This is a genomic window from Ignavibacteriales bacterium (assembly GCA_016709155.1).
Classification (GTDB): domain Bacteria; phylum Bacteroidota; class Ignavibacteria; order Ignavibacteriales; family Ignavibacteriaceae; genus JADJEI01.
Map to the genome: position 1 here is coordinate 1 of JADJEI010000013.1, position 57,671 is coordinate 57,671.

At 34.3% G+C, this 57,671-nt stretch carries 49 protein-coding genes and 1 pseudogene (1 of these 50 running past the window's edge); 32 read left to right on the top strand and 18 right to left on the bottom strand.

All coding sequences use genetic code 11. The annotated features are described in order from the left end of the window. Together menC and IPH11_13135 are read left to right on the top strand one after the other, a co-directional pair. Window positions 1-741, top strand: a 741-nt coding sequence (gene menC, locus IPH11_13130) for an o-succinylbenzoate synthase (protein MBK6914534.1), incomplete at its 5' end; no start/stop codon positions are given. A gap of 76 nt (window positions 742-817) precedes the next feature. After that, the gene (locus IPH11_13135) at window positions 818-1,123 is read left to right on the top strand and encodes a hypothetical protein (protein ID MBK6914535.1); all 306 of its coding nucleotides are present in this window, start codon (window positions 818-820) and stop codon (window positions 1,121-1,123) included. A 114-nt stretch (window positions 1,124-1,237) separates the two neighbouring features. On the opposite strand, the gene IPH11_13140 is transcribed toward IPH11_13135, so the two are convergent. The 8 genes and pseudogenes from IPH11_13140 to sufB all read right to left on the bottom strand — a co-directional run bounded on the left by IPH11_13140 (window position 1,238) and on the right by sufB (window position 8,393). Further along, window positions 1,238-1,717: an Rrf2 family transcriptional regulator gene (locus IPH11_13140; GenBank protein ID MBK6914536.1), complete on the bottom strand. Its 480-nt coding sequence runs from the start codon at window positions 1,715-1,717 to the stop codon at window positions 1,238-1,240. Window positions 1,718-1,799: 82 nt separating this feature from the next. Continuing rightward, entirely contained in the window at window positions 1,800-2,333 is a 534-nt protein-coding gene (locus tag IPH11_13145) for a BrxA/BrxB family bacilliredoxin (protein MBK6914537.1), read from the bottom strand. A 102-nt stretch (window positions 2,334-2,435) separates the two neighbouring features. Continuing rightward, window positions 2,436-2,756, bottom strand: a complete 321-nt coding sequence (locus IPH11_13150; protein ID MBK6914538.1) for a DUF59 domain-containing protein — start codon at window positions 2,754-2,756, stop codon at window positions 2,436-2,438. Window positions 2,757-2,852: 96 nt separating this feature from the next. Next, on the bottom strand, window positions 2,853-3,311 hold the full coding sequence (locus tag IPH11_13155; protein ID MBK6914539.1) for an SUF system NifU family Fe-S cluster assembly protein: 459 nt from the start codon (window positions 3,309-3,311) through the stop codon (window positions 2,853-2,855). Next, window positions 3,311-4,569, bottom strand: a pseudogene (locus tag IPH11_13160) (cysteine desulfurase). Before IPH11_13160 ends, IPH11_13155 begins: the two are co-directional and overlap by 1 nt. 11 nt (window positions 4,570-4,580) lie before the next feature. Beyond that, window positions 4,581-5,897 carry a Fe-S cluster assembly protein SufD gene (sufD, locus tag IPH11_13165; GenBank protein MBK6914540.1) on the bottom strand — a complete coding sequence of 439 codons (1,317 nt, stop codon included), beginning with the start codon at window positions 5,895-5,897 and terminating at the stop codon, window positions 4,581-4,583. Between the two features lie 113 nt (window positions 5,898-6,010). Further along, a complete protein-coding gene (gene sufC / locus IPH11_13170) occupies window positions 6,011-6,775 on the bottom strand; it encodes a Fe-S cluster assembly ATPase SufC (protein ID MBK6914541.1) in 765 nt (254 codons plus the stop codon). Between the two features lie 169 nt (window positions 6,776-6,944). Next, entirely contained in the window at window positions 6,945-8,393 is a 1,449-nt protein-coding gene (gene sufB / locus IPH11_13175) for a Fe-S cluster assembly protein SufB (GenBank protein ID MBK6914542.1), read from the bottom strand. A gap of 438 nt (window positions 8,394-8,831) precedes the next feature. Here sufB and IPH11_13180 point away from each other — a divergent pair, with 438 nt between their 5' ends. The 6 genes from IPH11_13180 (at window position 8,832) to IPH11_13205 (ending at window position 17,018) form a co-directional block, all read left to right on the top strand. Continuing rightward, on the top strand, window positions 8,832-9,761 hold the full coding sequence (locus IPH11_13180) for a glycosyltransferase family 2 protein (GenBank protein ID MBK6914543.1): 930 nt from the start codon (window positions 8,832-8,834) through the stop codon (window positions 9,759-9,761). 62 nt (window positions 9,762-9,823) lie between these two features. After that, window positions 9,824-10,918: a glycosyltransferase family 9 protein gene (locus tag IPH11_13185; GenBank protein ID MBK6914544.1), complete on the top strand. Its 1,095-nt coding sequence runs from the start codon at window positions 9,824-9,826 to the stop codon at window positions 10,916-10,918. Next, window positions 10,915-12,033, top strand: coding sequence for a glycosyltransferase (locus IPH11_13190; GenBank protein ID MBK6914545.1), 1,119 nt, complete (start codon window positions 10,915-10,917; stop codon window positions 12,031-12,033). The genes IPH11_13185 and IPH11_13190 overlap by 4 nt, the downstream gene beginning before the upstream one ends. 45 nt (window positions 12,034-12,078) lie before the next feature. Further along, complete coding sequence (locus IPH11_13195; GenBank protein MBK6914546.1) at window positions 12,079-12,888, top strand: class I SAM-dependent methyltransferase; 810 nt, start codon at window positions 12,079-12,081, stop codon at window positions 12,886-12,888. 73 nt (window positions 12,889-12,961) lie between these two features. After that, on the top strand, window positions 12,962-15,484 hold the full coding sequence (locus IPH11_13200) for a YfhO family protein (GenBank protein MBK6914547.1): 2,523 nt from the start codon (window positions 12,962-12,964) through the stop codon (window positions 15,482-15,484). Window positions 15,485-15,494: 10 nt separating this feature from the next. After that, a complete protein-coding gene (locus tag IPH11_13205; GenBank protein MBK6914548.1) occupies window positions 15,495-17,018 on the top strand; it encodes an oligosaccharide flippase family protein in 1,524 nt (507 codons plus the stop codon). Here the strand turns inward: IPH11_13205 and IPH11_13210 are convergent. From IPH11_13210 to IPH11_13225, 4 genes are all read right to left on the bottom strand, one after another. Continuing rightward, the gene (locus IPH11_13210; GenBank protein MBK6914549.1) at window positions 17,015-17,560 is read right to left on the bottom strand and encodes a glycosyltransferase; all 546 of its coding nucleotides are present in this window, start codon (window positions 17,558-17,560) and stop codon (window positions 17,015-17,017) included. The genes IPH11_13205 and IPH11_13210 overlap by 4 nt on opposite strands. Before the next feature lie 80 nt (window positions 17,561-17,640). Then, entirely contained in the window at window positions 17,641-18,258 is a 618-nt protein-coding gene (locus tag IPH11_13215) for a glycosyltransferase (GenBank protein MBK6914550.1), read from the bottom strand. Between the two features lie 5 nt (window positions 18,259-18,263). After that, entirely contained in the window at window positions 18,264-18,881 is a 618-nt protein-coding gene (locus tag IPH11_13220) for an acyltransferase (GenBank protein ID MBK6914551.1), read from the bottom strand. A gap of 20 nt (window positions 18,882-18,901) precedes the next feature. Continuing rightward, on the bottom strand, window positions 18,902-19,315 hold the full coding sequence (locus tag IPH11_13225; protein ID MBK6914552.1) for a MaoC family dehydratase: 414 nt from the start codon (window positions 19,313-19,315) through the stop codon (window positions 18,902-18,904). A 250-nt stretch (window positions 19,316-19,565) separates the two neighbouring features. Here IPH11_13225 and IPH11_13230 point away from each other — a divergent pair, with 250 nt between their 5' ends. Both IPH11_13230 and IPH11_13235 read left to right on the top strand, forming a co-directional pair. Further along, a complete protein-coding gene (locus tag IPH11_13230) occupies window positions 19,566-19,730 on the top strand; it encodes a hypothetical protein (protein MBK6914553.1) in 165 nt (54 codons plus the stop codon). Window positions 19,731-20,244: 514 nt separating this feature from the next. Further along, window positions 20,245-21,402, top strand: a complete 1,158-nt coding sequence (locus tag IPH11_13235; GenBank protein MBK6914554.1) for a T9SS type A sorting domain-containing protein — start codon at window positions 20,245-20,247, stop codon at window positions 21,400-21,402. Between the two features lie 56 nt (window positions 21,403-21,458). On the opposite strand, the gene IPH11_13240 is transcribed toward IPH11_13235, so the two are convergent. Both IPH11_13240 and IPH11_13245 read right to left on the bottom strand, forming a co-directional pair. Then, complete coding sequence (locus IPH11_13240; GenBank protein ID MBK6914555.1) at window positions 21,459-22,532, bottom strand: DegT/DnrJ/EryC1/StrS family aminotransferase; 1,074 nt, start codon at window positions 22,530-22,532, stop codon at window positions 21,459-21,461. Continuing rightward, complete coding sequence (locus tag IPH11_13245; protein MBK6914556.1) at window positions 22,529-23,434, bottom strand: methyltransferase domain-containing protein; 906 nt, start codon at window positions 23,432-23,434, stop codon at window positions 22,529-22,531. The genes IPH11_13240 and IPH11_13245 overlap by 4 nt, the downstream gene beginning before the upstream one ends. Before the next feature lie 209 nt (window positions 23,435-23,643). Between IPH11_13245 and IPH11_13250 the strand changes: the two genes are divergently transcribed. Further along, the gene (locus IPH11_13250) at window positions 23,644-24,957 is read left to right on the top strand and encodes a hypothetical protein (GenBank protein MBK6914557.1); all 1,314 of its coding nucleotides are present in this window, start codon (window positions 23,644-23,646) and stop codon (window positions 24,955-24,957) included. A gap of 1 nt (window position 24,958) precedes the next feature. On the opposite strand, the gene IPH11_13255 is transcribed toward IPH11_13250, so the two are convergent. Continuing rightward, window positions 24,959-26,260: a class I SAM-dependent methyltransferase gene (locus IPH11_13255; protein MBK6914558.1), complete on the bottom strand. Its 1,302-nt coding sequence runs from the start codon at window positions 26,258-26,260 to the stop codon at window positions 24,959-24,961. A 142-nt stretch (window positions 26,261-26,402) separates the two neighbouring features. Here IPH11_13255 and IPH11_13260 point away from each other — a divergent pair, with 142 nt between their 5' ends. Next, a complete protein-coding gene (locus IPH11_13260; GenBank protein MBK6914559.1) occupies window positions 26,403-27,713 on the top strand; it encodes a hypothetical protein in 1,311 nt (436 codons plus the stop codon). A 33-nt stretch (window positions 27,714-27,746) separates the two neighbouring features. Further along, window positions 27,747-29,267, top strand: coding sequence for a T9SS type A sorting domain-containing protein (locus tag IPH11_13265; protein MBK6914560.1), 1,521 nt, complete (start codon window positions 27,747-27,749; stop codon window positions 29,265-29,267). A gap of 53 nt (window positions 29,268-29,320) precedes the next feature. On the opposite strand, the gene IPH11_13270 is transcribed toward IPH11_13265, so the two are convergent. Continuing rightward, entirely contained in the window at window positions 29,321-30,508 is a 1,188-nt protein-coding gene (locus IPH11_13270) for a hypothetical protein (GenBank protein ID MBK6914561.1), read from the bottom strand. Next, window positions 30,450-31,169, bottom strand: coding sequence for a class I SAM-dependent methyltransferase (locus IPH11_13275; protein MBK6914562.1), 720 nt, complete (start codon window positions 31,167-31,169; stop codon window positions 30,450-30,452). Before IPH11_13275 ends, IPH11_13270 begins: the two co-directional genes overlap by 59 nt. Window positions 31,170-31,277: 108 nt before the next feature. Between IPH11_13275 and IPH11_13280 the strand changes: the two genes are divergently transcribed. The 4 genes from IPH11_13280 to IPH11_13295 are packed head-to-tail and all read left to right on the top strand — an operon-like array spanning window position 31,278 to window position 34,618. Beyond that, window positions 31,278-32,363: a type III polyketide synthase gene (locus tag IPH11_13280; protein MBK6914563.1), complete on the top strand. Its 1,086-nt coding sequence runs from the start codon at window positions 31,278-31,280 to the stop codon at window positions 32,361-32,363. Window position 32,364: 1 nt separating this feature from the next. Further along, window positions 32,365-33,033 (top strand): methyltransferase domain-containing protein, encoded by a 669-nt coding sequence (locus IPH11_13285; protein ID MBK6914564.1) that lies wholly within the window; start codon window positions 32,365-32,367, stop codon window positions 33,031-33,033. Further along, window positions 33,026-34,204, top strand: a complete 1,179-nt coding sequence (locus IPH11_13290) for an NAD(P)/FAD-dependent oxidoreductase (GenBank protein MBK6914565.1) — start codon at window positions 33,026-33,028, stop codon at window positions 34,202-34,204. The genes IPH11_13285 and IPH11_13290 overlap by 8 nt, the downstream gene beginning before the upstream one ends. 39 nt (window positions 34,205-34,243) lie before the next feature. Further along, window positions 34,244-34,618, top strand: a complete 375-nt coding sequence (locus IPH11_13295) for a co-chaperone GroES (protein ID MBK6914566.1) — start codon at window positions 34,244-34,246, stop codon at window positions 34,616-34,618. A 136-nt stretch (window positions 34,619-34,754) separates the two neighbouring features. Here the strand turns inward: IPH11_13295 and IPH11_13300 are convergent, their stop codons facing one another. Beyond that, window positions 34,755-34,943 (bottom strand): hypothetical protein, encoded by a 189-nt coding sequence (locus IPH11_13300; protein ID MBK6914567.1) that lies wholly within the window; start codon window positions 34,941-34,943, stop codon window positions 34,755-34,757. Window positions 34,944-35,200: 257 nt separating this feature from the next. Between IPH11_13300 and IPH11_13305 the strand changes: the two genes are divergently transcribed. The 15 genes from IPH11_13305 to IPH11_13375 all read left to right on the top strand — a co-directional run. Then, entirely contained in the window at window positions 35,201-37,459 is a 2,259-nt protein-coding gene (locus IPH11_13305; protein ID MBK6914568.1) for an aconitate hydratase, read from the top strand. Between the two features lie 142 nt (window positions 37,460-37,601). Continuing rightward, window positions 37,602-41,849: a response regulator gene (locus IPH11_13310; GenBank protein MBK6914569.1), complete on the top strand. Its 4,248-nt coding sequence runs from the start codon at window positions 37,602-37,604 to the stop codon at window positions 41,847-41,849. 319 nt (window positions 41,850-42,168) lie between these two features. Continuing rightward, the gene (locus tag IPH11_13315; protein ID MBK6914570.1) at window positions 42,169-42,609 is read left to right on the top strand and encodes a hypothetical protein; all 441 of its coding nucleotides are present in this window, start codon (window positions 42,169-42,171) and stop codon (window positions 42,607-42,609) included. A gap of 42 nt (window positions 42,610-42,651) precedes the next feature. Continuing rightward, complete coding sequence (locus IPH11_13320; protein ID MBK6914571.1) at window positions 42,652-42,936, top strand: antibiotic biosynthesis monooxygenase; 285 nt, start codon at window positions 42,652-42,654, stop codon at window positions 42,934-42,936. A 344-nt stretch (window positions 42,937-43,280) separates the two neighbouring features. Continuing rightward, window positions 43,281-43,751, top strand: a complete 471-nt coding sequence (locus IPH11_13325; protein MBK6914572.1) for a nuclear transport factor 2 family protein — start codon at window positions 43,281-43,283, stop codon at window positions 43,749-43,751. A 207-nt stretch (window positions 43,752-43,958) separates the two neighbouring features. Further along, window positions 43,959-44,198: a hypothetical protein gene (locus tag IPH11_13330; protein MBK6914573.1), complete on the top strand. Its 240-nt coding sequence runs from the start codon at window positions 43,959-43,961 to the stop codon at window positions 44,196-44,198. A gap of 164 nt (window positions 44,199-44,362) precedes the next feature. Next, the gene (locus IPH11_13335) at window positions 44,363-44,779 is read left to right on the top strand and encodes an ATP-binding protein (GenBank protein MBK6914574.1); all 417 of its coding nucleotides are present in this window, start codon (window positions 44,363-44,365) and stop codon (window positions 44,777-44,779) included. Between the two features lie 13 nt (window positions 44,780-44,792). Beyond that, window positions 44,793-45,128 carry an STAS domain-containing protein gene (locus IPH11_13340; protein ID MBK6914575.1) on the top strand — a complete coding sequence of 112 codons (336 nt, stop codon included), beginning with the start codon at window positions 44,793-44,795 and terminating at the stop codon, window positions 45,126-45,128. A gap of 69 nt (window positions 45,129-45,197) precedes the next feature. After that, window positions 45,198-46,799 (top strand): PP2C family protein-serine/threonine phosphatase, encoded by a 1,602-nt coding sequence (locus tag IPH11_13345; GenBank protein MBK6914576.1) that lies wholly within the window; start codon window positions 45,198-45,200, stop codon window positions 46,797-46,799. A gap of 30 nt (window positions 46,800-46,829) precedes the next feature. Then, window positions 46,830-47,375 carry a hypothetical protein gene (locus IPH11_13350; GenBank protein MBK6914577.1) on the top strand — a complete coding sequence of 182 codons (546 nt, stop codon included), beginning with the start codon at window positions 46,830-46,832 and terminating at the stop codon, window positions 47,373-47,375. Next, window positions 47,350-50,466, top strand: coding sequence for a SpoIIE family protein phosphatase (locus tag IPH11_13355; protein ID MBK6914578.1), 3,117 nt, complete (start codon window positions 47,350-47,352; stop codon window positions 50,464-50,466). Before IPH11_13350 ends, IPH11_13355 begins: the two co-directional genes overlap by 26 nt. A 200-nt stretch (window positions 50,467-50,666) precedes the next feature. After that, window positions 50,667-54,440 (top strand): SpoIIE family protein phosphatase, encoded by a 3,774-nt coding sequence (locus tag IPH11_13360; GenBank protein ID MBK6914579.1) that lies wholly within the window; start codon window positions 50,667-50,669, stop codon window positions 54,438-54,440. Window positions 54,441-54,538: 98 nt separating this feature from the next. After that, window positions 54,539-55,327, top strand: coding sequence for a hypothetical protein (locus IPH11_13365; GenBank protein ID MBK6914580.1), 789 nt, complete (start codon window positions 54,539-54,541; stop codon window positions 55,325-55,327). A gap of 160 nt (window positions 55,328-55,487) precedes the next feature. Next, on the top strand, window positions 55,488-56,627 hold the full coding sequence (locus IPH11_13370; GenBank protein MBK6914581.1) for an FIST C-terminal domain-containing protein: 1,140 nt from the start codon (window positions 55,488-55,490) through the stop codon (window positions 56,625-56,627). 177 nt (window positions 56,628-56,804) lie between these two features. After that, window positions 56,805-57,671 carry the 5' portion of a SpoIIE family protein phosphatase gene (locus tag IPH11_13375; GenBank protein ID MBK6914582.1) on the top strand. 105 nt of this gene lie beyond the right edge of the window, so only the first 867 of its 972 coding nucleotides appear in the window; the start codon lies at window positions 56,805-56,807; the stop codon falls past the right edge of the window.

Consider the following 57,671-nt stretch of genomic DNA (forward strand, 5'->3'; position numbering starts at 1 on the left):
ATGATGGGCGGAACAAGAGATAAAATTGATGTTGGTGTAAGTATTGGTATTCAATCTTCCGTTCCTGATCTGATAAAAAAAATTGAAGGTTATCTCGCTGAAGGTTATAAAAGAATAAAGATTAAAATTGCTCCCGGAAATGATATTCAATTTGTTAAAGCCGTAAGAAAAGAATTCCCGCAAATTCTATTTCAGGTTGATGCAAACTCAGCTTATGAATTAAAACATATAGATTTGTTTAAGCAGATGGATGATTTAAATTTGTTATTGATTGAACAGCCGCTTGGATACGAAGATATTTATGATCATTCAAAACTTCAGAAAGAACTTAAAACCCCGATTTGTCTTGATGAAAGTATTCACTCGCTTGATGATACTCGTGCTGCAATTGAATTAGATAGCTGCAGAGTTATAAATATAAAACCCGGTCGTGTTGGCGGATTTACAGAATCAAAACTTATACATGATTACTGTGCATCTAAAAATATTCCTGTTTGGTGCGGTGGAATGTTAGAAAGCGGAATTGGACGTGCCGGAAATGTAGCGCTTGCTTCACTGCAAAATTTTACTTTACCCGGAGATATTTCTGCGAGCAAACGTTATTACAAAGAAGATATTGTGGAACCGGAATTTCTTGTTAATAAAGACGGAACAATGGATGTCCCAACCAAAACTGGAATTAGTGTTGAAGTGAATATGAAAATGTTGGAGAAGGTTACGGTTAAGAAAAAAGTTTATTAAATTACTTATTGTTAGATAATTGAAAAATTCCATATAATTAAAAAGTGGTTATTAGTTATATCTCAAAGGTAATAAAATGAGAATCTTTGGTTTAGTTATTATATTATTTTTCTTTAGCCTAATAAACTCTTGTTCAGATCGTGAAAAAATTCCTAATGAATTTCCTACTTCAAGTCTATATATTACCGAGGCTAATTGGGAATTTAATAATGATAATATTCAGACATTTAAAAGATTTTGGATTACCTTTCAAAATTTATCACAAAAAGATATTAGATATATCAAATTTAGATTGACAATTAAGGTCAAAGATGGATTAGATAGAGAGGTATTTAGGAGAACAATTGAGAAAAATGAAAAAGTTTTTCTAACGATATTGTAAGATATGAGATAGAAGAATTAAGAGATTTTTATATAGGTGTAAATGTGTCGGTAAAGGGAAATTTTGTTTGGGATGCAGAGGTTCTAGAAGTCAAAGAATAATATTGAGTTTTTCTTATTTTATTTGATTCTCATTATCTAACTCTTCGCTTAGGTTTGTAACAAACAATTCAACCTGCTGTTCATTACCAAGCAAATCCTGCAAAGTAATTTTACTTAACAAACCATCAAGCATTGTTTGTACTGTTTTCCAGAGTGAGCGGATTGAACAATCGATTGAGTTCGTACAAATGTTATTAACTCCAGCGTGCAAATCACAAAAACCTGATTCATAAAGTTTTCCGCCAAGAGCAGCTAATACATCACCAACAAGAATTTCATTAGCAGAGCGCGCAAGTTTGTATCCACCCGTTTGTCCGCGAGAGCTTTCAATAAATCCGGCAAGACGTAACGCACGCAAAATCTTTCCAACATTTGCTTCAGAAAGTTTTTCCTGTTCACTCAGTTCGGGAATAGTCATTCCTTTATCGGAATCACTTTTCCCGATTCTAAGTAATAATCTTAAACCATATTCTTCTTGTGTGCTAAATTTCATTATTCATTCTGTCATGCTGAATTTATTTCAGCATCTTTAGTTTGTATTAGAGATCCCGAAACAAGTTCGGGATGACGACTATTTATCCTTGAAACAAAGGAATTTTTGATCCACATTGTTTTGCATATTGTACTTGTTCAAATTGTTCTGGAGTTATTGACGGACCTTTAGCAGAACATTTTTCATTAAATACATCTACAAGCGTTTTTGCAATTTGCTCTGCTGAGTAACCTTCAATGTCCATTCTTCTCATAAAATAAATTAACTCGCCATTCTTAAATAATGCAACGCTTGGAGATGAAGGTGGAAATCCTTTTACATGCTGTCTTATGCGTTCAACTGCATCACGTTCTTGCCCTGCAAATCCTGTATAAAGTTTATCTGGAATGATATCATTCTGTAAAGCGAGAGAAACTCCAGGTCGTGCACTACCTGCAGCGCATCCGCAAACTGAGTTAATCATAACCAAAACAGTTTTATCATCTTTTAAATTTATTGCTTCATCAACCTGCTCGGGTGTAAGCAATTCGTTGAAACCAACTGCGATTAATTCATCCCGCATCGGTTGCACTGCGTCCTGATCATACATTGGCGGACGCGAAAGAATATTGAACATTTTTTTGCTCCTTTTTATTTTTATTTAATAGCACGCAGATGACGCAGATTTTACTGATCAGCGCAGATCAGTCGCATCAGTGAAATCAGTGTGCCATTGCGTTTAGTAAAATCCAAGTTCAACTTTAGCAACATCAGACATCATATCTTTATCCCATGGTGGATTCCAGACTAATTCAATCTTTGCATCTTTCACTTCAGGAATTGCTTTTACTTTTCCCTCAACTTCCGGGGGAAGCGATCCTGCAACAGGGCACATTGGTGATGTTAATGTCATTTTTATTTTAACATTGTAATCATCATCGATTGCAATTTCATAAATCAATCCAAGCTCGAAAATGTCCACAGGAATTTCAGGATCGTAACAGGTTTTTAATGTCTGAATTATTTTTTCTTCAAGTTCTTGTTTTGTTATTTGTGCCATAATAATGTAAACTCTAATGTCACACTGAGCGAAGTCGAAGTGTGACATTTAAATTAACATAGGTCATCCTTCGTCTTCGCTCAGGATGACAATAGATTATTCCGTAATCACTTTTTCATTTTTATTATGCAAAGCATTTATCATAGTGTGCCATGCAAGCGATGCACATTTTACTCGTGCAGGAAATTCTCTGACTCCGCCAAACACAGCAAGTTTGCCAAGTTCATCTATATCTGGATTATCACCAAGCTTATCAGTAACTAATTCGTGAAACTTATTAAAAATCTTTTCTGCATCTTCAACTGACTTACCCTTCAGCAATGATGTCATCAACGAAGCTGATGCTTTTGAAATTGCGCATCCCGATCCTTGAAAAGAAATATCTTCAATTATTCCTTTGTCATTAATATTAAGAAAAACATTAATATTATCGCCGCAAAGTGGATTATATCCTTCAGCATGATTTGTGGGATGTTCAATCAATCTAAAATTTCTTGGCGATTTATTATGATCTAAAATCACTTGCTGATAAAGTTCTCTTAATTCCTCTTCCATTATCCAAATACCTCTAATATTTTTTTTAGTCCGTTAACTAAAACATCAACTTCCTCGATTGTGTTGTACATTCCAAACGATGCACGAGAAGTTGCTGGAACACCGAATCGTCTCATCAGCGGTTGTGTGCAGTGATGACCAGTGCGAATTGCAACTCCTTCAAAATCCAGAAATGTTCCAACATCGTGCGGATGAACATTTTCAAAATGGAATGACAGCACACCAATTTTTTCTTTTGCTGTTCCTATGATTCTTAAACCATTTAAATCAGAAACCGCTTTTGTAGCATACTCGAGTAGGACATTTTCATGATACGCAATATTTTCTAGCCCAATTTTATTAATGTATTCAATCGCAGCGCCCAAACCGATTGCGCCTGCAATATCAGGTGTTCCGGCTTCGAACTTATGCGGAAGTTCGTTGTAAGTTGTTTCTTCAAAAGTAACCTTCGAAATCATATCGCCGCCGCCCTGATATGGAGGCATAGCTTCGAGATAATTAACCTTTCCGTAAAGAATCCCAATTCCTGTTGGTCCATAAAGTTTGTGCCCGCTGAATGCAAGAAAATCACAATCAAGCTGCTGAACGTCTATCTTTAAATGATTAACAGCTTGTGCAGCATCTATTAAAACAGGAATGTTATATCGATGTGCGAGATCAATAATCTTTTTAACCGGATTAACAGTGCCCAATGAGTTTGAAGCATAAACAACAGAAATAAACTTTGTTTTTTCATTTATCAAGTTCTCAAATTCATCAAAAATTATTTCACCTTCGTCATTGATAGGAATGATGCGAAGCTTTGCATTTTTTCTGCACAAAGCATCTGCCAGGGGACAATATTGGAATGATGTTCCATTGTTGAGATGATTATTTCATCACCTTCTTTAATATTTTTTCTTCCGTATGATGATGCAACAAGATTTATTGATTCTGTTGTACCCCGAGTAAAAATTATTTCATTCTTACCCAAAGCATTTATAAAATTCTTTATGATAATACGTGAAGTCTCAAATGCTTCAGTTGCTTCCTGACTTAATGCGTGAACACCGCGGTGAATGTTTGCGTTGTACTTTTCGTAGTAATTGTTTGTTTTATCAATAACATACTGCGGTTTTTGTGTAGTCGCAGCATTATCAAGATAAACAAGCGGTTTATCGTGAACCATAATTTTAAGTATAGGAAAATCATTTCTGATTTTCTGAACATCATAAAACTTGGAATAACTTTCTACAACCGCTGCATTTTTAGTATGCATTTTAAAACTTTCTATCCATTAAATCTTTTCGATATTATTTCTTCAAGATAATCTCTTAAAGCAGGAATTTTTATTGATGTAATTACATCACTTGCAAAAGCATGAATTAAAATTGCAGTTGCAGATTCATCACCAATACCACGGGACTTTAAATAAAATTTTGCTTCATCATTTAATTTACCAATGGTTGCCCCGTGCGAACACTTAACATCATCAGCAAAAATTTCAAGCTGAGGTTTTGTGTTCATTACTGCATCATCAGAAAGAAGAATTGTATTATTCTCCTGAAAAGCATTTGTCTTTTGTGCATCGCGGCGAACCATTACTTTTCCATTAAACACTCCGCGTGATTTATCCTGCAAAATTCCTTTATAATGTTCGTGGCTGTTGCAATGCGGCTTAGCGTGATCAATCATTGTGTGCGCATCAAAAAGCTGATCATCACCAATCATAAATAATCCATTAAGCATACACTCGCTGCCTTGGTCATTAAATCTTGCATTAAAATCGTTGCGGGAAATTTCAGCCCCGTGCGATATTAAGTGTGATGAAAAATTACTGCTTCGCTCCTGATCAACTTCCATTCGTGCTATGTGAAACGCTTTGTTACTTTCTTCCTGTAATTTTATATGATCAACATTTGCATTTTCATCTGCAACAATTTCTGTAACTGCGTTTGTAAAGTAGATACTGTCTTCATCAGAAATGTAATGCTCAATAATTGTAACCTGAGAATTCTTACCAGCGACAAAAAGATTTCTCGGCTGAGTTAAAACTTTTTTATTATCTGATTTTGTATAAAAGACAATATGAATCGGATCTTTGACAACTTTTCCATCAGGCACATAAACAAAAGCACCATCTTTAGTAAAAGCAGTACTTAAAGTTGTGAAAAAATAATTTTCATTTTCCGCATACTTGCTCAAATGTTTTTTTACAACAGGATTATTATTCTTCAATGACTCTGCAAGACTTCCAATTACAACTCCATTGGGAACATCAATCAGTTTTGATAATTCGGGCGAATAATTTCCATTTACAAAAACTAAAAGACTATGTTCCAGTTTATCAAACAAAAACTTACTTATAATTTCTGATGAAACTTTTTCTTTATTAGAAACAGGGGAGAAGTTGTACTTCAGCAAAGATGAAATATTTGTGTTTTTCCATTCCTCATCTTTTTGAGTTGGAAAGGTAAGCTCTGCAAATTTACTGATTGCATCTTTTCTAACTTTGTGAAAGTCAGAAGTTTTCTCTCCGTTTAATGATTTTTCAAATTCATCAAACTGGTTGATGAAGTATTGTTTTATGTCTGTTTTATTTTCCATTTAACTAATAACTGTTATTCAAATTTAATCGTCAGACTGAGCGAAGTCGAAGGCTGACATTTAATTTACTGGTCACACTTCGACTGCGCTCAGTGTGACAATTGCAATTCGAGCTATACTAAAGTCTCAGCCTTATCACTCTTAATCCAATCGTAACCTTTTTCTTCAAGTTCAAATGCTAATTCTTTGCCGCCTGATTTAACAATCTTGCCCTTGTATAGAACGTGTACAAAATCCGGAATAATGTAATCCAATAATCTCTGATAATGTGTAACTAATATTGTAGCGTTGTCTTTCGCTTTTAATTTGTTAACACCATTAGCAACGATACGCAAGGCATCAATATCAAGTCCTGAATCAGTTTCATCAAGTATAGCAAGCTTTGGATTTAACACAGCCATCTGAAAAATTTCATTACGCTTCTTTTCTCCGCCGGAAAATCCTTCGTTAACAGCACGACTTAAAAATTTTGAATCAAGTTCTACCAGTCTGCTTTTTTCTTTTAGCAGAGCAAGAAACTCCATTGCGTCAAGTTGTTCTTCGCCACGATATTTTCTTACTTCATTAACAGCAGTCTTTAAAAGATTTGTATTGCTCACACCGGGAATTTCAACAGGATATTGGAACGCAAGAAATACTCCTTCTCTCGCTCTATCTTCTGGAGAAAGTTCTAATAGATTTTTCCCATTGTATAAAACCTCACCTGATGTAACTTCATACTCTTCCTTTCCGGCAAGAACAGATGCAAGTGTTGATTTACCTGAACCATTCGGTCCCATAATTGCGTGAACTTCTCCGGCATTTATTTTTAAATTTATTCCTTTAAGAATTTCATTTCCTTCAACGTTTGCGTGAAGATTTTTTATTTCTAATAACATTTTGTTTCCTTAATTACTTTTCAATTTCTTACCTTGTCATTCCCACGAAAGTGGGAATCTATTTAATATTTTTTTGGATTCCCGCCTTCGCGGGAATGACTACTATTGTCACACTGAGCTTGTCGAAGTGTGACGGTCATCCTTCGACAAGCTCAGGATGACATCGGTTTTATCCAACACTTCCTTCGAGTGAGATACTTAAAAGCTTTTGTGCTTCTACAGCAAACTCCATTGGAAGTTCTTTAAACACTTCTTTACAATATCCATTTACAATCAAGCTAACAGCATCTTCTGTAGAAATTCCTCTTTGGTTAAGATAGAAAATTTGATCCTCACCAATTTTCGATGTTGTTGCTTCGTGTTCAACTTGTGCAGTTGGATTATTAATTTCTAAATACGGAAAAGTATGTGCGCCGCATTTATCTCCAAGTAAAAGAGAATCGCATTGTGAAAAGTTTCGAGCACCTTCGGCTTTTTTTCCAATCTTAACTAAGCCGCGATAACTGTTGTTGCTTCTTCCTGCAGAAATACCTTTTGATACGATTGTACTGCGAGTGTTCTTTCCAAGATGTATCATCTTTGTTCCTGTATCAGCCTGCTGCATATTATTTGTAACTGCAACAGAATAAAATTCTCCAATAGAATTGTCCCCTTGCAAAATACAACTTGGATACTTCCAGGTTATTGCAGAACCGGTTTCAACCTGTGTCCAACTAATTTTAGAATTTACACCACGGCAAGCGCCGCGTTTTGTAACGAAATTATAAATTCCGCCTTTGCCGTCTTTATTGCCAGGATACCAATTCTGGACTGTGGAATATTTTATTTGCGAATTCTCAAGTGCAACCAATTCAACAACAGCAGCATGCAATTGGTTTTCATCTCTCATAGGTGCGGTACAGCCTTCAAGATAGCTAACATAAGCATTATCATCAGCAATTATTAATGTTCTTTCAAACTGTCCTGTGTTAGCTGCGTTAATTCTAAAGTATGTTGAAAGCTCCATTGGGCAACGAACGCCTTTAGGAATGTAAATGAATGAGCCATCGCTAAAGACTGCGGAGTTTAATGTTGCGTAATAATTATCTGTGTAAGGAACTACGCTTCCCAAATATTTTTTTACCAATTCAGGATGCTCGCGAACGGCTTCTGAAAATGAACAGAAAATAATTCCCATTTCATTTAGCTTGCTCTTAAAAGTTGTAGCAACCGAAACAGAATCAAACACAGCATCAACCGCAACTCCTGCTAACATCTTTTGTTCATCTAAAGAAATACCTAGTTTCTTGTAAGTATCAAGAAGTTCGGGATCTACTTGATCCAAACTTTTTAAAGCTGCCTTTTTCTTTGGTGCAGAGTAGTAGGAAATCTCCTGATAATCCACAGGTGGATATTTTACATTCGGCCATTTTGGTTCTTCCATCGTTAACCAGTAACGGTAAGCTTTTAATCTCCATTCGGTCATCCATTCGGGTTCCTGCTTCTTCGCAGAAAGCTGGCGGATTACTTCTTCATTCAAACCTTTAGGAATTGTGTCGGCTTCGATATCGGTAACAAAACCAAATTTATACTCTTTATTTGCTAATTCTTCAATTTTCTGTGTTTCTGTCGTACTCATTCATTCTCCATTGGCAAAACATTTATTTGTTTCGATGTAAACATATTCAATCTATACTAAAAAGTCAAGATTGAATTTACCACAATGTGACGCAGGAAAATGTTTTAAGTAAAGGAAAATAATTTTATTTATAGTTAGAGAGAGTGAAGAAAAAAGTTGCCACGAATTTCACCAATTAACACGAATAATCCAGCAAATTGTTTTTAAGGCATTTATCCGTTAATTTTAAATTCAAAATCAATCATATAAATGGATATTTAATTGGAAGATCAAAGAAACGAAGGTACAAATCAGCCGCAAGGTATACAAAACTCTTCGGAAAATAGAGAGAATAAATCTGAATCTGGAAATAAATCTAATTATAAAAAAAGTTATTATAACCGCAGAAGAAGATTTCCCGGTAAAAACGTAGATAATCCAAACCAATCCTCAACAAGAATATCATTTAAAAAAATTTCAATTGTTGTTCCGGTCCTTAACGAAGAAGACTCGATTTTTCCTCTTATTAATGAGATTAGAAAAGTCTTTAAAACAATGGATGTTTGGTATGAAATAATTTTGGTTGATGACGGAAGTACCGACAAATCATTATCCACTATTAAAGAATTGAGCCGGACAGATAAAAGAATAAAATTTATTAGTTTTAGAAAAAATTATGGTAAGTCTGCTGCCCTTCAGATGGGATTTAAACAAGCTGCTGGTGAGGTTGTAATTACAATGGATTCTGATCTTCAGGATGACCCAAATGAAATTCCGGCGTTGCTTAAAAAACTTGATGAAGGTTTCGACCTTGTTTCCGGTTGGAAAAAAATCAGGCAGGATCCATTCATTAAAAAAGTTTCCTCTAAATTTTTCAACTTTGTAACAAAAATTTTTAGCGGGATAAAAATTCATGATTTTAATTGCGGCTTAAAAGCATATCGAAAATCTGTAACTGAAAGCTTAAATGTTCATGGTGAACTTCATCGTTATATGCCGGTGCTGGCGCATTGGCAGGGGTATTCGATCGCTGAAATTCCAGTCAAACACCATCCACGCCGTTATGGCAAAACCAAGTTTGGTATCTCAAGATTCTTTAAGGGATTTATCGATTTAATTACCGTAGTTTTTACAACAAGGTACATCAAACGACCAATGCATCTGTTTGGCTTTTTAGGCGCTTTATCATTTCTCGCGGGGTTGGTTGTTAATGGTTATCTGACTTATTTATGGTTTGATAATCAGCCGTTGAGTAATCGTCCAATGTTATTTCTTGGAATACTTTTAATTATCGTTGGTGTTCAATTTTTTTCTGTTGGGCTTCTTGGTGAATTGATAGTACACAATCTTGAAAATGAGAAAGAATATATCATCAAAGACAAAAGTTAGTTCGTGTTTCAAGCTATTCACACTTCAAATAATTTTTTCAATCTTGTCTAATTAGCATAAAAATGCTTTTTAATCAAATCAAATATAGTTGCCGCTATTTCAAAGGAGATCTCCCTTGCAAACCTCACAAACAATTTGGTGTTCATTGTACTGATGAGGCTGGAAATGATTGTCCAAATTACAGCCCTTTCAAAGAAAAAATTTTAATTATAAAACTTGGTGCAATCGGCGATGTTATTCGAACAACCCCGATACTACATCCTTTAAAAAAGAAATATCCAGAGGCAAAGATATTCTGGCTAACGCTTTCACCTTCAGTCGTTCCATCTTATGTGGATGTTGTATTGAATTTTAATACCGCAAATATAGAATTCTTAAAAGCAGAACGATTTGATTTGTTAATTAATCTTGACAAAGATAAAGAAGCCTGTGCACTTGCAAGAACAATTTCTGCAAGTATTAAAAAAGGGTTTATACTTAATAATGGCATACCATTTCCCGCCGATGATTCTGCAAATCACAAATATTTCACCGGTATTTTTGATGACATTTCTAAACAGAATAAGAAAAATTATATGGAAGAAATGTTTGAAATTCTTGATTGGAAATACAGCGGCGAAAAATATATCCTCTCGCCTTTCGATGAATTTTCTAACGATTGGAATTTAGATAAGTCAAAAAAAATAATTGGATTAAATACTGGCTGCGGCGGCAGGTGGATTTCCCGTCTATGGGCTGATGACAATTGGATAAATTTTGCTAAATATCTTTTGACAAAAAATTATGAAGTAATCTTTTTAGGCGGTGAACAAGAAGATAAAAAGAATAAAATGTTTGCCGAAAAATCAGGTGGTAAATATTTGGGCTTTTTTAAACTTGAAAAATTTATCAATCTTGTTAATCAATGTGATCTCGTTGTAACAGGTGTAACTATGGCGATGCACATCACGCTCGGTTTGAATAAAAAAATTATTCTATTCAATAATATTTTTAATAAATATGAATTTGAATTATTTGGTCTTGGTGAAATTATTGAGCCTGAAAAGGAGTGTAAATGTTTTTACAAACCTACTTGCACCAACGAAGAATATAAGTGCATGGAACATCTTAAACTATCGAGTGTTATCGAAGCACTTGACAGGCAAATTATAAAATGAAAATTGCAATTCTTTCCACTGCATATCCCTTGCGCGGAGGAATTGCTCACTTCATTGGGCTTCTTTACCATCAGCTCAAAAAAAATCATACTGTTAAAGTCTATACTTTCAAAAGACAATACCCTGCAATTTTATTCCCGGGTAAATCTCAACTTGAAAATGAAGAAACCAGTGAAGCAATTCCAACCGTATTAGCAATTGATTCGATCAATCCATTGAACTGGATTAAGATTGGTAAAAAGTTAAGCGAAGAATTTTATGATGTTTTAATATTTAAATACTGGATGCCGTTTTTCGCACCTTGTTTTGGGACAATATCGAAGATTGTAAAGAAGAATAATAAAACTAAAATTATGGTTATCTGTGATAACATTATTCCTCACGAAAAAAAACCGTTTGATAATCTTCTTACGAAATATTTTTTTAATAATGTTCATTACTTTATTGTGCTTTCTGAAAATGTGAGGAAAGATTTATTATCGCTTTATCCAAAAGCGAAATACAATTTATTACCCCATCCTGTTTACTCAAATTTCGGCGATCCTGTTGAAAAACAAGCTGCCAAATCGTTCTTAAAAATTGATTCTGAAAAACTGATTTTATTTTTTGGTTTCATTCGCGATTATAAAGGATTAGACACTTTGCTGCTTGCATTGAGTAAATTGAAAAACATAAATGTTAAACTTTTAGTCGCCGGCGAGTTTTATTCAAACAAAGATAAATATCTTAAAATAATTCATGATAACAATTTGAATGATTCAGTCATTCTTAAAACTGATTTTATTCCAACCAAAGAAGTTAAGTATTATTTTTCTGCCTGCGATGCAGTGATTCTGCCTTACAAATCAGCCACTCAAAGCGGGATTGTTCAAATTGCTGTCAACTTTCGGAAGCCTGTCATTGCTACAAATGTTGGTGGACTTGGTGAAGTAATAATAAATAATGAAACCGGTTTTATTGTTGAAAAAGAAAATCCCCAAGCGTTAGCAAATGCGATAAATAAATTTTATTCGGAGAATAATGAAAGTAAATTTTCAAAGAACATGTCGTTCGCTGCGGATAAATATTCGTGGCAAAATTTCACTAATGGACTTTTAGACTTAATAAATTCATAACCTTGAACATAAACGTGAACTTGAACCTGAACTTGAACTCATAAAATGTATTACGATCCAGTTAAAAATATTTTTGCTTCTCTAATTAAAAAATTTCCGGTACTTAGAATATTATTCTATCATATTTTAGATGTAATGTTTCTTCGTTCCTGGTATGTAAGAAGAGAATTAAAAAGACTTAGAAAAATATTTGGAGAAAAAGAAATTTCAATTTACGACGCAGGCACAGGCTATGGGCAGTATTCATATTTCATTTCTAAAAAATTACAGCCAAATAAAATTCTTGCAATAGATGTAAAAGAAGATTGGATAAAAGATTGCCGTAGATTTTTCAATCAAAAAAAATTAAACAATGTCCAATTTGCAGTTGAAGACCTGACTAAAATTTCACATGAAAATAAATTTGATCTAATTGTAAGTGTAGATGTTATGGAACATATCGAAGACGACATAACCGTATTCAAAAATTTTTATAAAGCTTTAAAGCCTGGCGGTTATCTTTTAATAAACACTCCCTCAATTTATGGAGGAAGCGATGTTCACGAAGACAGCGAAGAAAGCTTTATCAGCGAACATGCACGCGATGGCTATTCAGAAGAAGATTTACGAAGCAAATTAGAACCCCTTGGATTTTCGGTTGATCGCTTCAGATTTACTTACGGTTTTTGGGGTGACAAAGCATGGCGGCTTGGTATCAAGTATCCAATCACGATGGTAAATATTTCGAAATTATTTTTAATGATTCTGCCAATTTACTTTTTGCTAACTTTTCCATTTACATTTTTAATGATGTTTTTAGATTATCAAACTAATATCGGTAAAGGTGCCGGTATAAATATCATTCTTAAAAAGTAAATTATTTTAGCTTATCTTTTATCAGAAAATCATAAACTATTTTTAATCACTAAAATTTTGCTGTGGAGTTTCAATGTCTAAAGTTAAAAAAGTAGTAAAGCCTTCTTCCAAAGAAAATGCGGGATTTCTAAACACGTTTTCACTTGATAAATTTATTCCTTTAAAATTTCAGATCCCTGTATTCGCTCTAATTATTCTTGTAATCTTCCTGTTGTTTTATTCGCCATTATATTTTGGCGGCAAAACTTTTAACTCGGCAGATATTCTTACGAGCAAAAGCCTGAACGGTTATGTTGAACATGAAAGGGAGGGATACACTTTATGGAATCCTTACGTTTTCGGCGGGATGCCGGCTTATGCTCTGGCGACGGGTTACAAATGGTTTAATGTTATTTGGGTAACTGTTGGAACTTTGAGAAGCGCATTTACTTCATTTTTTAATAATGATTATGCTAAATGGACATTCTACCTGCTTGTACTTTCGTACACAATGTTTGCATTTGTTTATTACCGTACAAAAAATGTTTTGATTAGTTTATTCAGTGCGATTGCTGTTTCTTTCAGCACCGGAATTATTGCATTCGTTTACATCGGACATGTTACAAAACTTACTGCGCTATGCATGTTCCCGCTTATATTTTTGATGCTTTTTAATTTTCAAAACAGAATTCGACTCCTTGATATTTTAATCTTAATAATTACTCTGAATATTTTTATTCTCGGCTGGCATGTTCAAATTATTTTTTATACACTTTTCGCAGTTGGAATATTCTTTCTTTTCAACTTAATAAGAGCACTAAGAAACAAAGAGAAAAAAGAATTGCCGCAAGTATTAAAGTCAGCCGGTACTTTTATTGTCGCAATGATTTTTGCATTATTAATTCAGGCAGATAACTTCACTCAAATTTACGAATACGCACCTTACTCAACACGCGGAACAAAAGGAGTTTTAGAAACCGAATCTAATTCAGTCACTAAAAACAAATCTGATTTTTATAAATACGCAACCGACTGGTCTTTCTCGCCCGGTGAAGTTCTAACATTTATTATTCCATCTTACTATGGATTTGGAAAATCAACATACGTTGGTCCGCTTACACAAGGGCAGCCATACGAGGTAAGCACATACTTCGGGCAGATGCCTTTTGTGGATGTTGCTCAATATATGGGAGTGTTAATTTTTTTCTTTGCGCTGTTTTCGATGTATGCGAACAGAAAGGATCCGTTCGTTCAGTTTTTAACAATACTTTCAGCGATCGCATTGCTTATTTCTTTCGGAAGGACTTTCTCTCTTGCGTTTGATTTAATGTTCAATTATTTCCCGTTCTTTGATAAGTTTCGTGTTCCTTCTATGATTTTAATCCTGGTGCAAATGAGTTTCCCCATCCTTGCAGCGCTTGGCATTTCAAAAATTATTACGATGAAATCCGAACATGATATTCGCTCTGAAAAGCTAATTCAATACAGTGCGATAATATTTTCTGCTTTATTCATATTAGGGCTGCTGTTATCCGAGCCGATTCGTCAATGGTTTATCGGAAGAGCAAGCGAGTCTGGCGAAAAAGGACAGGAGTTGAAACCGCTTTACGATTATATGGCTGATATGTTTGCCGGAGATTTCAGGGTTGTGTTTTTTATTTCTGCCGCCTCCTTTGGTTTAGCTTATGCTTACCTGAAAAATAAAGTTAGTGCTGATGTGTTTGTTATTGCTCTGATTATTTTTATGATGTTTGATTTATTCAGAATTGATCAGCGTGCAGAAACTTATACCGATAATTCAGAGATAGAAAAGCAGTTTGAAAAACCAGAATACCTAAAGGCACTCGATGCTCTGAAGGATAAATCCACATACAGAATACTAAACTTAAAACAAGATCGCTCGCTTGGTTCTGTTGGTCAAAATTCAAACTTCAATATGAATTTTCTTGTTCAGGATATTTACGGTTATTCTGCAATCAAACCGCGTGCATATCAGGATTATATGGATGTGCTTCAGTCTCCGGCTAATCCAACCTTCTGGCGAATGCTTAATGTTAAATACATTATTGCTGATCAGGAAATTCCTGTGCAAGGCTTAACTCCTGTTTACAATCAGAATAAAAATTTTATTTATCGAAACGAAAATGCTTTGCCTCGAGCGTATTTTGTGAACACAGTTGAAGTAAAAAAACCGATCGAAATTTTAAATGCTGTAAAAAATAATCAATTCGATCCAAAGCAAGTTACCTATTTAGAAGAGCCGTTAAGCGTTGATATCCCCGACAGTACGGCTTTTGTTAAACTTACTTCTTACAAAGATGAAAACTTAAAATTGGATGTTAAAGCAAGCGGGAATAATTTTTTGTTTTTGGGAGATACGTATTTTCCCGAAGGCTGGAATGCTACAATTGATGGTAAGGAAACGAAAATTTACAAAGCCAATCATGGATTCAGAGGGATTATTGTTCCTGCCGGCGAACATAAAGTAGAATTTAATTATCTGCCGCAATCGTTTGTCATTTCAAAATACGTGGCTTTATCGCTAAGCAGTTTGGTTGTGCTTGGACTTGTAGTGGGATTATTTTTCGAGTGGAGAAAAAAATCCCGAACAACTTGAGTTCGGAATTATGCTTGATAAAATAAAACATCTCGCTAAACATTCTTTTGTTTACAGCATCAGCAATGTTGCGCTTAAAGCAAGCGGGATTATTCTCCTACCTATCTACACAAAATATTTTACGCTGGAAGAGTACGGCAGACTTGGTCTTCTTTTAATTACGATAATTATTTTCTCGCAGTCGCTTGTTTTGGGGCAAGGGCTTTCAATTATTCGTTTCAACAACACCGTTGGTTACGAAGGAAAAAGAAAATCGGTTTTCTTTACAATTACTTTTTTCATCTTAATTGTCATCGGAATATTTCTGATCCTCACTCAAATATTTCTAACCGATATTGCTTCGCTATTCGGAGATCCTAAAATTTATGAACACTATCTTAACATTTGTATTTACATCGTTGCAGTAATTACATTAAACAATCTTTTTCTCAGCAAGCTGCGTGCCGATGATCGCTCGATTACTTATACATTGTCCGGAGTTGTAAAACTTTTAGTGATGATAGTACTCTCAATTTATTTTATTGTTTACAAAGGCAGCGGTATTGAAGGAGTGCTTTATGCCCAGCTTGCAGGCGAGCTAAGCAACACAGTTTTCGTACTCCCGTTGATGTTTAAAGAAATAAAACCTGTGTTTGATAAAACAATTATCAAAGAATCTTTACGTTACGGGTTTCCACTCATCTTTAGCTCGATGGCAATAAATCTTTTGAATGGCAGCGACCGCTACATTATAAAATATTTACTTGACGATGCACAGCTTGGTCTTTATGAACTCGCATATAAAGTTGCAGGTGTTCATAATATGTTTTTAATTCTTCCGTTTAATCTTACATTATTTCCGCTTGCATTTAAGTTATTCAAAAAAGAAAATGATAAAAGATATTACAGCAAGATTAAAACTTATTTTGCATTCGTCATGGTTTGGGCGGGGTTAGCTCTTTGTGTTTTTAGTAAAGAAATAATTATGCTGTTTGCTCAAAGTGATTCTTACTATCCTGCTTACTCTGTAGTTCCATGGATTGTGCTTGCATATATTTTGTATGGAGTCAGTCTTGTTTCTTCGCTCGGGATGTATTTGACAGGCAATAACCACTACGTTGCTTACATAACTTTGTTTTGCGCAGGACTAAATATCGCCTTAAACTTTTGGCTGATTCCATTCTACGGAATTATGGGGGCGGCTGTAAATACGCTTATCGCTTTTTTTATTCTTGATCTGCTTTCAAACTTAGCTTCAAATCAATATTATAAAATCAAGTTCGAGAATTATAAATTGTTTAAAGTATTTTTTATTGGTACAGCACTTTATTTAATCAGTGTTTGCTTTAACGATAGCACATACATTCTAAAATATTTCGGAAAATTTTTATTAATTATTTTTTTCCCATTTATACTTTTCTACTGGAAATTTTTTGAAGATAAAGAATTAAGTGCATTGCAAGGTGCAGTAACGAAGTGGAAAAACCCTTTGAAGTGGATTGGATATTTAAAGACTGAAGTATCTGAACTTACAAAGAAGATTGAAAACGATTAGCTGTTATTTCTTTCTTTTTTGTGTTGAATTGCTTTTCGGTACGCCTCTAAAAAATTTGCAGCGTAATCCTGCTGTTTAAAATATTCCAAACGTGATTTTGAGTTTGCGAGACTTCTTTTTTTAAAGTCCTCATCATTCAACCCTTTTAAAATCAGCGCGGCAATTCGCTGATGATCGCTCGGATTGAAAGTAAACTCATTGCTGCCGATTGCTTCGGGAAGCGATGTAACATTGGAACAGATAACAGGTACACTGTATCTCATAGCTTCGTAAAGCGGACCGCTGCCGGCTTCATAAGCAGTTGGTATCACAACCAACGAAGTTAATTTATAAAGTCCAACCAGGTCTTCCTCAGAAATAATTCCCAAAAATTTTACTTGATTTTCTATACCAAGTTTTTTCGAAATGGAAATTAATTCATCGTAGTAATCATTCCTGTTGCCGGTGCAGATTAGTGGTACAATCTGATTTTTATCTTTGAGAATTTTTAAAGCGTTAAAAAGTGCAATATGATTTTTATGCTTCCATCTTAGCAGCGGGATAAAGAATGAATTTGTCTTCTAATTTATATTTCATTTTCAGTTCTTCAGAAGGAGTGCCGGATTTATTGACGAACCACTCCTCATGAGAAAGGAGGCGGGCAAACACTTACCTGATCATCCGTGAATCCAAAATATTTTTTCACATCTTCTTTAACGTGATTGAATGAAACAATAATCTGATCGGATTCATCAATTGCTTTTTTGCTGTTAAGTGCGCGGTGAAGTCTTTCTCCGGCAGAAAAATTTTCAGGCATGATTAATTCCTGCAGATCGTGCATCGTAGTAATAAGCGGAATATCAAGCCCGTAGATGGGAGAAAACCTTAAAGGGATATGAACTAAATCAATGCTTAATGAGCTAATTTTTCTATAGGGATTAATCCAAGAAGAAATTTTTTTTAAGAATTTAATTTTTCTTCGATTAATTCCATAATTTATAAGAATGTTATATATGTCAAATGTTAAATGAGATATTAATAAAAGAAAAGTATTCGGTTTACTTTTTCGTTCAATTGGAAGTGGAATAAGTTTTACCGAATTTAATAAAGATTTTACTAACTCTGCGCTCTCTTTCGAAAATACTAAATACACTTTTTTGATATCTTGCGAACCCAATAAAAGGTTTAATACAGATTTTGAATAAGTATTAATTCCTCCAGAAGTATTTTCAGTATAATGTAAATAGAAACAAATTTTCATTAGAATTATAGTAAGAAATTAATATCCGGAATATAATTCTGTATAGATTTAAGTTTTACTATTTCTTTCGTATCAAAAGGTTCAACACCAAGCTTAGAGTAAAGTCGATCTTGAAGTTCAAAGATTTTTTTCTTTTCCCTTTGTTTAATTACTTTAAGAGGGCTGCCAACATTAATGGTCCATGGTTCAACGTCCTTTGTGACTATAGAATTAGAGCCAATAACAGCACCTTCTCCAATTGTAATTCCAGGATGGAGAACTACATCGGAAGCAATAAATGCATGTCTTTCAAGGTGAACGAATGATCTTGAGACGGCTCTGAATTCCTTCGGGATAGTCGGATTTGTAAGTCCTTCACCCTTAACAAGTTCAGAACCAGTGATCACCCTTACTCCCGCACTCAACCCAGCAAAATCTTCAAGGATACAGACCCCTCCACCTACAATACTACAATAAGACGAAATGTGTATAAAATTTCCGATAAATGTTTTGATACCACCGTGAATCCAAGCGAACTCACTTAGGATTATATTATTTTTTAAATGAATGTTCTGTTCATTTACAAAAATTACGTACGGATAAATAGTTACATCTTTTCCGATTTCAGCAAATTCATGTTTCATTTTTTTCACCTGTATTTGAATTAATTTTTAAGCATACACCATTCAGGTAATTTTATTTTAGCTTCTCCCTCACAAACCAATTCACCGGTTGAATTCCAGATTTGTTGGTGAAGAACAACACCAAATTTTGGTAAAACTTCTTTAACTTTTATCATTACTTTAACTTTTGTATTTGGATATACTGGTAACAAAAAATTTAAATTTTGATAAATATACACTGTCCCGCCCCCTGGAAATTTTGTTCCAAGAATCCGAGATAATAATCCAAAAAGAATTCCCCCATGAGCGATACGTTGCCCAAATTTAGTTTTCTTAACGAACTCATTATCGCTATGAAGTGGATTGATATCGCCAGTTAGGTTTGCAAACTGCTGGACTAAATTATCACTAATAAAAAATTCTTCTTCATAGCAAGAGTTCACTTTTATTTCCATAATTACCTCTAAATTATTTTTTGCTTGCGAAATATAACTATAGGGTTCTAATAATTAATGTTAGACTATTACGATAATCTAAAAATGGTTTTCAATAAAACACCAATTTGCATCTCAAAATGATTAATGCTTTTGATAAATATCAAATAACGAAATGAGTGGTCGTGTTTAGTCGAAATAATTACTTGTTGAATAGTTGACAATAAATTATTTATTGTTTAAGTTTAACTCAATAATTAAGGAGACAAAAATGAAAAATTCATATTTTTTAGTCTGGGCAATTGTATTTATTACTTCTTGTTTGACTTCTGCACAGTGGGTTGAACAATATTCAGGGAATCCCTCAATACTTTTACTACACAATTTCTTGACAACAACAATGGTTACGCTGCAGGTGCTAACGAGGCTTTCTTAAAAACTACAGATGGCGGATCTACTTGGATTGTTCTTGATGCAGGAAGTACTACTGATTTTTATGCTGATATGTTTTTATAGATTCACAAACCGGTTGGACAGTATTAGGCGGATTCTACCCTTACAGGCATGGCTCCATTCTAAAGACGACTAATGGTGGCAGTTCTTGGGATGTTCAATTCTACATCAACGATTTTTTATTTATTTCTATTTATTTCATTGATGATCAAAAGGGATGGGCAGTTGGGACTAATGGAATTATATTTTATACTGTAAATGGAGGTGCAACTTGGGATTTTCAATATCAGCTGGAAACCTTTGAATGGTTATATGATATTTATTTTACTGATCCAAATAATGGTTGGGTAGTTGGAAATATAGGAAACAAAATTCTGAATACAACTAATGGAGGTAGTTCCTGGCAATGGGTTTACACGAGCAGTTTTGATTGGTTATTTGACATTGAATTTATTGATGAAAATATTGGATTAGCTGTTGGTGATAATGGAAGAATATTGAAATCGACTGACGGAGGAAGTACTTGGACTTCGCAAGTAAGCGGAAGCTCTTCTCTTCTTCGAGATGTTGATTTTAAAGAATATGGTGAAGCCTGGGCAGTTGGATTGAATGGCGTAATTTTACATAGTACAGACAAAGGAAATACTTGGAAGTCAGATGTTAGCGGTACTACAACCGACCTCTACTCCGTCTCTTTTATTGATGCAGAACAAGGGTGGGTATGTGGTAACAATCAATTAATCCTACATCGAGGCAAGAATACTATTGATCTGATAACTGTGACTTCACCTAACGGTGGAGAAACTTGGATAGAAGCATCCCAACATGACATAACTTGGATGAGTACAAATGTATCCGAAGTAAAAATTGAATTAAGTTTAAACAATGGTCTAAGTTGGAGCACAATAGTTGATTCGACACTCAGTACTGGTATTTTTCCTTGGACGATACCCAATACGTTTTCAGATTCTTGTTTGATTAAAATTAGTAATCATCAAAACCCAGATACATTCGACGTGAGTAATGGAATATTTGCTATTAGATCACAAGCAAGTAATTCTTCAATAACTGTTACATCTCCGAATGGAGGAGAGGTTTGGCCAACAGGCACTCTACAGAATATTACATGGTCAAGTGAATCCGTTGAGAATGTAAAAATTGAACTAAGTTTAACCAATGGTGCAAGCTGGACTACCATAGTTGACTCTACTGGAAGTACTGGAATTTTTCCTTGGTTGGTAAACGCTTCTCAATCATCAATTCAGTCACGAATTAGAATCTCAAATCTTCTTGATCAAAATATTTATGATGTAAGTGACGAGGTATTTAGTATTCAATTCATCTCAGATCTTGAAGAAGGCTCAAATAATGTTCCAACTGATTTTAATAGTTATCAGAATTACCCAAATCCATTCAATCCATCCACATCAATAACATTTGATCTGCCCATCAATTCTCATGTGGTTTTGAGGATATTTAATACTTTGGGTGAGCTAATATCAGAACTAGTAAACCGGGAATTTATTGCCGGAACTCATAACGTATTTTTTAACGCAAGTACTTTAAATAGCGGTGTATATTTTTATCATTTAAATGTTCTTGGAAATGACGGGAAAAATTTTAGTTCAATTAAAAAAATGATATTAATGAAATAGACTTGTAATTTTAGAAGAGTATTTATTGAGATATAGGGATAAAATACTTTCTAATTTTATCCGGAAATAATTTTTACATCCCCCTCTGTCAATGCCGGATAGCTTGGCAGATTTATCCCGCGGCTGCAGAGATCTTCTGCTGCAGGGAGGTGGGTATTTTTGTCAAAGTAAATCGGCATTGTGTGCACCGGAAAAAATGCAGGTCGTGTTTCGATGCCGTTTTGTTTTAAGTGTTCTCTCAGTTTGTCACGCTGCTCAGCTTTTTCAACAAGTATTGTGTACATCCAATATGAATTAAAAACATTCGGAGCTTCTCTTTGCGGCTCAACAGGTAGGCTGCTTAAATATTTATTGTACCATTGTGCCAGTTGCTTTTTCTTTTTGATAATAGCTTCTGCTCTTTCAAGCTGCGCTAATCCAATTGCTGCACAGATGTTTGTCATTCTATAATTGTAACCAACCACATCGTGCCAGTATTCGCGATTGGCTGCTAACCCCTGTCCTTTTATATGAATTGATTTTTCGTAAAGATTATTATCATTTGTAACAACCATTCCCCCTTCCCCGGTTGTGATTGCTTTGTTGCCAAAGAAACTAAAAGTAGAAACCTCACCAAAATTTCCAACGTGAATATTTTTGTATCTGCTGCCGAAAGCTTCGGCGCAATCTTCCACAATAAGCAGGTTATGTTTTTTTGCGATAGCATTTAGCGAGTCCATATCACAGGGATGACCGTATAAATGAACCGGCATAATTGCTTTGGTGCGGCTTGTAATTTTTCTTTCAACATCAGAAGGATCAATCTGCCAGAAAGATTTTTCAGAATCAGCAAAGACAGGCTTAGCCCCACAGTAAGTAATAGCGTTTACAGAGGCGATGTAAGTAAAAGTAGGAACGATCACTTCATCGCCGGGACCGATGCCAAGAATGAGCAAAGCAAGATGCAGTGCAATAGTTCCGTTTGGAACCGCAGCGGCATATTTAACCCCGATAAACTCAGCAAATTTATTTTCAAACTCCGAAATGAATTTCCCTTTTGAAGAAATCCAGGTAGAGTCGAGACATTCATTCACATATTTTTTTTCATTACCCGAAAGGTCGGGCTGATAAACAGGATATTTGTAGGTCATTTGATTTTCCTTATTGCAATACCGATTACACCCATACCGGGAAGTTCATCAGTGCTGCTAAATTTTTTAAAATATTTTGAAATATAAAATGGATCTTTCACTGATTCAGAAAAACTATTTTGTTTCCAGCGTTTTTCATATTCGCTGTAAAAAGTTGAGATAGTCTCGCCAAAAATTTCTTTATCTAAAATAGTAAAGTTGTCAATTTGATTTAGTAATCTGCTCTTAAAAGTCTCGTCGTCGTAGATTCTTTGGAAGAAGTATTTATTATTCTGTTGTGAATTATTCAACCCATAAACATCGTCATCTCTAAATTGCTCGGAGAATGTTTTTGCGGCTGGAAAAGTAAGAATCAAAATTCCATCAGGTTTCAACACCCGCCATAGCTCTTTGATTGCTTCAAGATCACCATTATTATTTATATGCTCAATTACACTGATTGAAATTATAGAAGTGAAAGAATTATTCTCATAGGATAGTTTAGTCGCATCTGCTTCATCAGTTTTGTAATTCATATTGAAAGTTAATTTCGAGGAATATTTTTTAATCAGCGATAAATCCTTTTTATCGGGATTCAGATAAGTATAATTGCCAGAGAAATGTTCAGCTGAATAAAATCCAAACAAATAAGGAGAAGAAATGTCCAAAATATTTTTTTCATCGGTTGAATGTTTAATAAGATTCTTAAGCGCAAAATCAAACTCAAAATATCTTACAATCGAAACCGGATTAAGAAATAATTTTGGAGAAGGGCATCCTTTTATAAGCAAACGAAAAGCTATAGTTCTACCGAAGCGAAAAAAATCAAGTCCTGGTAAATTCTGACGGTCGGCTTTTAGCCAATAGTATTGAGATTTAAATAAATTTACTGGAACGCTTAGTATTTGAGTTAAAAAGTTCAAATTAGTTTAATCCTTATTAAACACACGAATGAAGTAATTCTTAGATAATATTTATTATAGAAAAAGAGGTGAATTTTTTTCAACAAAACTTTATTTAAAATTAAACAACTGATGCAAATTTATTACAAAAACAATAATATTTCGTCAAACCTATTGCAATTAAACTAATCTTTAGTTAAATTTTACCAAAATTTTAAAAGAGGTTCATCATGAAATGGTTATTGAGTATTACAATTCTAATAATGTCGTTGATTTTTATTACCTGTAGTAATGAAGATGCTAACATTCCAAGTGCTACTGAGAAATCCACGGGTATTGTTTCTTTAAAAATTGATCGCATAAATGCCCCTGCGAATATAGAAGAAGTCGTAGCTTATTTAACTCGCGAAGGATTTGAACCAATCATTAATTCTTTAAACCTTCTTTCTGATTCCACCGCCGATATAACATTCGAAGCGATTGCAGTTGGAGTATGGCATCTAAAAGTAGATGCATTAAATGGAGATGGAGAAATAGTTTATACTGGAGAAACAGATGTAGAAGTATTAGATGGCGTGTTAATTCAAGTTACATTAACATTGCAACCGACAGGAAATGGTACGGGGACTATTTATTTATATGTTACGTGGGGCAGCGGTACATTCGGCTGGGTTGATTATATCAGTAATCCAATTCTGGTCAAGACAGGGAATAATTTTGATTTTAGTGGGATTACACAAACCTTTACACTTCAGGATGATGGTGAATATAAAATGTACTATACCGGTTATGCATCAGGTTCAATGACTTATACTTTTCTTGCAACTTCTAGTGATGGAATTTCCTGGACTAAATATAGCACTATGCCTGTTCTCTATCCCGGCGGTTACGGAACGTGGGATCAAGGGCGAGCATCCGCTGGTCCGGTTATAAAAGAAGATGGTATATATAAAATGTACTATCATAGTTTTAATGATGTTTATAACAACTGGCATATTGGTTTAGCTACTTCTACCGACGGAATTAATTGGACTAAATATCCCTATCCGGTTCTTTCAGGAGGAAATTGGGATTACCGATTAGCAGCTAATGAGGTATTCAAAATTGGTTCAACTTATCATATGATTTATACAGGTTACAATCAAGATTTTTATCAACGAATCGGTTTAGCAACATCTAGTGACGGCATTACATGGACTAAATACACAGAAAATCCAATTCTATATCCTACAAAATCTTGGGAAGGAACAGGTATAGGTTATCCATCTATTATTTTAGAAAATGATACTTACAAAATGGTTTATCAAAATGCTTCTCCAAGCAATACAGGATTTGGATTTGCATATTCAACAGATTTGATAAACTGGACAAAAGACGAAACCAATCCATTCTTCACAGATGATGATACAATAACCCCATGGAATAAAATTGTATTTCCTGACTTTAACAAGTTTGACAACGAGTATAGAATTTATTACGGCGGTGGTGAGGCTTTAGGCTACGATAATTTTAAGATTTGTATGGTTAGGAAATTTTTATTGTAATTTATTTCTCAAATTTTATTAAAATTCTTGGTGAAGGATCTGATTCAAAAATTTCATGATCTTTTGAAAAATAATATTTCATTGCTTTGATAAAATTTTCAGTAGTATACCAAGATCTATCTTTACCTTTATAATTATCACTGCCTAAGTGTGCATCATTTGAAGGAATAAACTCTACGATCAGGATTTTATCAGCGAATCTGTTCAATCGCTCGGCAACTTGTTCGAAGGAATATTCACCAAAGTAACATAAATGATGAACCACAGCCAAGCAAATACAAAAATCAGCATGCAATCTTTCGTGAGTTGGTTGATACGTTCCATAACAGCCAGGATTTTTTGAATACTCCATTAGATTTAACTTTGCTGTCCAGATAGGTAAATTATGTTTACGAATATCTTCTATTAAAATATTTAAGGAGTTTTCGTCAAGATCGATGCACACTGCCTCTTTTACACCTAATGTAAGTGCCAATTTTGTGTATGCACCTTTGTTTGCCCCAATATCTAATATTGATTCAGGATGATAACGTGTAATTAACTTAATGAAATTGGTTACACGTGGACTTTCACTTAGCAGCGCGGGTTCTTTCTGTTGATAATCTGACCAATCAGTCAAGTGAATTTTTAAGAAAGAAATTTTCCGTGAAATTAATTTTAAGACTTTAATGAATTTGGGAAAATCTTTTATTAGTATTAAAATAATTTTACTGCTAAGCGATTTATCTTTCTTCGAAATTATTTTAATAAGAAAATCCAAAGGAGCAGTTGAAAGTAAAATCCTAAACGCAATTATAGATTTTTGAATTTTACCAATCTTCAATACGCTATCCCAAAAATCCTTAGTAAAGCTGCCGCAAAAATTTTTTAAAAACCAGAGTGAAACGGAAACTTTCCCCTTTTTTATTGAACCAATATCGAAATAAATGGGCTCAGCATTCTTAAATGTTATATTGAAAGCGTGCGGATCGAACAAATAAAAACCTCTAACCGCCAATTCTTTCTGAATTTGAAGAATAGCAATTGCGGCTTCTACTGTCTGACTCTTAGTCCATTCACTGAAGTAAGTTATAAATTTAAGTGCCTCGTGTTCAACTATTAAAACATCCTTTTCTTCAGAAATTAATTGGGTGTTAATAACTCGCTTCATAGGCTGAATTATTGAAAGAGCCTCTTTATAATCTTTAATATTATTCCTAAAAATGCGATATATCCTACCTTCAATTGATCCAACTAAATTTCCATCAATCTGGCTGCTATTTTGAAATTTTTTAAGCCTGGCGAAATCAAATTTATTAATCATTCTAATCTTTTTTTTAGATTAAAATTTACTAAGAACTGATCTATTTTACTTTACTTTTTTTTGAAAAAAAATAATTTAAAATATAATTGATATTATTTGACATATGTGTTAAGTTTAAACAAACAATCAAAGGAGATCTATTATGAAATGGTTATTAAGCTTGACTATTCTGTTCTTATCGTTGTCCTTTGTTACTTGTAGTAATGAAGAATCAAACATTCCAGTAGCTACGGAGAAAACCTCGGGCATTATTTCATTAAAAATAGATAGATTAAATGCACCTGCCAATGTTGAACAAGTTGTAGCTTACTTAACTCGCGAAGGATTTGAACCAATCATAAAGTCACTAAATCTTCTAACAGATTCTACAGCCGATATAACATTCGAAGCTATACCGGTTGGAGTTTGGCATCTAAAAGTTGACGCTATGAATAGTGATGGTGATGTTGTTTATACTGGCGAAACGGATGTTGAAGTATTGGATGGAGTATTGATTCAGGTAACTTTAACATTGCAGCCAACAGGAAATGGCACGGGCACAATTTATTTATACGTCACCTGGGGTACTGGTAGTTTCGGTTGGATTGATTTTATCAATAACCCGATCTTGGTTAAGACTGGAAGTACTTATGATAAGTTCGGTGTAGGTCAAACTTTTGTGATTAAAGATGAAAGTGGATACAAGATGTATTTTTCCGGTTTATCAGATTACGGAAAAACTTATGTTTTTTTAGCAACCTCTTCTGATGGACTTAGTTGGAGTCGTTATTCCGATCTTCCCGTATTATATCCGGGGGCATCAGGAACATGGGATGCAGGAAGATGTGCTGCTGGACCTGTCTTATATGAAGATGGAATTTACAAAATGTACTATCATGGTTTTTATAATGTATATGGACCTTGGGCAATAGGTTTAGCAACTTCTGTAGATGGAATCAATTGGGTAAAAAATCCTAATCCTATTCTTGTTGGAAGCGGGTGGGATTACAGAATATTCCCAACTGAAATTATCAAAGTCCAAAATAATTACTATTTATATTATACCGGTTATCCTGAAGATTACAATGGAAAAATTGGACTTGCAACTTCATCCGACGGAATTAATTGGCAAAAATATTCTGGCAATCCGATCCTGATTCCCGACCAAAATTGGGAAGAAGGAAGTATCGGATTTCCATCCATTATTTATGAGAATGAAATTTATGAGATGGTTTATCAAAGTTTTATTCCTGAAAACAATGGTTTTGGTTACGCTCATTCCACTGATGGAATTAATTGGCAGAAAGATGCTTCCAACCCTTTCTTTACTTCAGATGAAACTGTAGATAATTTACTAAAAATTGGGTGGGCAAGTTATCTAAAAACCGAAAGCGAGTACAGGATTTACTATACTGGTTACGCTTATAATGGTGCCGACTGGACTATCTGCGTTGCCAGAAAATTTATTCTTTAATTAATGAATATCATTTGTCTGAAAAGAGAAAAAATGAAACATAAATTAATTTTAGTATTCTCAGTTTTCATGTTCTCGACTGCTTTCAGTCAATGGTATCAGCAGCATACAGGAAATAGTCGGCTTTTTACAGTTGATTTTGTGAATGAAAATATTGGTTGGGCAGGGGGAGATAATGAAACTCTTCTCAAAACTACTGATGGCGGAAATACATGGATGGTGCTTAGTCAATCATTGTTCTCTCTTGATTTTATTCATGATCTCAATTTTTTGGACTCTTTGAATGGATGGATGGTACTTAGTGGTTTCGAGCCAGACAGGCATGCACAAATTCTTAAAACCGCAGATGGGGGTATTACGTGGTCGCAACAGCAATATATATATGGCTTTTCTTTGCATTCAATTTATTTTACTGATCAAAATAACGGATGGACTGTAGGAAGTAACGGACTTAGTCTTCATACTTCTGATGGTGGACTGAATTGGTATCAACAATTTAATGATGCGTGGTACGGCGGTTACTGGTTATATCCTGTATTCTTTATCAATAGTAATATCGGCTGGACGACCGGTAATACTTTAGGCTTGTACCTCAAGACAACTAACAGTGGGAATACCTGGCTAAATTATTATTTACCTACCTCTGATTGGATAACCGCAATAAGTTTTTTGGATGAAAATTTAGGATGGTTAGCCGGTGATAATGGCAAAATACTCAAGACAACCAATGGCGGAATTAGCTGGACTTTAAAAAACAGCAGAACAAATATTCGCTTCCGCGATATAAAATTTCTTAATGAAAATACCGGCTGGGCTGTTGGATACAGCGGTACTATTTTAAAGTCAACCGATGGTGGAGAAATCTGGCTTCTACAGTCAAGTTCAACATTTAGTGATTTATTTTCAATTGATTTTATGAATGATTATCTGGGCTGGTGTGTTGGTGATTCGGAAGTAATATTGAACACCATCAATGGTGGACTTCCCGTTGAACTCGTTTCTTTTAATGCCTCTTTATCAGGCAACAAAGTCGAACTTTCCTGGATTACTTCATCTGAAATCAATAATCAGGGTTTTGAAATTCAGCGAAGGACATCAAATTCTAAATTTATTCCAATCGGCTTTATTAAAGGCAATGGGAGTACGACTGAGATTAATTATTATTCATTCTCTGATTTAATAGAAACAAGTGATAACTATTTTTACAGATTGAAACAAATAGACTTCGGTGGTAGTTTTGAATATTCCAATGAAGTAATGATTGAGTATTCAGAAATGAATTTCAATCTCCATCAAAATTTTCCTAACCCTTTCAATCCCTCAACAAAAATTAATTTTGATTTACCAGTTAATAGTCAGGTAAGGTTGAGTGTTTTTAATTCACTGGGTGAAGAAGTGGGTATACTAACAGATAATGAAATTTCAGCGGGTACGCATTCATTTGAATTTGATGCTAAGAATCTTTCCAGTGGATTTTATTTTTACCGAATAGATGTGGAAGGTGAGGATGGTAATCATTGGACGGAAAGTAAAAAGATGATATTGATGAAGTGATTATGCTCAATGTTTATTTTAAACCTCCGGCATACAGTCGGAGGTTTTTTATTTTAAATTGATTTTAGTATATGTGTTAATCTCTCCGCAGTCTTCTTCCTGTCAAATGTTTTTACAAAATCAATATCTGTTCTAAAATCGTTTTTCTTATTAAAAAATTCTTCCGCACTTTCGGAATAGTTGAACATCATTCCCGCATTTGCTTTTTCAATTATTTGTTTTACTTCATTGTTCTCATTCCCAAACGCTATGATTTGTTTACCGGAACGTAAATACTCAAACAATTTTCCAGGTACATGCCGCGGCTCGGTAGCACAGACAAGCAGGTAATCTGCATTGATGAGTTCTGTTAACATTTCTTTGTACTTCAAAAAGCCGAGATATTCCGTTCTTGGTTCAAGTCCTGCATCTGCGATTGCTTTTTTGATCACGGGACTTACTGTTCCAATAAATTTTAGTTTAAGTTTCCTCCCGCCATCAATTTGCTTTTTTATTGTTGCCCAAAAATTTCCGGGATTTTGAAAATCAAAAATATTTCCTGCATGTAAAAGCACTTCTTCTTTCTTTTCCCGATAAATTAAATTTGAAAAATCATCTTCATTATATCCCCAGTAAAGAACTTCCGATTTATTTTTGACAAAAGAATATTTGGTTGAATAATCAGCTCGTGTTGTTTCTGTTACAAAAATAATTTGTGAAGCGTGTTCGAGAACTTTTTTCTCTAAATGATTATCAATCATTAAAGTTGTTTTACTTCGCTTAAAATTTTTATAGTAAATAATATCAACCCAGGGGTCAATTAAAACAGGAATGTGGGGTACATTAAAAGTTTTACTAAGATTCATTCCAATTAAATGAGTGCTGTGCGGAGGACCGATTGTAATTATTGAACCAAAATTTTCTTTCGTATAAATCTTTTCTGCTTTTTTCAATGCACTAAAATACCAGCCGATGCGTGCATCGGGAATAAAAAGATTCATTCTTATCCAGATTGATAAACGATGTGTAAGGCTTTCGTTGTTGAGCGATATAGCTTCGGACTCGATATATTTATCGTGCTTGTTTTTACCGGTAAATTTTTTGTATAGATCAAAAGGCTCAAAAGATTTTGATTTATAAATTTTTAGTGCAGGATTTATCTGTTCCAGCAGGCTTTCATCACGCATTGAAGTTGTTTCATTTTCAACAGTAAGTACAATTGGTTCGCATCCAAATCCGGGCAAATATTTTATCATCTGCAAAGGAAAATGCACAGTAGCTTTTCCAGACGGCGGGAAAAAATAAGTGATGAATAAAACTTTCTTCTTTTTTCACTCCAATGAATCTTACAACTTCAGCTTTACCATCGTGATGTGCGCCTTCGTTAAGCAAAACAGATTGATATTCAATAAGCTCAATATCAATTCCAGAAAATGATTCGATTAATTCTTCTTTAGAATAAAGCAGTTCCAAATCCTGCGGACCGCCGGAGGATTTTCCCAATTGGTTTTTGTTGAATGCTTCAAGAATAATTTTGCCATTTTGTTTTAATGAATTAACACATGCCTGATGTATCGCATTCCTTTCAACTTTCGGAAGGTGAATAAAAATTAGTGCAGCAACATCGTAATAATTTTCAGGATAATTGTACTTAATAAATTCCGAAAGGGTGTAGTTGATTTTTACTTTTCTTTCCGCTGCAAGTTGAAGTGCTTTTTTTCTTGCTGAGGAACTAAAATCGAAAGCATCAGCCCGCCAGCCCGTTGAAGCTGCATAAACGGAGTTTCTTCCTTCACCATCACCGGGCAATAGAATTTTTCCTTTCGGAAGTTTATCAATCTGTTCTTTATAAAATTGGTTTGGTTCTTTGCCGTAAACAAATTCTCTATCAGAAAATCGTTGATCCCAAAACTCTTTGCTCATTTGTATTTATACTTTATTAAAATTTCATCGCAAATTTAGAGAATAAAATATGGAATTTGAAACCAAGCAAGTATTGATTATGTTATTCTGCAAATAAAAGGAATGAATATGTTAATAGATATTGAAACAGCATCACCCCCGTTTAAAGTCGATCAGCAGTTTGCTGCTTCGGAACTTAAAAAGCGAATGGGAGGTTCGCCGGCTGTGGCACGAATGATTGAAATGACTGCTAATCAAAGTGGAATTGATCATCGCTATTTCGTGATTCCCGATGGTGACGAAAATGCTTCCGGTAAATTTTTTACGAAGGATGGAAATCATTATTCGCCAGATACCAAAACCAGAATGCATGAATATGAAAAATGGGCTGTTTTACTTGCAGTAAATGCTGTAAATAAATTAGGCGAATTAAATAGAATTAACTTTTCAACTATTAATAGAATAATAACTATTTCCTGTACCGGATTTTTTGCCCCCGGCTTGGATTATCAAATCATAAAAGAATTTAATCTGCCGCTGAATGTGAAAAGAACAAACATTGGTTTTATGGGTTGTGCTGCTTCGTTAGTCGGGATTAATTCTGTCTGGGAAGCAATGAGACAGGATGAAAATGAAAACATACTTATGATTTCAGTAGAGCTTTGCAGCCTCCACCTTCAAACAGAACCAACACGCGATAATATTTTAGCCAATATGATTTTTGCTGACGGTGCCGCCGCCGCATTCTTTTCTAAAAATAATTTTTTACAAAAAAGAAAACTGGAAATACATTTTGCCGAATCATTTATGTTTGAAGATTCTGCAAAATACATGGGCTGGAAAATCGGCAACAACGGTTTTGAAATGATGCTTTCTTCTGAACTGCCAAAAATTATTCTAAACAATGGAGCTCCAAAAGCGAAAGAAATTTTAGCAAAAAGAGGAATTGATATTTCGAAAATTAAACATTGGGCTTTGCATCCCGGCGGTCGTGCAATTTTAGATTCACTTCAAAATGGACTGCAGCTTTCTGATCGGCAATTAAAACCTTCGAGAGATATACTAAAAAATTTTGGCAACCTTTCCTCGGTTTCGATTTTGTTTGTGCTTAAAAATATTTTAGAAAATGAGCAGCTTGATATTGATGATCTTTGCTGTGCTGTTGCGTTTGGACCGGGTCTAACAATGGAATTAGTGCTCTTCAAAGTATGCTGAGATGAAAAGAGAATTTACCAAAGAGATAATGGATGATTTTTCAATTCGCGATGAGAGAATTGATTTTGCATTAGCCGAACTGAATTTGATAAACAAATTTTTAGGTGGAAATTCTACTACTCGTTTCGGTGTAAAATTATTATCGAATAATAATCATTCGAATCATAAATTATCTATTCTCGATGTAGGTGCTGGCAGCTCAGAGGTGCTGCAAAACAAAATTAACCATGATCTTGATGTTTACTCTCTTGATTTGAATTTTAGAGTTTGTGAATACTTAAAAGAAAAATCAACTGACTCAAATGTTCTCTATGGCAATGCTCTTCACTTCCCTTTCAAAGAAAAATCAATTGACATTGTGCACCTCTCCCTTTTCCTTCACCACTTTACCGAACCAGAAATTAATTCGATTCTTACAATGTCTATAAAGATTTGCAAAGCAGGTATTGTAATAAATGATTTACGAAGATCGTGGTTTGCATATATCGGGATTTCACTTTTGACAAAGTTATTTTCGAAAAGTGAGATGGTAAAAAATGATGGACCACTTTCAGTTAAAAGAGGCTTCACTAAAAATGAATTGATAAGGATTTTATCAAAGCCAGGGATAACAAATTACAAGATTTATCGTACTTGGGCTTTCAGATGGCTTGTTGTGATTTATGTCTGAACGAAAACCCATTCAACATGAAATAGCAATCATTGGAGGAGGTCCGGCCGGGGCTACTGCAGCAAGTTTTCTTTCGTCTGCTGGTTTTGATGTTTGCCTTTTTGAGAGAAAAAATTTTCCTCGCGATGTGCTTTGCGGCGAGTTTCTCTCGACTGAAGTAATTCAAAAAATAAAAGAGCTTGAACTCTATTCTGATTTTCTATCTCTAAATCCAAATAGAATTGATTCATTTAATTTTATTAGTAAAAATGGAAAAACTATCTCTGCCGGTTTTGACTTTGAAGCATTTGCACTTCGGCGATCAAACTTTGATAAAATGCTTTTGGATAAATGTCATCAAAATGGAGCAAAGGTTTATCAGCCCGCAGAAGTAAACTCTATTGTTAAATTAAATAATTATTTTAACATAAGCGCCCGAACTGAATCCGGTATAGTGAACATTGAAGTAAAATATGTAATTGCATCTTATGGCAAGCAAAATAAATTAGATAAAATTCTTTTCAGAAAATTTATAAATAATCAATCACAGCTCAATGGGGTTAAGTTTCATTTGAACCAAAATGCGTTTTGCAATTTCAAAAAGAACGAGATAATTATTTTTTCCGGTTCAAATATTTATTGTGGGTTAAATAAAATAAATGGAGATAAAGTCACAGTCTGTTTTTTAGAAAATAGAAAAATATATGATGAGCCGCCACGTGCAAAAATAGTTCGAAACATAAAATCCAATCCTGTGCTCGCAGAAATGTTTACTAATGATTTTGGCCAGCAAATTCAGTCGGAACAGATTTACGGCACCGGAAATATTTATTTCGGATCGAAGGAAAAATTTAAAAATGGGATATTTTTTATTGGCGATGCTGCAGGATTGATTGCACCGTTGGCGGGGGACGGTATCGCTATGGCAATGGAGTCAGGTAAGCTTGCCGCAGAAATAATTTATGATTTGAAAAATCATTCTCAATCTTTGGAAAAAATGGGAGGGATTTATGAGACAAATTGGAATGAATTATTTAAAAAAAGAATTACTTCTTCCCTATGGGTTCAGAAAATTTTAATGAACTCATTCCTGACCTCAACAGGATTACTTCTTGCTGGTGCATACCCTGAGCTGCTAAAACGTTTAATCAGAATCACAAGAAATTATCCTGAAATTCAAAACAACAATTAGTTTTGAATTTTCATATTTTTGTACAAAAAAAATTTATCACTGAGATTTTATTTGAAAAATTTAGAACGCTTTATTGTAGTTGGCGATCGAGTGCTAATTCATCCGGAACAGGACTCGAATAAAACAGCAAGTGGTTTGTATCTTCCTCCGGGAGTAAGCGAAAAGGAAAAAATTCAAAGTGGATATGTAATTAAATCCGGCCCCGGTTATCCGACCGGTACTAATTTGGATGATGAGCCGTGGAAAGAGTCGAAAGATCTGGTTAAGTATATTCCTTTGCAGGCAAGGGAGGGTGATCTGGCAATTTTTCTACGAAAAGAAGCATTTGAGATTGAGTTTGATAAGGAGAAATATCTAATAGTTCCGCAGTCAGCCATTCTTTTATTGATAAGAAATGACAATGAGGGAATTTAACTTTAGCCACGATTTATCTTTGCTCCACACAAAAATAAAATTGATTTAAAAAAAGATTTATAATTAACAATAAGGCACTGGATATCCATGGACGATATATCCCTCCCGTTTTAAACCTTTTTTGGCTTATTAAATCTTAGAGAAAATTAATCGCAAATAAAATTGCAGATATAATGACAGTCACGATGAAAAACTCGAAATAACCAATCGAAAATTCTTTCTTAATAACCGGCTTAATCTCAGTTGATTGATGACTAATCCAATCACCTTTTTCGATTGACCACTTTTCACCGTTTTTGTCGTAGTAAGTAAAGTTTGTTAGCATATCCCATTAATTAAAAAGTAATAACTAGTTTTAAAATTTCCTTAACAAAGTTACACAATTTCAAATATTATTCCATAACTATTATCGAATAAATATTGGTAAAATTTAACATTTTGGAAAATATCTCTAAAATTATAGTAAGAAATACCTATCACATTAAAAATTTGCAGCATTTTCTACCAGTAAAAACATATATGCTGTCTTTTTCATATTTTTAAATAGTTAATTTGATTTAGAAAAATTTAAAGGAAAATAATATGACCGCAAACCTCGATATGATCAAAAAAGTTTACTCTAATTACAAAAATCGATTAAACGAAATCCGAAAAGTCGTTAATCGCCCACTTACTTATGCTGAAAAAGTTTTATACACTCATCTTTTTGATACAGCAACAAAAGAATTTACTGGTGGAAAAGATTATGTTGAGTTAGCTCCCGATCGAGTTGCAATGCAGGATGCTACTGCTCAAATGGCGCTTTTACAATTTATGTCTGCTGGAAGAAAAACAACTGCAGTTCCATCTACTGTTCATTGCGATCACTTAATCCAAGCTCAAGTTGGTGCTGCTGAAGATTTTGATCGTGCAACAACAGAAAACAAAGAAGTTTACGATTTTCTTGAAAGCATCTCGCAAAAGTTTGGTGTTGGATTTTGGAAACCCGGCGCTGGAATTATCCATCAGGTTATTTTAGAAAATTATGCTTTCCCTGGTGGAATGATGATCGGTACTGATTCACATACTCCAAATGCTGGAGGACTTGGAATGATTGCGATTGGTGTTGGCGGTGCTGATGCTGTGGATGTTATGGCTGGTATGCCATGGGAATTGAAATGGCCCAAACTTATCGGAGTTAAGTTAACCGGAAAATTAAACGGCTGGACTTCTGCAAAAGATGTTATTTTAAAACTTGCCGGTATTTTAACAGTTAAAGGCGGCACGGGTGCAATTGTAGAATATTTTGGTGATGGAACAAATTCAATTTCCTGCACAGGTAAAGGAACTATTTGTAATATGGGTGCAGAGATTGGCGCTACAACTTCTGTTTTTCCTTTCGATGAAAAGATGGCTTCATACTTACGCATTACAAAACGTGTTGATGTTGCAGCATTGGCAGAAGGTTTAGCTGATGAACTTTGTGCTGATAAAGAAGTTTTTGCAAATCCTGAAAAATATTATGATCAGGTTATTGAAATAAACTTAAATGAACTTGAACCGCATCTTAATGGACCATTTACTCCAGACAAAGCCTGGCCAATTTCTAAAATGAAAGAAGCTGTTAAGAGTGAAAACTTTCCTGATAAAGTTTCTGTTGGATTGATCGGAAGCTGCACAAACTCTAGTTATGAAGATATTGATCGATCTGCAAGCATTGCAAAACAAGCTGTTGCAAAAGGATTGAAAGCAAAAGGGCAGTACACAATTACTCCCGGCTCTGAGCAAGTTAGAGCAACGATTGAACGTGATGGACAGTTGAAGGCGTTAACAGATATTGGCGGAATGATTTTGGCAAATGCTTGCGGTCCTTGCATTGGAATGTGGAAGCGAATGGATATGAAAATGGGTGAAAGAAATACAATCATTACATCGTTTAACAGAAATTTTGCAAAACGCAATGATGGAAATCCAGAGACACTTGCGTTTGTTGCTTCTCCGGAAATTACAACAGCACTTGCAATTGCTGGTAGTTTATCTTTTAATCCTATCACTGATACTCTTATAAATGAAAAAGGTGAAAAAGTAAAACTTGATCCACCTAAAGGAGAAGAATTACCACCGCGTGGATTTGATGAAGGCAGTGCCGGATTTGTTGCTCCTGCTGCAGATGGAAGTAAAGTTGAAGTTAAAGTCAATCCGAAAAGTGATACATTACAATTGCTAACTTCATTCACTCCCTGGGATGGTAAAGATTTAGTTGATCTTCCAATCTTATTAAAAGCTTTTGGCAAGTGTACAACTGATCATATTTCAATGGCAGGTCCATGGTTAAAGTATCGCGGGCATCTTGATAATATTTCCAACAATATGTTTATCGGAGCTATAAACGCTTACACAAAAGAACCAGGAAAAGTTAAAAATATTTTTACCGGTGAAACTAAATCTGTTCCAGAAGTTGCTCGTGAATATAAAGCCCAAGGAATAAACTGGGTTGTTGTTGGCGATGAAAATTATGGCGAAGGTTCATCAAGAGAGCACGCTGCAATGGAACCAAGATTTCTTGGAAGCAGAGCAATAGTTGTAAAAAGTTTTGCGCGCATCCACGAAACAAACTTAAAGAAACAGGGAATGCTGCCTCTTACTTTTGCCGATCCAAAAGATTATGATAAAATAAAAGAAGATGATGAAGTTGATTTGTTGATCTCAACATTAGCCCCTGAAAAACAAGTGAAGATGATTGTTAAGCACAAAGATGGCAGCAAAGATGAAGTGATGCTGAATCAAACTTTTAATGCCGCACAAATAGAATGGTTTAAAGCAGGTAGTGCATTAAATCTTATTGCAAGTAAGCAAAAATAAAATCTTATGAGACTATAATAAAAAGGGAATCCAATCGGGTTCCCTTTTTTATTTTAAAAAATTATGTCTTTGTAGTAAATCATCAATTATGGTTTTAATTAGTAATGAATTATTTTGCTCTTAATCATTAACATGTGTCTAAATGTTCCCAACACTTTTACATATAACTGAATTCAAATTAATAAAATCATTTTTCGCTTTGATGATTTTATTTTTTGTCCCAAATTATGCCCAAGATGTAAACTTCAAGCATCTTACCAGCGATAACGGATTATCGCAAAATTTTATTTCATCCATCCTGCAGGATAGTAAAGGCTTTATGTGGTTTGGAACTAAAGATGGATTGAACAGATACGATGGTTATTCTTTTGTCGTTTATCAACACGATCCGTTTGATACAACCACTATTTCTGCAAATTATATTACGGCTTTATTTGAAGACAGACACGGTTACATCTGGGTTGGTACTTTAAATGGCGGACTGAATTGTTATGACCGTAACACTGAAATATTTCATCACATTTATTACCGTTCAGTTGGTTTGGATAATTTTAATACAAATGAGATTAAGTCAATTGCAGAAGATAAAAATGGAAATATCTGGATAGCTACAAGGAACGATCGCTTATTTAGGATAATTCCTAATCATAAAAATTTATTTGCGGTTACTTATACACAGTACAGGCACGAAGAAAATAATTCCAAAAGTTTAAGCAGTAATAACACTACAACATTATTTCGCGACTCGAAAGGAATTTTATGGGTTGGAACAGATAACGGTTTGAATAAATTTGATTTAAACTCTGACAGTTTCACTCATTTCAAAATTCAAGTGAAAAATTCAAAAGCCCCTTCAAGTCAATACGATCAAAGTGTTAGTGCAATTTATGAAAGTAAAAATGGAGCTTTCTGGATAGGCACGGCAAGTGGTTTGGTCAAGTTTGAAAGAGGAATCGGCACTTACAAATTATATCCTCACGAGTTTGAAATATATCGTTACGGTTGGGGAAATATAATTGCAATTAGTGAAGATCATAACGGAAAATTATGGCTTGCAACACCGGGTGAGTTAATGCGATTTGATCCCTCTATTAATTCTTATGATTATTTTTTAAATGATCCGTTTAATCCAAAGTCTGTCAGCTTCAGCAGCATTTCCAGCTTGTGTACAGATAAGACCGGTATTGTGTGGGTTGGCACTGCGGGTATGGGAATTAATTTGTACGATTATAAAGCAAACCGATTTTCTACCTTGTTAAAAAAGAAAGAACCAGCATCGCGAATTACCGGGTTTAGTGTTCGTTCTATTCTTGAAGAGAAAGCTGATATAGTTTGGATCAGTACCGCTGTTTTATATCGCTGGAATCGAAAAACCGGTGAACTGAAAAGTTACGAAACAAGATCGGATATGCCTGATGAATTTGGAAATACAGGGGTTTGGACTATGATAAAATCTGCTGATGGAAAAATCTGGACTGCAACAACCGAAGGACTTTACAGATATGATCCAGCAACTGAAAAAGCAAAGCATTTTAAATTCGATCCCACAGATAATTCGGGTTTACCGCAAAAAGAAGTTTATGCTGTTTTTGAAGATCAGCAGCGAAGTATTTGGATCGCAACAGAATATTATTTTAGCAAACTTATTGATATTGAAAAAGGTACATTTCAAAATTTTCGTTATCAGCCGGCACCATCTAATAATGAACAAGTACGACCTGTAATCTGTCAGGATAAGAAAGGAATTTTTTGGCTTGGAACAAATGAGGGGCTGCTCCGGTTTGATTTTAAAAATAAAACTTTTCAAACTTTTAAAAACGATCCTAAAAATCCGCAAAGCTTAAGTAATGATTTTATAAAATCTATTTATATAGATAATCATGAATCAGAAAATATCCTTTGGATTGGTACAGCAGGAGGCGGTTTGAATCGGTTTGATGTTGATAAAAATTCGTTTACACAATTTTTAGAAAGGGATGGGTTACCCAACAATGTAGTGTACGGAATTTTACCTGACGCAAATGGAAACCTGTGGCTAAGCACAAACAAAGGTCTTTCAAAATTTGATACAAAGGATAAAACATTTAGAAACTATGATGTTAATGATGGCTTACAAAGCAACGAGTTTAATACCGGCGCATACTATCGAAGTAAAAAAGGAGAATTGTTTTTTGGTGGAATAAATGGACTGAATTATTTCTATCCCGAAGCAATAAAAGATAATCCGTACAAGCCTGAAATAGTGCTGACAAATTTGAAAATCCATGATCAAAATATTTCAATTAAAGATGATAATTCTGTACTGCAAAAAACCATCTCAGAAACAAATCAGCTTGAACTTTCATATAAGAATGATGTAATCACTTTTGAATTTGCTGCTTTAGATTATTCTGCACCTGAAAAAAATCAGTATGCCTACATTTTAGAAAATTTTAATACTGATTGGATTTATTCCGGAACAGTTCACTCCGCAACATATACGAACCTTCCTCCGGGCGAATATATTTTCCGGGTCAAAGGTTCAAACAACGATGGCGTTTGGAATGAAGCCGGAATTTCACTTACTTTAATAATTACACCTCCCTGGTGGAGTACATGGTGGGCGTATATTTTATATGGACTTCTATTTCTTTGTGGTCTTTATCTGATAAGACGCTACGAACTGAATAGGCTTAATCTTAAAAACCAATTAAAACTTGAAAAAGTTGCAACAGATTCTTTACGCAATTTAGATCAACTTAAATCACATTTCTTTGCAAATATCTCTCACGAATTTCGAACGCCGCTTACTTTGATTCTTGGACAGGTTGAAAGCGTTATGTCTTCAGGCATCGAAACAAAAGAAAAGGGTAAGCTGCAAGTTGCAAATAGGAATGCAAGACGATTGCTCACTTTGATTAATCAGTTGTTGGATTTATCCAAACTTGAAGCAGGGAGTATGGAGCTTAATGCCGGGCAGCATAACATCGTTTCATTTCTCAAAAGTCTTTTCTATTCATTTGAATCATTAGCCGAGACGCAAAAGATTACTCTTAAGTTTGAATCTGAACTGGAAAAAATTCCCGTTGTTTTTGATCCTGATAAAATGGAAAAAGTTTTTTATAATCTTGTTTCAAATGCATTCAAGTTTACACCGGAACAAGGAGAAATAAAAGTTTCGATAACCATACGCAAAGCTGAATTTTTTTCAGCATCTTCTACAGGAGGGAGTATTTTTAATCAAGTTCGGGATGACAATACAAAAGGATTTGTTGAAATAAAAATAAAAGATACAGGCAAAGGAATACCTGCCGAAAGTCTTTCCCATATCTTCGATCGTTTCTATCAGGTCGATGGTTCAAGTACACGCGAACACGAGGGAACGGGAATTGGTTTAGCCCTTACAAAAGAATTAGTTGAACTTCATAAAGGGAAAATTGCAGTTAGCAGTAAAGAGGGCGAAGGGACAGAATTTATAATTTATTTTCCTATTGGTGATTTGAAGAAGAAAAATGAAAAATCTTATGAATTACCAGTTAGCATTTCTGCACAAGAAAATATTTTAACTGATGTTGAAATTTCCGAAGCAGAACTACTACCAACTTCCGATCACCAGCCTCCATCCCCCGGTCTCCAACTTCCAACATCCGCCGGCAATCAAGAAATTATTTTGGTTGTTGAGGATAACTCTGATGTGCGTACCTACATTCGCGAACAGCTTGAAAATGATTTCAAAATAATTGAAGCGGGTAATGGAGAAGAAGGAATTTCAATCGCACAAAATGAAATTCCTGATTTGATTATAACTGATGTTATGATGCCAAAATTAGATGGCTATCAATTCAGTAAAGCAATTCGCAACGATGAAAAGACAAGTCATATTCCAATAATAATGTTAACTGCAAAAGCGGGACTTGATGATAAAATTCAGGGATTGGAAATAGGTGTTGATGATTACCTGACAAAACCATTCAGCGCAAAAGAGTTGAAAGTTCGAGTTAAAAATTTAATCTATCAACGCAAGCAGCTTCGCAAACGATTTAGTACATCAACAATAATTAAACCTTCGGAAGTTACTGCTGTTTCTGTTGACAAAACTTTTTTAGATAAAGTTATTAAGACGATCGAAAATCATTTTGAAGATGAGCAATTCAATATTGAAAAACTTGCCGATGGAATGAATATGAGTGTTTCTCAACTTACAAGAAAATTAAATGCACTAATTGATCAGCCGCCGGGACAATTAATAAGATCATTTCGTCTTCAACGTGCTGCAGATCTTTTAAAACAAAACTCTGGCACAGTTGCAGAGATTTGCTATAAAGTTGGATTTAATGATCAGGCATATTTTTCCCGCGCGTTTAAAAAACAATTCGGGTGTTCACCTTCAGAATATAAAAAAACGTTGTAGCGATCGGTCTCCCGACCGATCTGCCTGAGTGTTAAATAAAAATTCCGAATGATAATAGATATAATTAGAAAATAAAGACTGGATAGGAGTCCGTTCCTTACGGAGAAAAAATTTACTTACAATCAAGTCGTCAATTAATAAGATAACTAATTGTGGTAACCTGGCGGGATGGTCAGGAGACCATTTCCTACAAGAAAATCCTCAATTGCATTAAAAGTCCAAACAAATGCGTGTATAGTGCAAGATATCCGCAAACCAATCTTCTACTTTTGCAGTAGAAATTTTAAATAAACTATTTCAAAAACCTAAGCTTTATACTTTGATAATCTTAAAAACAAAAGGAACATTTAATTCAGATGGAAAGATTGTTCTTGATTCAATAAGAACAATTCACTGGAAAGAATTGAGTGACGGCAATCCTCCTCAACTTCCTGCCGGAAGCAGCATCGAGCTTTCAATTTCCTTTGATGAAAATGATTTTCTTTCCGGTAAAGAAGGAATTGTCTGGGCGACTTATGATTTGCGGCAGGCGGAAATTATTCAAAGCACTCTTCTTGCACAGCACATCAACTGTGAAGTAAAAAAGATTGCGCTGCAGGATCAGAATTTATTTTTAATATCAATAACAAATGAAAGGGAGATAAAAGTTGTTGTCGATTTTATTTGGAAAAGCGACAGCGGATTACGGCTTAAACCTGATTGGAGTTATCCAAAGGATGTGGCAAATAAAAGTTTTGAGCAGTGGCTCAATGAACACTAATATCAAATAAACAATTTATTCACTAATAAAAGGAGTTATTCTATGTCTTATTTACTCGTTCATCACAATTGCGAAGATTTTGCCCAATGGAAGAAAGCATTTGATAACCATTCTTCAATGCGTGCTCAACATGGTTCCAAAGGCGGTAAGGTATTTCAGAGTGCGAACAACCCGAATGAACTATTTGTCTTACTTGAGTGGGATAGTATTGCAAATGCTCAAAAGTTTGCTCAATCAGACACCATTAAAGAAGCGATGAAAGACGCGGGTGTTGTGGGTATGCCGGCAATTTATTTTGTTGAAGCAGCAGCAGAAACAGCCAAATAATAATTTTATCAATAAACAAAAAGGAGCTAGTGTTATGAAACAGTTACTTTCAATCTTCACTGTATTATTTGCAGTGATAATCTTCTCGGGTTACAGCTTTGCACAGGACGCCACCAAAGTTGATCCTAAACATTACAAAGTGGAATTTTACATATCCTGATGGCAAAACAGAGAAACGCGATTTTAAAAAAGGGTTTTTTAGCTGGGTTCCAGCAACAATACATCAGGGTGAAAATCTAGGTGATGAACCTTTCGAATTAATTCAAATTGAAATGAAAAATAAATAACTAATCAAAATGGTATTTTTAAAAAATATTTTTAACAATCAAAAAGGAGTTCGTGTTATGAAACAGTTACTTTCAATAATCGCTGTACTATTTGCGGTGATAATTTTATCTGGAAACAGTGCGGCACAGCAGTGGTCTAATGAACAAAAAGATGTTTGGGCAGGCGTAGAAAAATACTGGGATGTTTCTGCAAAGGGAGATGCTCAGGGTTTTATGTCATACTTTGACGATAGTTATATGGGATGGGATTATCAATCCATAGTTCCGCAAAGTAAATCCAATACCGGTAAATGGATAGCAAACGGTTTGAAGAATAATACCACTATTGTTTATACACTTACGCCTGTTGCCATTTGGGTAAAGGGTGATTTTGCTTATGCCGATTATTTTTACACACAATTGGATAAAAATAATCAAACAGGTAAAGAAGATAGATCATCAGGAAAATGGACAGACATCCTAATGAAAAAAGATGGCAGATGGGTTTTAATTGGTGATCAAGGCGGCAGAACATCTAAAGCAGAATAAACATTAGGGTATTTATCAAAACCTTCAAGGTTTGTTTTAAAATTTTTGTAATGTGAAATTTTGTTGCACTTCACAAAAATAAAAACCTTGAAGGTTTCATTGTAAATTTTTAGAAATAGAATCAATAATGCTCGCTAAACAGTGCACGATAAGAAGAGTAAAAGTAAAATTGACTTTGTGCCCTAATTAAAAACCAGCACAGAAAATTTGAATGGAAAAGTAAAAATAAAAATAGGTAATAATGGCAATGGTATCCCGGATTCTGTAAAGGAAAATATTTTCAATCCATTTTTTACAACAAAGCCAAGCGGAGAAGGAACCGGTCTCGGCTTATCAATCAGTTATGATATAATTGTAAAAGAGCATGCAGGCGAACTTAAATTCGACAGCAAGGTTGGTGAATACACGGAGTTTAAAATTATTCTACCTAAACAATATGGAGCATGATGATGATTTTACGATTGAAGTTTTTCGAGTTAGATAAAATTTCGTGGTATTAAGTATTCAATACAAACTGATTTATAAACAAGTATTGGGAAATAGATTATATTCCAATTGTTCTCAGTACACTTTTAATTATAATAACATAAAATTATCAAGAAGGTATTTTCATGCAGGAAAACATAAAACTGGAAATTAAGCTTCCCAATATACCGGATGTTGAACTGGTAGCTCTTGAAAGCTTACAAATTATGGGCAGACACTTCGGTATTTCTAATGATAAAATCGGTGAAGCTAAAATTATTGTTACCGAAGCTATCATTAATGGGCTTGAACATTCAGGTGATCAAAATCCTTATGTACAGGTTGAGTTCAGTATGGACAAGCAAAAATTAATAATACTCGTAACGGATTTTGGATCAGGTTTTGAACCTGGGAATGTTGAAGAGCCAAATATTGGCAATAAACTTCACAGTGCACATAAACGAGGATGGGGTCTTAAGCTAATGAAGTCCATGTCTGATGATCTGATTATTGAATCAGGCCCTAATGGAACAAGAATTACTATTACTAAAAATTTAATCTAATTGGAGAATACTAATGAGTACGGATTTTAATTTAACTACAGAATTACACGACAAAACTCTTGTAATAATAACAGACGGATATATTAATAGCACAGGCGGCGAGCAAATCGTTCAGGAATTTGATAAACACGCTGATGTAAATAAACTTATTCTAAATCTTGAAAATTCCAAGGTTGTTAATTCTATTGGCATTTCTCATTTGATTGAAGTGATTGAAAAACTAAATCAAGCAAATGGTAAACTGATTTTTACTAATCTTGATCCAACAATAGAAAAAACCTTTTCTATAATGGGATTATTTCAGTTCGCGGGGAAAGCTGATACTGTTGAGTCTGCTTTAAATACCTGATATAATTCATCTTACTTTTAGCTTAAGCAGCAAAAGTAATTTTCTATTTGCATTAAACTATTTAACATATTGGAAAATAATAACCTTGTAGAAAAACTTTCTTTGCAAGTTGAATCATTTCAGGAAGGATTTGAGATCCTCTGTAAATCATTCAGTTTTGATGAGATGGTGCAGGATTTCCTGCATTTGATGCGTGGGAATTTTATGATATCAGAAATAAATGCTTATCATAAAAAGCAATTTAATTCTGATTGGAATGCTATTGCCTCAAAAAAAATGCTCGACCCCAACGACTTATCTTATTTTGAAGAGTCACCAAATTATTCTATTCAATATTTTGAAAAACAAAAATATGATGTTTCATTAGTCCTGCCATTAACAGATAAATCATATCTGGGAATTCTTATTGGTCCCAAAATGGATAAGAGTGGTTTCACAGAATTTGATAAAATCACTTTACAAATTTTAGTTCAGGTTTTTGACAGTGCGCATAGATCATTCCTGAATCAGAAAAAAGAAAAGGAATTAATATTTGAATTAAATGAAAAAGTTGTACAACTAAATAATCTTATTGACACAGTGATTGAAGTTTCGCGCTATGATAAAAGAAATATTTTATTTGATTTGGCACTTGAGAGAATCGCTCCTCTTACTAATGCCTCTTCTGCTCTGCTTCAAATCAGTAACAAGGAAAATGCTGTGCAGCAATATTCTTTTCCTCCGAATATTAATGCAAATGATGTAATGGCGTGTCAATTTAAATTAGAGTCCGGGTTTGATTTCAATAATTTATCATATCGATTTACACTGGCAGAAAAAGAAACAAGGGATGGTGTTACCAATTTTAATGAATTAGATAAAATGCTGCTTGATGCCATAACACGACAAGTACAGGCTTCGATTGAAAATCAATATCTGAATAATCAAGCGATAGAAAAAGAAAAAATGGAACAGGAGCTGAATGTAGCTGCCTCCATTCAGCAAAGAATCCTTCCCGAATCATTACCAAATATTAAAGGTTATGATCTTGCAGGGATAAATATTCCCTCTAAAGAAGTTGGCGGTGATTATTACGATTGCGTTGATTTAGGGAAAGGCAAATATGCATTAATCATTGCTGATGTTTCCGGCAAAGGAATTGGAGCCGCATTGTTGGTAAGCACTTTGGATGCATCATTATATTCATATTTGCAATTCGATATTCCTCTTACAGAAATGGCAGATAGATTAAATAAATTAATTTATAAATCTTCTCCATCCGATAAATACATAACATTTTTTATTGCTGTGCTTGATTCAAAAACAGGTGAATTGGATATTGTAAATGCGGGACACAATCCAATTTTGTTATTAAGAAAAAATGGGATGCTTGAAAAGATTAATGCCGGCGGAGTTGGTCTTGGTATGTTTGATTTTGGAATACCGTTTGCCGGGCAAAAATCGATTATGAATTCTGGTGACAGACTATTCTTATACACAGATGGCATTCCTGAAGCGATGAATGAAAAAGAAGAAGAATATTCTGATGAAAAAATGATAAACTTTTTTACAAGTCATTCTGATAAACCAGCCAAAGAGTTTATTGATTTCATAGTTAAAGATGTAAAAACATACGCTGGAACAGCTCAGCAGAGTGATGATATAACTGCCCTAATCCTAAAAAGAATTTGAATTTATTCACCAGCCTTATTGGAGAGCTTTATGACAAAGTCAATTTTTAAATATTTAGTAATTTCTGTTTTATTTGTTTTTTCTTCGCTGCTCATATCGCAGCAGAAACAAAAAACAGAAGCCAATGCTGACTTGATTGAGTACACCAACAAAGAAGGTTTGCCTACAACCAATATTTCAAACGTGGTTCAAACCAAGGACGGCTTCATTTGGATTTCAGGAATTGAAGGAACGTACAGATTTAATGGTTACGAATTTGAAGAGGTGGGCGCTGATATTGGATTACCCACAATGCAGAATATGTATTACGATTCCACTAAAAATGTAATGTACTTCGCCTCGCCTAAAAAATTTATAACATTTAATGGAAAAGAATTTAAAGTTTATACTGAAAAAGAAGGTTACAAAATAAACGGATTATCAGGGCAGTTGATAACATTTGTTAAAGCAGATAGTAAAGGGCGGATTTGGATTGGTTCTTCAACACCGTTTGTGGATAAAAAAAATAACGGCGGTCTTACAAAATTTGAAAACAATAAATTTACAGTTTATGATTCTAAAAACTTTCCCGCTTGATAATGCGATTAACTTTATTGAAACTCCTTATGGTGATCTCATATTTAATTCAGCAGGTCATAATACTCAAACACTCGAAGGTTCTTATGTTGCTTTATTCAAAAATGATGTTTTTAAAAAGATTGATGAATCTGCAGGGATAAATCTTCAGGGTGCAAGAATTTATCCAAAGGAATTAGTGACTTCAATTGATAATGATGGCAATACATGGCTGGCATGTAATTCAGGTAATATTTTTGGCGGTAACCAAAAAAATTCCGGAGCATTAATGTACGATGGAAATAAATTTTACCAATTTACAGAATTCATAAATGAGCTTAATAAAGATCAAGTTCCTGTCGAAGTTTACTTTAGTACCCAAATGAATAAATTGTTTTTGACCACTTTAAATTTAAATGGAGAACTATTTAACGGAAAAAATAAAGGTGTTTTTGAATTTGAAAATGGTAAATGGAAAGCATCAGATATCATACAACAAATTGGGGTGATTAGAGACTTAAAAACTGATAGAGTAATCAATGATTTTAACTATTCGAGTATCAATTTTCAAAAAGCCAATAAATATTTTCCCGAATTGCTAATTTTCTACAGCACCAACGTAGATCAAAGTTCAAAATATCCCGCTCAACTCTTCTCATTTACTGATAACAAATGGAAAAAGTATGACTCTTTTGAAGCTGGACCGGGCACTGAAATAAATGAAGGTGTTTTAATGAACACTTCAAAAGGCATTGGAATAAATTATCTTAATTATTCAAAAATGCTTACCGCTAAAGATGGTTTATTGCTCACTCAAGCCGGTATTCCAACTCTTTTTACAGATTATAATGGAATGGTTTGGATTTCGTATTCATACACTGCATTGCCGGCTTACTCAGCTTCTTATAATGTAGGGATTAATGTTTGGGACGGAAAAAAATTACGTACGATTACAGAGAAAGACGGACTTGCAAGTAATATAACTTATGAAACGTTTCAGGATACTAAAAAAAGAGTTTGGATACCAACTTCAAAAGGTCTCACAATGGTTCGTGAAATCACCAATAGTGATGGTGAGCAGATTTTAAAGTTAAAAAATATTCCTGACGGAGAGAATAAGCCATACAATACTTCAAATGTTCTTGAAACAAGGAATGGCGATATTTATGTATGGAATAATTATGTGCGTCCTATTCAAGAGAACCTTATTGAAGCAGATTTTTATTTCGGAAAACTGGTTGGAGAAAATTTTGTTAAAATCAATTCTCCATTTAGTGATGCTGATAATAAAAAAGAATTCCAGCTTTTTGATCTTCGGGAAGATAACGATGGCAGGCTCTGGTTTTCTGGAATTTTTTCAGATAATATAAAAGACATCACCTCTGCTCAATCAAAAATAATGTTGTATGATGGAAAATCCTGGAACAAACCACCGGAAAGCTGGAAAATTCCATCAGAACAATTGCATTATGTCGGGAATTTAAAAAATGGAATGTACTTCTTAACGGTTGGAGGCTTTTATGTTTTTGATGGTAAGAAATTTGTAAACCTTAGTGATAGTGTAAATGCCACCGCTGATTTCAGAATATTAAAAGGTGCCAGTGTTGCCGGAACAAAAACTGACATTCAGGCGGGGGGAAATTTATACATTCGATTGAGAAACAGAGGTCTTGTAATTTTTGATGGTACAAATCTAAACTTTTATACAAAAAAAGATGGACTTCCATCAACTAATATTACTAATCCAATAGCAGATGAAATTAAAGGTAATGTTTATTTTTCATCTCCCGCAGGCGCCTTAAAGATAACAGGAAATAAATTTCAAACTTTCTATAGTGACGAAAGTGTAGCAAGCGGTGGTCCATATACATCAGCTTTGGATGGATTCGGAAATATGGTAGAGTTTTATAATGGAGTTGGTCTTTACATTAATAAGAGTGAAGAAAAAAGTTATCCGTTAAAAATTTCATCAGCATCAATCAATGGTGAATCTCACTATTATAATTTTCCCGTAAAATTATCCTATTCTCAAAATTCGTTTTTATTCAATTATGCGGCTTTAAATTACAAAGACCCGCGGCAAACGACGTACGAACATTTTCTTGAAGGCTTCGACAAGGACTGGTCAAAGCCAAGCAATCTTGCTTTTGCAGAATATCAAAACTTACCCTCAGGTGATTATACTTTCCGGGTACGTGGTATTACATCAAATGGAGTTAAAACAAGCGAGGAGTTTTATTCGTTTACAATTAATCCACCGTGGTGGTTTACATGGTGGGCTTACGGAATTTATGCTATTGGCTTCGTAAGTATGCTGAGTGGTTTAAGAAAGTTCGAACTTGATCGTAGGAAAGAAAATGAAAACAAAAAATTCCTCCAACTTGAGAATGATAGAAAAACAAAAGAGCTTGAAGAGGCAAAACAGCTTCAGCTTTCAATGCTGCCAAAATCACTCCCAAGCATTCCGCATCTTGATATAGCAGTATTTATGAAAACGGCAACAGAAGTCGGCGGTGATTATTATGATTTTCATGTTCATATGGATGGAACATTAACCGTAATACTTGGTGATGCAACAGGTCATGGCATGATGTCCGGTATGATGGTTTCAATAATGAAATCTCTGTTTATGTCAGACAGAACAAACAAAGCACTAAAACCATTCTTTGAGAATGCGAATGAAGCAATTAAAGATATGCAGCTTGGCAGACTGATGATGGCACTTACTTGTGTGCAGATCAGTAATAATAAAATTATAACCACAAATGCCGGTATGCCGCCTTTATTTATCTACCGAAAAAATTCTCAAACGATAGAAGAAGTTGTTATTAACAATATGCCTCTTGGTGCGATGAAGGGAATCATGTATGATATTAAAGAAATCAATATAGAAAGAGGAGATACTTTATTATTAATGAGTGATGGATTTCCGGAACTTAAAAATCATAATCAGGAGATGTACGGATACAAGAGAGCACGAAATAGTTTTGAAGAATCAGCTAATAAAGATCCCGAAGAAATTATAACACATTTAAGAGCAGAAGCCAAAAGCTGGACAAATGATAAAGATCCCGATGACGACGTGACGTTTGTGGTAATAAAGATTAAGTAAATAATATTAATAGCCCCGACTTTTAAGTCTGGGTATATAAATCCACATGGAATATGGGCTTTAGCCCAATATAAATTTGATATTTTGGCTAAAGCCGGTTTAGTTTTTTGATTTGAATCCCCGACCTAAAGGTCGGGGCAATATCAGATAAAAACTTACTAAGTCAGTTAAAACTAAATAACTTTTAAAAAGAAAGATCAATGAAAAGGAATATAATGTTTAGCAAAAGAAAATTAGTGCAATTAATCTTTGTGCTGTTAAGTATAGCCTTAGCTTCATCAAGCTACGCACAACAGCGCAATTACCTTTTTGAAAATATTTCAGTTCCTGAAGGACTATCGAATTCTACAGTTAATTATATTTTTCAGGATAGTAATGGTTTTCTCTGGATTTCTACTGCAGATGGACTTAACCGGTACGACGGAAATAATATAAAGGTATTTAAAAACGACCCTAATGATTCTACCACAATACCAACTAATGATTGTTCTGCCATTGCAGAGGATGCAGATGGATTTATCTGGGTTGGTGTTTCCAGGAATGCTATTACAAGATTCAATCCTAAAAATGAAACCTTCCAAAGTTATCGTATAGAAACCGCTGGTGTGACTAATCTATCATACTTTTATTCTGCTCTTTTTGATTCTAAAGGAAATTTGTGGTTCGGATCTTCAAATCACGGAATGCAAAAATTTAATAGATCAAAAAACAAATTTGAACAGGTGCGTCTTGAAGTTTCTAATAATAATGCTCAATGGGGAAATATTTATAGTATAGTTGAATTAAAGAATGGAAATATTTTAGCTGCTGATTATAGTAACGGCATTAAAACATACAATGAAAAACAGAATGTATTCCAGCCATATTACCTTAAAACAAATTTTAGCCCGAATGAAATTAATCTCATATACGAAGACATCTCCGGCAATATTTGGTTTGGGGGTAGAAATAAATTAATCAGATACTCTCCCCAATATTACAGCATCGAAGATTACGATGTATTCAGTCTTTTTAAAAACCCTACCACTTATGATAATGTTATGGGTTTAGTTCAAGATGATGAGGGCTATTTATGGGCGGGGATTTATTCACAAGGGCTTTATAGAATTGAACCGAAGACAAAAAATATTCAGCAATTTGATTACAATATTTATGAATTAAACAATTTTGGTCGCAATATTATTTCGAATATTTATAAAGACAGATACGGAGTAATCTGGATTGGTATTTGGGGGAAAGGAGTTACAAAATTCGACCCGCTTAGAGAACCATTTAATTTCCATAAGTTCATAACCAATGACATTGCAAATTCTAATGCAAATTTTTCAACTGTAATTTCGGGTTCACATCAGAGCAGGGAAATAGTAGTTGGAACGTCTGAGAATGGTTTATTTAATTACAATCTCGAAAATCAAAAGTCAGATAAATTGAATATCACTCCTGGCAAATCTAATGTTTCAGGTGAGAAGATAAATATTCAAGGGCTTGCTATTGATAACGCTGGAAATAAGTGGTTTGCATATAATAATCTCGGTTTGCATAAAATTGATAAAAATAATTTACTTAGCACTATTCAATCACCTCATAAAAATAAAAATTCAATTTATTATATAAATTCAATTAAAATAGATTTATCGGGTAATATCTTGATGGCATCGAGACAGGGATTTGAGAAATATAATCCTGTCAAAAATCAATACACAATCTTACCTACTATCATGAATAAACCAATGAGTGAAGATCTTAAATATAAAATTCATAAAATATCAGAATCCAGTGAGCCATTAGCTTCAATATTAAAAGTTGGTGAAGCATCTAATTTAGAAAAAACATTTTCTTTGAATCAGGATAAAAAAGTTTTGATAATTTGTGTTGGTGAAGGTGAAATGAATAATGCCGGCATAGGTCCTTCAGATGCCGGATCACTTTTAACTGAAGATGGCAGAACAATCTGGTCAATGAATGATTTATTTAAAACATTTAACAACGGAGGAGGATTTAAAAATCGAATTGCGCTTGGATGTTTGAATTTGAAAAAGGGTGATTATAAAATTACATACGCAACGGATGTCGGACATTCGTTCGGCAATTGGAATGCAATTGCACCACCAGACTCAATGTGGTATGGAATTCAGGTTTTAAATCTCAATGAATCCGATTTTAAAAGCATTAATGAAATGAATGAAAAGGAAATTAACTCCAATAAATTTATGCCTATGGAAATCGGCACTTGCGTTGAATTGAGTAATAAGTTTAATAACGTTCTCTGGTTAGGATCTACTATAAGCGGGTTTTTCAAATATGATTTGTCAACAGGAAATTTTAAGCAATATAATTTTGATAGCAAAAGCATCAGTTCCCTAAACAATTATATCAATTACATTTTTGAGGATAGTAAAGGAATAGTATGGATTGCAACAGCAAATAGTTTATTAAGATTTGATCCTTCCACTGAAAAAATTGACAGATATGATCAAAAAGATGGACTGCCATCCAATCAAATAAATTCCATTGTTGAAGATCTTGGAGGTAATCTTTGGATAAATACATCCGCCGGATTATCCAAACTGAATAAAAATGTTCCAAAGAATAAATGGAACTTTGTAAATTTTAATGCGCAAGACGGACTTCAAGGATTTACTACAAGCAAAGCATACTGGATAAGCAAAGATGGTGAGATATTTTTAGGAAGCATTGATGGCATTACTTATTTCTATCCCGGAAAAATAAATGAAGTAAAACCGGATGTAGTTATTTACGATATAAAAATTTCTGATGTATCTCTTAAATCAGATTCGGCGGAGGTGAATCTGGAAAAAAGTATAATGAAAACTGATGAACTGGTTCTTTCTTATACTCAGAATAACATCTCATTTGAATTTGCTTCTATTCATTTTTCAAGACCTGAAAAAAATAAAATTATTTATATGCTGGAAGGGTTTAATGATCACTGGATAACAGCAGACAGGAATTTTGCTGCTTACACAAACCTAAATCCCGGCGAATATACATTTAGAGTAAAAGGTTCTAATGGTGATGGAATCTGGAATGATGAAGGAAAATCTATTCGGATAATTATTAATCCACCCTGGTGGAGAACTACCTCTGCTTATGTTGGATATTTCTTCTTGTTTGCCGGAGTAGTTTTTGGAATAGATAGAGTACAAAGAAGAAGAATATTAAGCAAAGAACGTAATGCTGCTGCAATTAAGGAAGCGAATCTTCGTGCGCAGATTGCAGAAACAGAAAATGCACGCAAGACAAAAGAATTGGAAGAAGCACGTCAGTTGCAGCTATCTATGCTTCCAAAAACACTTCCGCAATTACCGCATATTGATATAGCAGTCTATATGAAAACTGCAACAGAAGTTGGCGGAGATTATTATGATTTTAATGTTGGAATGGATGGAACATTAACTGTTGTAATCGGGGATGCAACCGGACACGGTATGAGAGCAGGAACAATGGTTACCTCTGCTAAATCTTTGTTCAACAGCTACGCTGCTAATCCTGATATAATTTTTACATTTCGTGAAATGACAAGATGCATTAAACAAATGCAGTTTCAGTCACTTGCTATGTCTATGACGATGTTGAAAATTAAAAACAATAGATTAATTATGTCTGCCGCGGGAATGCCTCCAGTTTATCTTTTCAGAAGTAAGCACAAAATAATTGAAGAACATTTAATGGAAGGAATGCCATTGGGAACAATGGAAAACTTTCCCTATGAATTAAAAGAAATGGAATTGTTTTCCGGAGATACAATTTTATTAATGAGCGATGGATTTCCCGAGTTACAGAATCAGCATAATGAAATGTTCGGTTATAAACGTGCAAAGAATTCATTTGAAGAGATTGCAGAAAAAGAACCAGAGCGTATTATAACTTATTTGAAAGAGGTTGGTTCAAGATGGACAAGTGAGAAAGACCCTGATGATGATGTTACGTTTGTTGTGATAAAGATTAAATAAGATTTTTAAATAGCCCCGACCTTTAGGTCGGGGAATATGTATTTCCTGAAATTAGGGCTTCGGCCCAATTTTCATAAGAATAACAAATTAGAAAACCGATGATAAAATTTTTTAGAAACATCCGTAAAAAACTGGCATCAGAAAATAAAGTGGCAGGCTATCTGCGTTATGCAATTGGTGAAATAGTTTTGGTAATGATTGGAATTCTGTTAGCGCTTCAGATTAACAATTGGAATGAAGCAAGAAAAGAAAGAAACAATGAAATAAAATATCTTAAAAATCTAAAATTAGATTTAAAAACTGATTTAGTTAATTTGGATTTAATGATAGTTGATCGGCGTAATAAAATGTCGTCAGCAAACACATTATTAGAACTTAAACCACCAGCTACGATGGAAGAATTAACAGTATTTGATTCATTACTATGGAATGTTTATGGATGGGCAAGTTTTACACCCAGGACAATTACAATAAATGAATTAATTAGTTCCGGTAATTTTAACATTATTAAAAACGATTCTATCAAGTCTTATCTGATGAGCATTAAAGAAATTAATGAAGTAATAGTAATTAGACGCGAACATATGAGGCGTGAATATGATAACTACTTGTATGATCGTACCTGGCCTATCCTTGAAATCAGACCTTTTTGGGATTTAGAAAAATCAATAAAGCAAAAAAAAAGAATTAATATCGAAATATCAGATGATAAAAGGCAACAAATAGCTTCTCAAGCAGCAATCTTCTTAAAAGATATGACTATCAGAAATGGTCTCAAATTAGCAGCAATGAATAACTTTGGTATTCTTAATAGATATGAATCACTTTATGCAGAAATTGAAAAACTTATAAAATTTATAGATGAAGACATAAATGAAAAACCGTGATAACATACTTGAAAAAGTAAAAACTGCAGTTGGTTTTTTAAAGAAAAATAAATGTCATTCTTAGCCTGTCGAAGGATGACATTCATAAAGAATCTGCCACACTTCGACAAGCTCAGTGTGACAGTTAAATAAGATTTTTAATTAATAAAAAAGATGTATTATGAAAGCAAAATCAATAAAAGGAAAATCCGCAGAAGACATAAAATCTGCTTTGGGTCAAAGTATGACCGATGGTTTTAAACCAACACTTGCAGTAGTGTTTTTATCTGTGAGCCAGGATAGAAAGGCAATTTGTAATTTGCTGGATTCAAATGGCATTGCAATATTTGGGGCAACCACAAGCGGTGAGTTCATAGATGAAGTTACTGAAAAAGGCACAGTGGTGATATTATTGCTCGATATCAAGAAGGATTATTTTCAAATTTTCTTTGACGAATATCCTGAAAAAAACTACAGGGAAACGACTCGGAGGATTGCTGAAGAAGCACGGACTAAATTCCCAAAACCTGCCTTCCTTATCTCCGGTTCTCACCTTGAAACGGATGCAGAGCAATTGCTTTTTGGATTTGAAGATGTGGTGGGCAAAGATGTTAATGTTTACGGCGGCATGGCTTCCGATGATTACACATTCACCGAGCAATTTGTATTTACCAATGGAAAGGAAAGCAGCCAGGGTATCGTAGCGCTTGCACTGGATGAAAATAATATCCTGATCAAAGGCAAAGCCACTTGCGGTTGGAAAGCTGTGGGTACTGAAAAAATAGTAACGAAAAGTGAAGGCAATCATGTTTATACGGTTGATGATATTCCTGTTTTGGATCTTACCGCAAAATATGGTGGGTTGGAAAATGTATCACCCGATAACGCCGGATTGATGCTCGAGATTGCTTCAAATCTGCCTTTGCAGTTGCAACGGGAAAAAGGTGATCCGGTTATGCGTCCAGGTCTCCTTGTTGACTGGAGCGACCATTCTTTTTATTGCAGTGGATCAGTCCCCCAGGGTTCTAAAGTCAGATTCTCCCTTCCACCCGATTTTAATGTGTTAGAAAAAGTGATTAAAGGAGTTGAAGAACTAAAACAAAATGAAATGCCCGAAGCAGATGCTCTTATCGTATTCAGTTGTGCCGGTAGAATTTTAGCTTTCGGTCCTATGATGAACCAGGAAATCGAAGGAATAAAAAAGGTTTGGAATGTTCCAATGGCTGGTATGTTTTCAAATGCAGAACTGGCAAGAGCCACCGGAGGTAACCTGGAGATGCATAACATTACCACCTGCTGTGTTGTATTAAAGGAAAAATAGAATGATTGTTTACAAAAATGATGAAGTTAAGCTAACTCATCCCCTTGCCCCTTCTCTTAAAAAGAGAAGGGGAGATTTGGAACCATTTAAAAGTCCCTCTCTTTTTAAGAGAGGGATTTAGGGTGAGTTCCTTTACAAAAAAAGTAATGAACCAACTAATATTTTATAAAGCCTAAAATGAATCAGAAGCTTCAAAAGATATTTGATGTAATTCAGCAAAACGAAAAGTTAAGTGAGGATGAAAAAAATCCGCTTCTGAAATCTTTAAAGGAAGTTGATAAAGAATTAGAAATAACTGCATTTAAACTTGAAAGAACAGAGAAGGTTAAAAAAACAACTGCCATTCTGCTGGAAGAAACAATTGAGGAACTTGAACAAAAGAGAAAAGCAGTGGAAGAACAAGGTAAGATAATTCAAGCAGATAATGACCGTAAAACAAAAGAGCTTGAAGAAGCTCGTCAACTTCAACTTTCAATGCTTCCAATAGAACTTCCTCAACTGCCTAATCTTGACATTGCAGTGTATATGAAAACTGCAACAGAGGTGGGTGGAGATTACTATGATTTTAATGTTGATCCTGATGGAACACTTACCTTTGCAATTGGTGATGCAACAGGACACGGAATGAAAGCCGGAATTATCGTATCAATGGTAAAAGCGTTATTCTCATCTGGTGAATCAAGCCCGGATATAAAAACATTTTTTAATCAAAGCAGTGATACTCTGAAAGGAATAGAGCTTGGGCGATTAATGATGGCGTTTATAATGCTAAAAATAAAATCAAACAAGCTTGAGTTTGCCAATGCAGGAATGCCGCCATTATACATTTACAGAAGACAATCAGAAGGGGTTGAAGAAATAATGATAAACGGAATGCCTCTCGGTGCAATGAAAAACTTTCCTTATGAAATAAAAGAATTAGAAATCTCTTCAGGCGATACAATATTATTGTTAAGTGATGGATTACCCGAATTGAAGAATGAAAAAAATGAACAGTATAGTTATGCAAGAGTAAAAGATGAATTTATGTCTGCAGCACAAAAA

Bases quoted from the DNA above. Each gene is read 5' to 3' on its own strand.
- IPH11_13365 (MBK6914580.1), top strand. From the start codon at position 54,539: ATGATAAAATTTTTTAGAAACATCCGTAAAAAACTGGCATCAGAAAAT.
- IPH11_13280 (MBK6914563.1), top strand. From the start codon at position 31,278: ATGTTAATAGATATTGAAACAGCATCACCCCCGTTTAAAGTCGATCAG.
- IPH11_13360 (MBK6914579.1), top strand. From the start codon at position 50,667: ATGAAAAGGAATATAATGTTTAGCAAAAGAAAATTAGTGCAATTAATC.
- IPH11_13140 (MBK6914536.1), bottom strand. From the start codon at position 1,717: ATGAAATTTAGCACACAAGAAGAATATGGTTTAAGATTATTACTTAGA.
- IPH11_13275 (MBK6914562.1), bottom strand. From the start codon at position 31,169: ATGAGCAAAGAGTTTTGGGATCAACGATTTTCTGATAGAGAATTTGTT.
- IPH11_13320 (MBK6914571.1), top strand. From the start codon at position 42,652: ATGTCTTATTTACTCGTTCATCACAATTGCGAAGATTTTGCCCAATGG.
- IPH11_13145 (MBK6914537.1), bottom strand. From the start codon at position 2,333: ATGTTCAATATTCTTTCGCGTCCGCCAATGTATGATCAGGACGCAGTG.
- IPH11_13260 (MBK6914559.1), top strand. From the start codon at position 26,403: ATGAAATGGTTATTAAGCTTGACTATTCTGTTCTTATCGTTGTCCTTT.
- IPH11_13240 (MBK6914555.1), bottom strand. From the start codon at position 22,532: ATGACCTACAAATATCCTGTTTATCAGCCCGACCTTTCGGGTAATGAA.
- IPH11_13195 (MBK6914546.1), top strand. From the start codon at position 12,079: ATGTATTACGATCCAGTTAAAAATATTTTTGCTTCTCTAATTAAAAAA.
- IPH11_13335 (MBK6914574.1), top strand. From the start codon at position 44,363: ATGCAGGAAAACATAAAACTGGAAATTAAGCTTCCCAATATACCGGAT.
- IPH11_13185 (MBK6914544.1), top strand. From the start codon at position 9,824: ATGCTTTTTAATCAAATCAAATATAGTTGCCGCTATTTCAAAGGAGAT.
- IPH11_13215 (MBK6914550.1), bottom strand. From the start codon at position 18,258: ATGAAAATTTGTTTCTATTTACATTATACTGAAAATACTTCTGGAGGA.
- IPH11_13150 (MBK6914538.1), bottom strand. From the start codon at position 2,756: ATGGCACAAATAACAAAACAAGAACTTGAAGAAAAAATAATTCAGACA.
- IPH11_13265 (MBK6914560.1), top strand. From the start codon at position 27,747: ATGAAACATAAATTAATTTTAGTATTCTCAGTTTTCATGTTCTCGACT.
- IPH11_13290 (MBK6914565.1), top strand. From the start codon at position 33,026: ATGTCTGAACGAAAACCCATTCAACATGAAATAGCAATCATTGGAGGA.
- IPH11_13305 (MBK6914568.1), top strand. From the start codon at position 35,201: ATGACCGCAAACCTCGATATGATCAAAAAAGTTTACTCTAATTACAAA.
- IPH11_13220 (MBK6914551.1), bottom strand. From the start codon at position 18,881: ATGAAACATGAATTTGCTGAAATCGGAAAAGATGTAACTATTTATCCG.
- IPH11_13205 (MBK6914548.1), top strand. From the start codon at position 15,495: ATGCTTGATAAAATAAAACATCTCGCTAAACATTCTTTTGTTTACAGC.
- IPH11_13255 (MBK6914558.1), bottom strand. From the start codon at position 26,260: ATGATTAATAAATTTGATTTCGCCAGGCTTAAAAAATTTCAAAATAGC.
- sufD (MBK6914540.1), bottom strand. From the start codon at position 5,897: ATGGAAAATAAAACAGACATAAAACAATACTTCATCAACCAGTTTGAT.
- IPH11_13285 (MBK6914564.1), top strand. From the start codon at position 32,365: ATGAAAAGAGAATTTACCAAAGAGATAATGGATGATTTTTCAATTCGC.
- IPH11_13355 (MBK6914578.1), top strand. From the start codon at position 47,350: ATGATTCTAAAAACTTTCCCGCTTGATAATGCGATTAACTTTATTGAA.
- IPH11_13370 (MBK6914581.1), top strand. From the start codon at position 55,488: ATGAAAGCAAAATCAATAAAAGGAAAATCCGCAGAAGACATAAAATCT.
- IPH11_13350 (MBK6914577.1), top strand. From the start codon at position 46,830: ATGACAAAGTCAATTTTTAAATATTTAGTAATTTCTGTTTTATTTGTT.
- IPH11_13135 (MBK6914535.1), top strand. From the start codon at position 818: ATGAGAATCTTTGGTTTAGTTATTATATTATTTTTCTTTAGCCTAATA.
- IPH11_13300 (MBK6914567.1), bottom strand. From the start codon at position 34,943: ATGCTAACAAACTTTACTTACTACGACAAAAACGGTGAAAAGTGGTCA.
- IPH11_13250 (MBK6914557.1), top strand. From the start codon at position 23,644: ATGAAATGGTTATTGAGTATTACAATTCTAATAATGTCGTTGATTTTT.
- IPH11_13310 (MBK6914569.1), top strand. From the start codon at position 37,602: ATGTTCCCAACACTTTTACATATAACTGAATTCAAATTAATAAAATCA.
- IPH11_13200 (MBK6914547.1), top strand. From the start codon at position 12,962: ATGTCTAAAGTTAAAAAAGTAGTAAAGCCTTCTTCCAAAGAAAATGCG.
- sufB (MBK6914542.1), bottom strand. From the start codon at position 8,393: ATGAGTACGACAGAAACACAGAAAATTGAAGAATTAGCAAATAAAGAG.
- IPH11_13340 (MBK6914575.1), top strand. From the start codon at position 44,793: ATGAGTACGGATTTTAATTTAACTACAGAATTACACGACAAAACTCTT.
- IPH11_13155 (MBK6914539.1), bottom strand. From the start codon at position 3,311: ATGGAAGAGGAATTAAGAGAACTTTATCAGCAAGTGATTTTAGATCAT.
- sufC (MBK6914541.1), bottom strand. From the start codon at position 6,775: ATGTTATTAGAAATAAAAAATCTTCACGCAAACGTTGAAGGAAATGAA.
- IPH11_13230 (MBK6914553.1), top strand. From the start codon at position 19,566: ATGAAAAATTCATATTTTTTAGTCTGGGCAATTGTATTTATTACTTCT.
- IPH11_13190 (MBK6914545.1), top strand. From the start codon at position 10,915: ATGAAAATTGCAATTCTTTCCACTGCATATCCCTTGCGCGGAGGAATT.
- IPH11_13325 (MBK6914572.1), top strand. From the start codon at position 43,281: ATGAAACAGTTACTTTCAATAATCGCTGTACTATTTGCGGTGATAATT.
- IPH11_13225 (MBK6914552.1), bottom strand. From the start codon at position 19,315: ATGGAAATAAAAGTGAACTCTTGCTATGAAGAAGAATTTTTTATTAGT.